This is a genomic window from Thermococcus sp. (assembly GCF_026988555.1).
GTDB lineage: Archaea > Methanobacteriota_B > Thermococci > Thermococcales > Thermococcaceae > Thermococcus.
The window spans coordinates 1-53841 of the sequence record NZ_JALSLB010000035.1 but is presented as its reverse complement, the minus strand read 5'-3'; the positions used below and the strand labels follow the sequence as shown (position 1 = coordinate 53841).

The following is a 53841-nucleotide window of genomic DNA, read 5'->3' as shown; positions in this document are numbered from 1 at the left end:
ATGTACCCCTGGAGGAGTCCCTCGGTAGGGTTCTGGCTGGAAATGTGCTCTCCCCAGTGGACGTCCCGCCCTTTGATCGGGCCACCGTTGATGGGTACGCCCTTCGAGCGGAGGACACCTTCATGGCGAGCGAGAGCGAACCTGTTAAGTTGAAGGTCATCGACGAGGTAAACGCTGGAGATACCCCCGACTTCGAGTTGAACCCCGGTGAAAGCGTTTACATCTCAACAGGAGCCCCCCTCCCAAAGGGCGCCGATGCAGTGATACAGTTCGAGGACGTGGAGAGGGAGGGGAATGAGGTGATACTTTCCAAGCCTGCCTATCCGGGCCTCGGCGTCATGAAGGCCGGGACGGACATCCCGAAGGGAGAACTCCTCCTCAGGGGGGGCACGAGGCTTGGATTCAAGGAGACTGCCCTCCTCTCCGCCGTTGGTTTCTCTGAGGTGCCTGTCTTCAGAAAGCCGCGGGTCGCGGTAATAAGCACAGGAAGCGAGCTGGTTCTCCCGGGTGAGGAGCTCAAGCCTGGCAGGATTTACGACATCAACGGAAGGGCTATAACAGATGCAATTCGGGAGATTGGCGGCGAAGCACTCTTCCTCGGCATAGCGAGGGACGACCGTGAGAGCCTGAAGGCCCTAATCGAGAGGGGAGTTGAGTGCTGTGACATCGTGGTCCTCAGCGGTGGCGCGAGCGGTGGGATAAGGGATCTGACCAGCTCGATAATCAAGGAACTAGGTGAGGTCAAGGTGCATGGCATAGCGATTCAGCCGGGAAAGCCGACGATAATAGGCCTGATAAACGGAAAACCTGTCTTCGGCCTGCCCGGCTATCCAACGAGCTGTTTGACGAACTTTACCCTCCTCGTGGCACCGCTCCTCAGGAGGCTACTTGGAAGGGAGAGTGAGACGAGAAATGTAAGGAAAAAGCTCACTCATAAGGTCTTCTCCGTTAAGGGCAGGAGGCAGTTCCTCCCGGTGCGGATTGAGGGGGCGAAGGCAGTTCCAATCCTCAAGGGGAGCGGGGCAGTGACGAGCTTCATAGATGCGGATGGCTTCATAGAGATTCCGGAGAACGTGGAGATCCTTGAGGCCGGGGAAGAGGTTGAGGTGACGTTCTTCGGCTGAACTCATTATCCCTTTTCCTTCCCTGCCGAGATCGGACAACAACTTATTATCCTGGAGGTTGAAGTGTTTATGGTGATCGCTATGAGGGTCCTACTGAAACCGCTCTTTGATGCGGAGCTTCCCTCGGGCTTTGAAGACATCCTAAAGGCCAAACTCTCTGGCAGAGAAGTTAGAACGGGGGTTGAAGTAGAAGTTGAACTTCTTGGGAAACCCCTCAAGTTCAGGGTTCTCCTAGCCGAACCCTCCCCGCTGAGAATCGGGAGTGGGGTGAATTTGGAGATAGTGGGTGGAGCCCTTGAGGTTTTAGATATGGAGTTCGATGACCCCGTTGAGGGAGTACTGCCCTTTGGAAAGGGTTTCGTCGTGATGTTCCCCCGGCGGGTTCTGATATTGAACCAAAATGGGCAAAAGATTTATAGTGATGAGTTCGGTGAACTTAACAGTGTTAACGTATCCGAAGACGTGGTGGTGGTAGTTCATGACCGGAGTAAAATCCGAATCGTTAAGCCTTGAGGGATTCACCTTCGAAGAGAGCTGGCAGGAGAAGAAAAAGCGAGCCGAGCGAATAGTGGAGGTTCTGATGAAAACGCACCCCCGGGAGAAGCTTCTCATAGGGGATCCCTACAGAACGCTCGTCCACTGCATAATCTCTCAGCGCATGAGGGACGAGGTAACCTACAAAGTGTGGAGGGAGCTTTTCAGGAGATATGGGGGTATTAAGAGGATAGCTAACACGCCGGTTGAGGAAATGCGCGAGTTCCTGAGGGGAAGGGGCGTCGGCCTCTGGAAGACGAAGGGGGAGTGGATTGTGAAGGCATCGGGGATAATCCTCAATAAGTACGGTGGGAAGGTTCCCGATGACATCAAAGAGCTCATGAAGTTGCCCGGCATAGGGCGGAAGTGTGCTAACATCGTTCTGGCCTATGGTTTTGGGAGGCAGGCAATTCCCGTTGATACTCATGTGAATAGGATAAGCAAGCGTCTCGGCCTTGCTCCTCCAAGGATTCAACCTGAGAAGGTCGAGGAATACCTGATGGAGCTTATCCCAAGGGACAAGTGGATCTACGTGAACCACGCGATGGTGGACCACGGGAAGAGCATATGCAGACCTGTGGGACCGAGGTGCGGGGAATGCCCGTTGAAGGAGCTGTGTCCGTACGCCGGGGGACTTGTAAATGATGCGGATCTAAAGGGAAATCGGAGAGGGTAATCAGTCTTCCTCCACCTCTTCGCCGGCAAGTCCCCTCAGCCTGTCTAGGTCGGAACCAACCGCTATCAGGACGTCGCCTTCCTCCACAGTGTCATCCTTGCCAGGGTTGTAGATGTAACGGGTTCCACGCTTTATGGCGAGTATCCTCGTGCCTATCTTGCTCGGGAGCTTGAGCTGCTTAAGGGTCTTTCCCGCGAGGACCGATCCCCGCCTCACGGTTACCCTTCCGAGCTCCTCGTCGGTGTCCTCCATTATGCTCAGGATGATGGGATGGGGTTCTATATCGCGGAGGATTATATCGGCCACACCGTAGGCAGCGTCGCTAATGCGCTCGTTTATGTCGGCGAGATCCATTATGCTGAGCATGCTTTCTGGGTCCTCCTCCTTCTTGGCCGCCCGAAGTGCGAGCCTCTTAACTTTAAGCGTTAAATCATCCATCCGCTCCTCCAGGAGGTAGACCTCCTCAGCTATGTCCATGCTGTTGTACATCACAGATGAGAAGGCCAGGTCTATCATAAGGGCTGAGAGGTCCTTCATCTCAATTAGGCAGTTTCTGATGTCGTCGAACTCATCCATTGGGCATCACCTTTATGATACCCCTCGCTATCTCCTTGAGGTAATCCAGTGCCGTTCTTGTACCCCTGCCGATGATTATATCGCCGGGCATAATTTTCGTATCCTCGTCTGGGTCGAAAATCCAGCGCTTTCCGCGCCTTATGGCCACCACCCATACCCCTGTGTTGGTTGGGATATCAAGTTCTTCCAGGCTTTTCCCGACCAAGTAAGAATCCGGGGAGACCATCACCCTTCCTATGGTTTCCTCACTCTCCATTATGACTTCCGTTATGAGCCTGTGCAGCTTCTCCTCGATGACCATCTTGGCAAGATCGGCGGCCGCGTTAGATATGTCGTCTATTGATCTGGCCATCTGGAGAATGGAGGTTATTTGTTCCGCTTCCTTGATGTTTCTGGCCGCCAGAACGGCCCTAACCATGAGATTGTAGTTGAGTATGTCGAGGTATTCCTCCAGCTCAAGAACCTCTTCGGCTATTTCCTTTTCCCTGAACAGGGCGGCGGAGTACGCGAGATCAACCATGAGTTCCGCCGTGTTCTTCATCTCGACAAAGATGTCCTTGACGTTGTTTGGAACCTCAACCTCGTCCCACTCCTCCACTAACGTTCCCCCCTCGCCCTCCTACTCGAGGCCACCCCTTATTTACTTTTCTCTTTTCGAGCCGTCTATCGGCATAAGCGAGCGGTCGATGTGGATACTTTTATGAATAAAGATACCCAAAGATGAAGGGGATGCGATGGTGTCGAAGATGACGGCCGCGTTTCACCCGGGAAGGGTAATGGAGGTTCTCGTGGCCTACATAGCGTACCGCTTCTCCGTTGACCCTGATAACGTTGCAATATCCACGTCACGACGATGTCCGATGTTACGGTACGCTATTCGTCGTCCTGCTCGCAGAGATGATGGTCGGTGGTTGAATGTTAGGTTTGTCCACGACGGCACTGGGGGACGAACCCCTTGAAAGGTGGTTAGAGGAGGTTAGCTCCGCAGGATTCAAATTCGTTGAGTGGATAAATGAGTGGCCCCGCTACATGGATGCGGGGAGTGCCAGGGCTCTGGCCGAGGAGATCCGATCCTTTGGACTGGACCTGAGCATCCATGCCCCCTTCAGCGATCTGAACGTAGGTTCCTTTAACGAACGCATAAGGAGGGCGTCTATGGGTTTGCTCAGGGAGACGCTGGAACTCGCTGTAGATATCGACGCCATAGCGGTAACCGTTCACCCCGGCCACTGTTCACCACTGAGCAGGAGGTACAGGGAGGAGTACATGGAGATTCATCGCTCGTCACTCCGCACCCTGGACGAATGGCGTGAGGAGTTGGGAGTTAAGTTGGGCGTCGAGAACATGCCTTATTTCCCCATCCTGGACGCCCAGACCCCGGAACGGCTGAGTGAGCTCCTTGAAGGCACGGGGCTTGGGGTCACCTTTGACGTTGGCCATCTGAACACGAGCACGGGGGAGTTTAAGCGCTTTTTGGAGCTTCTGGGGAACAGAGTGGTTCATCTGCACCTTCATGACAATCATGGAATAACTGATGAACACTTGGCCCTGGGGGAAGGTACCGTTCCGTGGGATGAGGTCCTTCCACGGCTCCCTAATGTCCCGGCAACCCTTGAGGTGAGGGGAATCAAGGAAGGTAAAGAAAGCCTTTATTTTCTGAAAAAGGTGCATAAATGGACTTTTTAATTCATCGGAGGCCTTTTTTGGGTGACATAAGGCTTTTATACATCGAACTCGAAGGAAAAATGGCACATATTTTTTGTTTGGAGGGATGGACATGGAGAAGATAGTCAAAGAACTGAGACCGTTTTTCGAGCCGAATGCTGTGGCTATCATCGGCGCCACTGACAAAAAGGGTAAAGTTGGAAACGTCATTTTTGAGAACTTCAAGATGAACAAAGAGCGCGGGGTTTTTAAGGGCAGTATATACCCCGTTAATCCAAAACTCGATGAGATAGGGGGTTATAAGGTCTACAAGAGTGTTACAGAACTCCCAGAGAACACTGATCTGGCCGTTATCTCGATACCTGCCAAGTTCGTGCCCTCAACTATGAGGGACATCGCGAAAAAGGGCATAAAAAGCGTCATCATCATCACAGGTGGTTTCGGTGAACTCGGGGAAGAGGGTAAGAGGATGGAGAGGGAAATACTGGAAATCGCTCGGGACAACGGTATAAGGGTAATCGGACCGAACTGTGTTGGTATTTATGTACCAGATACCGGTGTTGATACCGTCTTTTTGCCCGAGAACAAGATGGACAGGCCGGAGAGCGGGCCGATAGCGTTCGTTACTCAGAGCGGCGCGTTCGCGGCGGCAATGCTTGACTGGGCTGCAGGCGCAGGTATTGGCATTGGAAAGATGGTGAGCTATGGCAACAAGCTCGACGTCGACGATGCCGACCTCATGGACTACTTCATCCACGATGATGAGATAAACGTCGTCACCTTCTACATCGAGGGAGTGAAGGATGGCAGGAAGTTTATTGAGGCCGCTAGGAGGATAACCCAGGTCAAGCCGGTTATCGCCTTGAAGAGCGGAAGGACCGAGTACGGTGCCAAGGCGGCCTCAAGCCACACCGGTTCACTCGCCGGTGCCGACACTATTTACGATGCCGTCTTCAAGCAGACCGGAATAATCCGCGCCGAGGACTTCGAGCACATGTTCGACCTCGCAAAGGCCTTTGCCGCACTCAAGGACAAGCTCCCGAAGGGCGAGGGGATAGGCATCATCACCGACGGCGGTGGAGCGGGCGTCATGGCCAGCGACGCCGTTGCCAAGTTCGGCCTCAAGATGGCCGAGCTGAGCGAGGAGACCCTCAAGTACCTGAAGGAGAACTTCCCACCGCACGCCGTAGCTGGCAACCCGACCGACGTCGTCGGCGACACCGACGCCCGGAGATACAAATACGCCATAGAGGCCTTCGTGAGGGACCCCAACGTCGACGCGATAGTCGTCATCGTCCTCTTCCAGGTCCCTCTCCTCGATGAGATGGAGGTAATAGACATACTCGCCGAATACGCAGAGAAGAGTGAGAAACCGATCGTGGCGGTGGCCATGGGCGGTAAAAAGACGGAGTACTACGCCAAGATACTTGAGGATAAGGGGGTACCCGTTTATCCAACCCCTGAACGGGGTGTTAGGGCCCTGGCGGGCCTTGTTCAGTACTCCAAATATCTTGAAAGGATTAAGGGCTGATACCGTGGGGTGTGAAAGATGAAGGAGGAAGCCTTGAAAGTTATTGAAGCCGTTAAGGCATCCGGTAGGAATTCCCTCGTGGAATACGAGGCTAAGCAGGTATTGAAGGCCTATGGCCTTCCGGTCCCCAATGAAAAGCTTGCGAAGACCCTCGACGAGGCATTGAAGTACGCCGAGGAGATCGGCTATCCCGTCGCCATGAAACTGATGTCGCCGCAGATCCTCCACAAGAGCGACGCCAAGGTCGTTCTTCTCAACATAAAGACCCCCGAGGAGCTGAAGGAGAAGTGGGAGCTCATCCACGAGAACGCGCGCAAATACCGCCCGGACGCTGAAATCCTGGGCGTTCTCATAGCTCCGATGCTCAGGGTCGGCAGGGAGATCATCATAGGCGTCACCGAAGACCCCCAGTTTGGACACGCACTCATGTTCGGTCTCGGAGGAATCTTCGTCGAGGTTCTCAAGGACGTCACCTTCCGCATAATCCCGATAACTGAGCGCGATGCGAGAAAGATGATCCAGGAGATAAAGAGCTACCCGATTCTGGCCGGAGCGCGCGGTGAGGAGCCTGCGGACATAGACGCCATAGTCAACCTCCTCCTCAAGGTCAGCGAGCTCGTGGACGACCTCGATGACTACATCAAGGAGATGGACCTCAACCCGGTCTTCGTCTACAACGAGGGTGAAGGAGCGGTCGTCGTTGACGCCAGGATCATCCTGAAGTGACTCTCTTATTTTATGCCTTTACCTGTTTTCATCTATTTTTACTTATCTGCGGTCCCCTTAATCCAAACCTAACCACGAAAACCAGAAGCGCCACGATCCCGAAGAGCCCGATAAATGTAAATCCCCGGCTGAACCCAAGAATTCCAATTATCACCGGCCCCAGTGCCTGTCCGATGTCTTTTATGCTCTCAAGGAACCCCAGGGCCGCCCCGTGGAGCTTTGAGACCTCTGTGGCAAGGGGCTTTGTCGAGGCTTCGCTTAGGGAGGCCCCTACCGAGAACGACAGTGCACCCACGATGACGAGCGGCAGGGACGAAGCGAGCGAGAACGTCAGCATGGCCGCCCCGACCAGTACCATCCCCCCGATTATAGGCCTCGTCCTGCCCACTCTGTCGCTGAGATATCCAGCGTAGGGCTTCACAATGGCCATGACACCCACTTCGAGGCTCAGTATCAATCCGGAGAGCCAGGCTTTCCCTTGGAGATAGTAGAGGAGGGGCAAAAACGTCTCTATCCCCTGGTACGCCATGTAAACCGCCGCGTCCAAAAGGCCTATCAGCAGCAGGTTATCGTTGAACGTAAACTCGAAGCGTTCCGGCTTTCCATCGGGGACAGGAAGTCTGAAGGTTAGAGCAAAAACGATCAAACCCGCCACCGAGCAGAGGACGAATACCACGGAGAACCCCAGAAAGTATATGATGCTCCCGGCAATGAGGGGAGCCAGGGCACGACCAGCGAGCGTCGCGGAGCTTAGGAACCCCATGAACGTGCCCTTCTTCTCGGGGTACGTATCGCTTATCAGTGCGAATGAAACCGGAACGAACACGGCGGTTGCTATGCCGTAGTAAACCCTGACAAAGGCCAGCGTGAGGGCGTTCCCTGCCAGGAAATAGAGGGGGGGTGCGGTGAGAAAGACGAAGCCGCTCATCTTGAGCAGTTTTCTTCTCCCGTACACATCGCTTAGGACTCCCGAAGCGAAGTTGACGATTATCCCGGTAACCGTCGAGGCCGCGGCAACCAGCCCGATCTCCTCCCTTCCCAATCCCAGATCCCGGGCGTAGAGGGGGAGGGTGGGGGACTTGCTCATCGTTGAGCCGAGGATCGCGAAAAAACCGGAAATGAGGAGGATATAGAGGACCTTAGATCTCGTCCGCACGGGTTGCATCTCCGAAAAGAGGTGTAATCCTCTCTTTAAATAGTTTCGTATTGTGATATGGCGGTGAGTATGGTTTGATATCTGTTATTAAGCTCCATTGGAGGCCTCGATTTCCAATTCTCCGTTTTCCTCTTCGGTGCCTCCGTTTTCCTCCTCCTGATAAACTGCCTGTATGTAGCCCAAGATGTCGTGGATTACAAAGAAGCTTATAGTGGCGTCCACCGCTGAAAAGAGGTTTCCCGCAATGAGAAAGAGCAGGGCCAGAAAGAAGTTTATTCCCACATAGATGAGCGCCACCTTGATGGCGGTGCGGTTCTCCCTCCTTACTCCGTAGGCCAGGATAAGGCTCAAAAACGCGAAGAGGAGATAGATGATGGAATTCCATGCATACGCGTAGTAGAGGAGCATGACACCGTTGATAAAAAGGAGGAGGGTCGCAAGGCTTAGGCGCTTCATGTCGTCCACAGATAATCCTCAAAGACCTCCACGTATTTAAACCCATCGTCTGGGAAGATGAGGACGTAGGTCTTCTCTCCGAGCTCCCCGGCAACTTTCTCATAGGCCCTCACAACTGCCCCGGAGCTCAGGCCTATGAGAAGACCGTCGCTTCTGGCAACGCGGATTGCTCCTTCGATGGCTTCCCCCCGTGTTATCTCCAAGACCCTGTCCACCTCGACCTGGAAGTACCACTTGGGCTTCGTCTCAAGCCTCTTGATGCCGGGTATCTTCTCACCCTTCGCAGGGACGACGCCGATAACCTGCGTATCGTAGCGCTCCTTGAAGTAGCTCGCTATGCCTGCTATGTGTCCCGAAGTTCCAATGCTGGCTATGATGACATCGGCCATTTTTCCTATGCTCCTCAGCTGTTCCTCAATCTCCCTGGCGGTGAAGCGGTAGTGGGCATCGAAGTTGTCGTCGTTCTCAAACTGGTTCAGGTTCACTGCTCCTGCCTTTCTGGCCTCCTCCTGCACAAAGCGCACCATCACTGGGTCTATCGTCTCGAAGTCCGTCATGACGACTTCGGCACCGAGAACCCTCAGGAGAACCTGCGTCGCCCGGGGCGTTGGCTTCGGCAGATATGCCCTGAACTCGATGCCAAAAATGTTGCTCAAAGCCGCCATAGAAATTCCAACGTTGCCGGAGGTTGCCTCAAAAAGCCTTTTCGTGCCGTTGATGTCCCCGCGCTCCAGGGCCTTCATAAGCATGTTAAAAACGGCCCTGTCCTTTATGCTCCTGCTGAAGGGGTTAAAGAACTCCAGTTTGGCAAAATACATCCCCCCTTTCCGCTGAAAGCCTTACGAGGGGGGTGGGCTTGTACCTTTCAAAAAGCTCAAGTGTGCCCTTAAACACGTTCATTTGCCATCACCGGAAAAGGCTTGGAGGAAGTCTTTAAAAGCTTTCCGTAAACGTTCAGTTATACACAAAACTGGGTAATTAAAGGACTCCCCAGTTCATAAGCTGCCGCTTAATCTTCCTGAACTCTCCGGGCGAGCCCCTCACCACAGGATGCCTCGGCACAAAGGGGCACTGTTCTTCGGGTTCGATGCTTATCCCGAACGTCCTTATATTCTTGGCAATTCCCACTATCTCCTCCTTGTCCAGGCCTATGAGGGGCCTCAAAATGGGCAAATCGCTCGCAGTGCTTATTATGAGCAGGTTGTCGAGGGTTTGAGAAGCGACCTGGCCGAGGCTGTCTCCCGTGATTATCGCCTTTGCCCCAATCCCATGCCCTATTCTGCAGGCCTTCCTCACCATCGTCCACTTGCAGAAGAGGCACGTCCACTTGGCCTTTCCAATCCCTGCCAGCTTCGAAAAAACCGGCGCCCCCTCCTCATATGCGTTAAAGATTACCGGCTCGTTCAGCCTTCCGTACCTTCCAAGAACCTCGCAGAGCTCAAGAACCTTGGACTCCTTCTTAGAACTCTGCCTGAAGTGGACTGGCGTTACCTCCATCCCTTTCCTGAGCATGAGGTAGATTGCCACCGGCGAGTCGATGCCAGAGCTTAAGAGAGCCACTGCCTTCATGATTGAAGAAAAAGGGAAGGGATATATGAAGCTTTCCTCAACTCAGAGTTTAAAACCCCTGAGCTGGAGCAGGGCGATGTAGAGGAACCACGCCAGTATTGTGGTGGCCCCTACAAGCTCCGGAATGGCCAGGCCCTTGAAAACTCTCGCCTTCACGAGATAGAGCATCAGGGCAAATGTGAGCACCGCCAGAACGCTCCAGGCATAGCCGGCAGATGTCCCAGAACGGCCGAGTTTTATTCCGACGATGGCTATGTCCGTCAGCGCGAGGACGTAGAAAAAGACAGCCGCCGGGGCGTGGGGTGCGTACTCCTCCGGAAAGACCCCCACGAGGAACAGGAGAACCATCGCAAGGGGCATCAAGTAGGACAGGCCGTTTCTCAGGGCGCCGATGGCGGCTATGAGACCGAGAACCGCGAAGACCATCAGAAAGCCGTTGAAGTAGTAGTTCACCGGGTTCCTTATTGAACCCATGTCGCTCAGGGCGTTTCCCGTGAAGGAGAACCAAGGGTTGGCATGGATAACCAGGGCCAGGCCGAGGATAAAGATTACCGGAAGGGAAAGGCTGATGTACGCGGAAAGCTTAGCAAAATCCATTTTATCACCTCAACATTCCTTTCGCTTTGGTTCCTCCCCAAAAACCGCTCTGTAAATCTTCCGGAACTCCTCCCAGGAGCCCCTTATTACCGGATGCTTTGGAATGAATGGTATCTCGTCTTCAGGCAGGGTTGAGAGCTCAAACGTGCCTATCTCCTTCGCTATCCCAACTATCTCCTCCTTGTCGAGCCCAACGAGCGGGCGGTATATCGGCAGGTCCGTTGCCTGACTGACGATGTACATGTTCTCAAGGGTCTGGCTTGCCACCTGTCCGAGGGAATCGCCCATGACGATGCCCTTCGCCCCGAACTCCCTTGCTATTCTATCGGCGTTCCTCACCATCATGTACTTGCAGAAGACGCAGGTGTATTTGTCTTTCTTCAGCTCCTTGAGCTTTTGAATAATCCTCTCGCGCTCCTTGGGCTTGACCACTATCAGCTCGCCCTTTCCACCGTAGCCGTACTTCTTCAGCTGACCCCATATCCTCCTGACCTTTTCGAGGGTCTTCTCACCCATGTAGATGTGGACTGGGATGACCTCAACGCCGCGCTTCATCATGAGGAAAGCGGCAACCGGCGAATCTATGCCGCCGCTGAGGAGCGCCACCACCTTTCCCTGAGTGCCGATAGGAAGGCCTCCCCAGGCGCGGATTTTGTCAACGAAGAGGTATGCTTTGCCATCCATCAGTTCGATGCCGACCTCTATTCGTGGGTTGTGGAGGTCAACATCCGCATCCTCATTCTCGTATATATACTCACCAACCTTGGCCCCTATCTCCGGGCTCTTCAGGGGGAATTCCTTGGTTATACGTCTGGCCGTCACCCGGAAGGTTGGCCTCTCAAGGCCTAGCTCTTTTCTCTTTCTCCTGAAGAGCTTCAGCGCAGTTCTGTTAATTTTATCCAGCTCAGCATCAACCTCCATCGCCTGGGAGAGCGACACTATGCCAAAGACCCTTTCGAGAACACCAACCGCCTCGTCTGCTCCGTTTGTTTTTACGAGGATTCTGCCGTGCTTTGCCCTTATCCTCTTGAATTCAATCCCCTCGCTCACCAGGGCCTCGCGGATGTTGTTCATGAGTATGCTCTCAAACCATCTCCTCGTCTGCCTGGATTTCGTTCCTATCTCCCCGTAGCGTACTATCACGACGTTGAACATTGAATCACCTCGATACCGGTATCTTAACCACTATCTCCACGTACTTCTGCACGGTTTCGTAGAGAACCAGTGAGACAACGTAGGACGACAGCAGCATGAGTTCGTTCATCTCGAATATGTGGGCCGCTATCTCCTTTGCCCTCGGCGTTGCGTTGACTATAGTCTCCATGTACCGCTCCTGAAGCCTGTGGTTTATCTCTATCGCAAGAACCAGTAGGAGGACGGCGGCTAGCCCCCACATCTTCCCCATGGCCAGCATCAGGAACAGCGTTGAGGCCACTACGATCCACCCACCGATTACCCCGAGGAGAATAACGAACTCTATCATCTTCCCACCGTATCCTCAGTTAGGAATGGGGCATAAAAACGTTGCTCAAAGGAACTCCGTTACATCCTCCGCGGATCTCCTGCGCTTTCTCGGTGTTGGGTCCGCCCTTGGGTATCCTACTGGGATGACCCCAGCCAGGTAGTAACTCTCCTTTAGCCCCGCGAGCTTTCTGACCTCTTCGTCTATTCCCCTGAAGTTTGTTACCCCTATGTAAACAGTTCCAAGGCCAAGCTCCACCGCCTTCAACATGAGATTTTGAATCGCCATCGCCGCACTCTCGATGCTCCACAGAAGCTCCAGCTCATCGTACTCCCTCCCCTTCAGGAAGCGGACGTTCCGGTCGATGAAGACCGCAACGTAAGCCGGCGCCCGGTACATTCCCTCTTCGTACATCCTTGTCTTCAACTTTTCCATCTTGTCCGCCGGCAGGTTCACGGCCCGGTAGTACTCCATCATGCCCTCCGCTATGAGTTCGTACAGCTTCCCCACAGGCTCCGGGCTTTCAAACACTATGAACCTCCAGTTTTCAAGGCCACTCGCGGTGGGGGCCCATATGGCGGCCTTTATGAGCTCCAGCAGAGTATCCCTCGGGATTGATTCATCCTTGAAATACCTCACGGAAGTTCTCCCGTTGATAGCTTCGTCCAGCTCCATGCTCTCACCGTTGCCTTTTCATCGGGGTTCCTTAAGAGCCTTCCTCCAACCAAAGGTTTAATAAAATCCTCCGCCGATTCCACTTGAGGTGAGGGGATGTACGGATGGAGGGAGAGGATCGGACTCATCATCCCGTCGTCAAACACCACCATAGAGATGGAGCTTCACGCGTTTCTCCCGGAGGGTGTTTCGCTTCACACAACGAGGATACCATTGAAGTCCATTACGGAGGAAGAGCTCCTAAAGATGAGTTCGCTTGCCGTGGACGGTGCGAGACTTCTTAAGGACGCCGACGTTGACGTGATCCTCTACGGCTGTACGAGCGGCTCCTTCATCGGGGGCAGAGACTTTGAGAAGGAGCTTGAGGCGAGGATAGAGGACGAGGTTCATGTCCCCGTGGTGAGCACGAGCACCGCCGTTGTCGAGGCCCTGAGGGTTCTGGACGCCCAGCGGGTTCTGGTGGTGACCCCCTACACGGAGGATATAAACGAGCGTGAGAGGGAGTTTCTTGAGGCGAACGAGTTTGAGGTGCTTGATATACGGGGACTGGGCATAGAGGAGAACACTGACATAGGAAAGGTGGAGCCTTATGGGGCTTATCGCCTAGCCAAGGCGGCTTTCATGGAGGAGGCCGACGCGGTGTTCATAAGCTGCACCAACCTGCGGACGTTTGAGATAATCGCTCCCCTAGAGGAAGACCTCGGTGTCCCGGTTGTCACGAGCAATCAGGCCTCCCTCTGGCTTGCCCTTAGGGAGATGGATGTCATGGAGAAGATCCCTGAACTTGGGATGCTTTTCACGGAGTTCTGACTGCCAATTCCATCCCTCCGAAACTCTTTTAAAATGGAGCACCTTCTCTACAGTGTTAGTCACTGAGGGTGATACATATGGATGCCGGGCTTCTCAACGGGGCAAGAAACCTCTCGATTTACACCGCCTACAACACCAACGTCGATGCCATAGTTTACCTGAACGGAGACATCGTTCAGAGGCTTATAAACGAGTTTGGGGCGGAGGAGGTGAAAAGAAGGATCGACGGGTACCCCAGGGAGATAGATGAACCCCTGGATTTTGTTGCCAGACTAGTGCACGCCCTTAAGACCGGGAAGCCCATGGCGGTGCCCCTTGTAAACGAGGAACTCCACAGGTGGTTCGATGACCACTTTGACTATGACGTTGAGAGGATGGGGGGTCAGGCGGGGATCATAGCGAACCTTCTGGCCAGTCTAGACTTCAGAAGAGTCGTCGTCTACACGCCGCATCTTGCCAAGAGGCAGGCTGAACTCTTCGTCAGCAGGCCGAACCTTCTCTATCCGGTCGTCGAGGACGGGAAGCTAGCCTTTAAGCATCCCCGCGAGGCTTACCGCGAGAACGATCCCATAAAAGTAAACAGGATATTCGAGTTTCGTGCTGGCATGAAGTTTAAACTTGGAAACGAGACGGTAACCGTTCCATTCTCAGGTAGATTCATCGTTTCGGCGCGTTTTGAGAGTATACGAGTATACACAGAGGAGGCGTTGAAGCCGTTTCTCCCAGGGATTGGGGAAGGGGTCGACGGTGCAATCCTCTCCGGTTACCAGGGTATAAAACTGCGCTACTCCGATGGCAAAGACGCCAACCACTACCTGAGGAAAGCCAAGGAGGATGTGATGCTCCTGAAGCGGAGAAAGGACGTTAAGGTTCATCTCGAATTCGCGTCCATTCAGAACCGGGATCTGAGAAAAAAGGTTATATACAATCTCTTCCCCCTGGTTGACAGCGTTGGCATGGATGAATCCGAGATAGCCTACGTCCTGAACGCCCTTGGGTATCCGAGGCTTTCGGAGAGGATATTCACCTACAACCGCATCGAGGACTCGGTTCTTGGGGGGAAGATAATCTTGGACGAGATGAACCTTGAGATTCTGCAGATCCATACGATCTACTACCTCATGTACATCACGTCTAAGGATAATCCACTTAGTGAGGAGGAGCTCAGAAGAAGTCTGGAAGTTGGAACAACGCTGGCCGCTGCCCGGGCGTCCCTTGGGGAGATACGGTCTCCTGAGGACTATCGGGTTGGTTTAAACGTTCCGTTCAACGAGCGCGGGGAGTACGTTAAACTCCGCTTTGAAGAAGCTAAGAGGAGGACGCGGGAGTACAAGGTTGTTATAATTCCAACCCGCCTTGTTAAAAAGCCCGTCTCCACCGTGGGGCTGGGAGACACTATCTCAGCCGGAGCATTTACGAGCTATCTATCCCTACTGCGGGAGAAAATGGCCTTCTAACCCATTCCTCACGATCAACGGTTTTTAAAATGGATCCTTGCACGGTGTTTCGGGTTTGACAGAATCTGGCTATCCAGTCAGTCCCTCTATCAGCCTCGCCTTCTCCTGTGCCTTTCTCAGATGCTCAACCGTGACCTTCGTGTATATCTGCGTTGTGGAGAGGTTCGAATGGCCCAGCAGTTCCTGAATGGCCCTTATATCAACCCCATTCTCAAGCATGTGAGTCGCGAAGCTGTGTCGGAGCATATGGGGAGTCACCTTCAGTCCCACCTTTGTCCCGTACCTCCTAAGAAGATACCAGACCGTTTTGGTGGAGATGCGGTCCTTGTTGTTCCTTCTCTCCTCCACCAGAAGGTACTCGCTCGCATCGTTCCGTGATTCCAGGTAGGAGCGGATTTCTTCAAGAAGGGCCCTGGATATTGGAACAACCCTGTCCTTGGCCCCTTTTCCTCCCCGCACGAGAAGGACGGAACGGTCAAAGTCGATGTTGCTCCTCTTCAGGTTGCAGAGCTCGCTCACCCTGAGCCCGGCCCCGTAGAGCAGAAGAACTATGAGCCTGTCACGTTTTCGGGTCGGGGGGATGACCGAAATGAGCCGTCTGACCTCCTCCTTGGTTAGGCTCTTTGGAAGACTCTTTGGAACCTTAGGTGGCTTCAGTTTCTCCGCCTCGTCATCGTAACCCTCGAACCTGAAATATGCCCGTAGCGCTTGGACCACTAGGTTGAGGCTCTTGTTTGAGTAACCATCTTTCCTAAGCCGGGCAAGGAACCGAAGGGCGGAGCGGGCGTTTAGGTCTCCGCCCGTCTCCAGGTAGCGCCTTACATAATAAGAGTACATTCTGACGGTGTTGGGGCTCTTTCCCTCCAAGTCGAGGTACGTTTCGAACTCCTCAACGACCCCCATTTCACAGCCCCTTCAGGAGGCTTTCCAGTTCGTCTGGCTTTACCTCGGCATCCTCAACCACGTTGGGTTTGGTGGCTTCATCTGTTCCCCCTTCATGCTTTTCGGGCGGTGTTGGGGGTTTCGGTGGCTCTGACTTTTGGTCATCCTTTATCGTCAGACTCAGATAAACGGTCCTCAGGAGCTCATCCACGAGGGTTCTGTCTTCAGCGAAAATGTACCCCTGGCCGACTATCACCCGACCACCAAGGCCGAGCTTTTCTGCGGCCTTCCCTATGTAAGCCCCATCAGGAACGGGCTCCGCTGGAAACAGGGATTTCCAGGCCTCTTCAATGCTGAAAACGTTCTTAGCATTCTCTATTAAGGCCTTCAGGCCTTCATTCTCTTCTTTTAGCCTCTCATTTTCCTTCCTGGCCTCCTCGCATGCGTGCAGGGTCTTCTCGTACTCTCCCTTCAGATTCTGGTACTCCGCTAAGAGGTTGTCGTAACGTCCTTTTATATCCAGCAACTGGTTTCTGAGTGCCATATACTCCGGCAGAAGTTGCAGGCTCTTCAGTCCTGCCCTTACTAGGGTGTTCTTGAGCTCCTTCCTGACAAGCTCCACGTCTATGTGCTCCAGGTCGTGTCCCAGCGGAATCTTCATCCTCTCGACGTGGCCGACCATCTCGCCTAGCTCCGTGAAAAGTCTATCCGCAAGGTCCCTTCCAACACGGTCGGCGTCCGTGGCTATTATCAGCAGGTCCGCACCGGCGGTCGCGCTCTTCGCTATTTCAACGTTGGTCGTTGGGATTATCGCGGATATCGTGATGTTGTACTCGCTTCCCAGGGCCAGCCCCTGAAGGGCTTTGCTTACAACCTCAACGTCGCTTGCGCCTTCGACAAGAATTCTAACGTCCACTATAGTCATTCCCATCACCTCACGGGGTCTTACCCCGAATGGGAATACGGCGGGGTCTTTAAAAGTTCTCCCCCAGCTCGATTTGGAGGCACGGATTCTCGATTACCACTTTTCCACTGGGCAGGAGGGAGATGCTCATGGCGTGAATTCCAACGCCGGCTTTTTTTGCCTCGTTCAGGAGCCGCCCTATCTCCCGGTCTCCTTCCCTGTACGGCTTGAACTTAGTGACCCCCGGAAGGGCGCCGATGAAGAATATCATGGCCCTTTCCCCGGCTTTTGAAAGCTCTATGAGTTCCTCCACGTGTTTCCGCCCCCTGACGGTTGGGCAGTCTGGGTACATAGCGTACTCGCCGTTCTCCCCACCGCGCAGGACGGCGCTCTTCATCTCGGCGTAGACCTCGCCTTGTGGGCATTTGAAGAGGTAATCGAGGCGGGATCTCCCAACGGTTACCTCCTTCCGCTTTATCCTGCAACCTCTAAGCCAGGGGACCAGGCCGAGTTCTACCGCCCGCTCAAAGGCCCTCGCCTGGGTTCTTGTGTCTATTATGGCACCCTTTCCGTGAATGTCTTCAAAGGCCACCAGAACGAAGTCCGTCTTTCCGCCGGTTCTGGGTGTGCAGAAGGCCTTCCGACCTGGAACCATGAACTCCTCCAAGCGACCGGTGTTGGTCACCAGGGCTTTTCTAGTCTCCCCATTGACGGTTACAATGGCGACAAAGCGGTTGAGTCTCTCGACGAGGGTGCATGGAACGAGGCTGAGCTCCAGCAGCACTGGCCTCCTCATGATCAATGTTAAACCGAAAGGTGTTTTTAAGTTTAGGGTCCACTTTAAATGGTGATTCGATGATACCGGAAGAGTTCATTCGCTACGCTTTCAGGGAGAGGGTGGATGGAATAAGAAAGCTCGCCGAGGGGAACTTCGGTCCGGGGGCCCTGATAGGATTTACAAGGCACAACGCGACTATAATAACCTGTGGTCCTGCTGGGGTGAACGGCTCGGTGAAGGGTGTCGGGTTCGTATCTAGGGACGAGTTTCTGCCGGAGCTCATCAAAAAACTTAGGACAGAGCTTTCGAGACCCTACGATTCAAAGAGGGCCATTCAATTTCTGCTGAACGAGGTGTACATCGAGGAGAGGATAGATTTCACGAAGTTCGTTTCTCTCGAGCTCGCTAAGAAGCATACATGGAAAAATCTCACGGAAGGTAAGAAGGAGGCAACGATACTCTTCTTCACACCGCCGAGCACGTCCTATGAGGTCAGATGCGACGTGGAGATACACGGGGACGGTCCGATGTGGGAGTACGCAAACGCGATTCACGACGTCTTTCATCGGCCCGAGAAGCCGAGGGACTGGAGAAAAACACCCGCTTATCTTTTTAAGATCCGAGAAATCTATGACAACGGGGAGACTGCTATGGGAATCAGAATCTATCCCAGGCCGACCTAAAACCTTAAATATCTTTCATCCCACATTCAGATGGAAATCTAAACGGAAGGTGATGGAAATGGTTGACTTCGAGCTGCTGAAGAGAATTATAGAGGCACCGGGTGTTTCCGGCTACGAATTCCTCGGCGTCAGGGACGTTATAATCGAGGCTTTCAAGCCCCACGTTGATGAGGTTAAAGTTGACAGGCTCGGCAACGTTATCGCCCACAGGAAGGGCAAGGGTCCAACGGTCATGTTTGCGGGCCACATGGATCAGATAGGCCTCATGGTAACCCACATCGAGAAGAACGGGTTCCTCCGCGTCGCCCCCGTGGGAGGCGTTGACCCGAGGACGCTTATAGCCCAGAGGTTTAAAGTCTGGGTCGGCCCGAACGAGTACATCTACGGTGTCGGTGGAAGTGTTCCGCCGCACATCCAGAAGCCGGAGCAGAGGAACAAGGCCCCGACCTGGGAGCAGGTGTTCATCGACATAGGCGCCGAGAGCAGGGAAGAGGCCGAGGAGATGGGGGTTAAGATAGGCACCGTCATCACCTGGGACGGCAGGCTTGAGCGCCTCGGCAAGCACCGCCTCGTCAGCATCGCCCACGACGACAGGATAGCGGTCTACATTCTCGTCGAGGCCGCGAGGCAGCTGGCCAAGACCGATGCAGATGTCTACTTCGTCGCCACCGTCCAGGAGGAGGTCGGGCTCCGCGGTGCGAAGGTCTCGTCCTTCAGCATAGACCCGGACTACGGCTTCGCCCTCGATGTCACCATAGCCGCAGACGTCCCGGGAACGCCGGAACACAAGCAGATAAGCCAGCTAGGAAAGGGAACCGCGATTAAGATAATGGACCGCTCCGTCATCTGCCACCCGACAATCGTCCGCTGGATGGAAGAACTGGCTAAAAAGCACGGGATACCCTACCAGTGGGACATCCTCACAGGTGGAGGAACCGACGCGGGAGCGATACACCTCAACAAGGCGGGCGTCCCGAGCGGTGGAATAAGCATCCCAGCGCGCTACATCCACTCCAACACTGAAGTTGTAGACGAGCGCGACGTCGATGCGAGCGTTGAGCTCGTCGTTAAGGTTCTGGAGCACATAGACGAGCTTGAGGTCTGATCTTTTTTGTATTTTATGCTCCACTTTACTCTGGTTATTCCCTTGCGGCTGGTCAGTTTTTTTCCTGCTCCTTAACGGGTGTTTCCCGGACATCTCCGGTTTCCTCTGGAGGAATAATGTTCTCCGCCTTTCTAACGACCAGCTCCCCCTCCATCTTCCTGTATTCATACCAGAAGAAGATCGCCCCGGACAGCACCCCAAGCAGGAGGAAGGGAAGCTTGCTGGGCAGAGGAAGCCCCCTATGCCATGTGTGGAGGATGTAGTTCTGGTAGAAGAACATGTACGCAAACCACGCGATCAGCAGGGCCTCGGCACTGTATTCTATCGTCTTTATTGTCCTCTCATCCATGATCCCACCTGGGGAAAGGTTAAAAGTGAGCCGTTAAAACTCTTTCCCATGAGCGAGTACTTCCCGTACGAGAAGCTTCGTCCGAATCAGAAGGAGTTCATTGAAATCGTCTCCCGGGTCGTTAAGAACGGAGAGAACGCTATAATCGAAGCCCCCACCGGTTTTGGAAAGACTATAAGTGTTCTGGCCGGAATTCTACCTCATGCGGTCAGTTTTGGTTACAAGGTGCTGTACCTCGCGAGAACGCACCGGCAGATGGACCGGGTCATAGAGGAGCTCAAGCGCATAAACGGGAAAAGTCCCGTTAGTGGGGTTGAGATGAGGAGCAGAAAGGAACTGTGCCTTCACACCTACCTCAAGGAGTTCACCACCGACGCCTACACCGCCATGGTGGTATGCAAAAACCTGCGGAAGATGGGTAAGTGCCCATTCTACGAGAACGAGAAGAAGAAAAAGACTGAGTTTGAGGAGGTTACCAAGTTTTTCCTGCGTGAGCCCAGTCACCCCACCGAGATACTGGACTACGCTGAGACGCTGGAGCTGTGTCCCTACGACCTAACCCGACAGGTCGCGTACAACTCCAACGTGATAGTGGCCAGCTACCTCTACATGCTCAACCCATCCATACGGGATAACTTCATGACCTACTTGGACCTGGATTACTCCGACCTCATAGTGGTATTCGATGAGGCCCACAACCTCCCTGATCAGGCCATATCCGCTCTGAGCGATAGGATAAGTATTCACACAGTGAACAGGGCCATCAAGGAGGGGGACGAGTACAACGAGCACGAGATATCCAACTTCCTGGGCATATTCGGCAGGGGTCTTGAGTTGCTGTACGACGAGAAGCTGAGGGACAGGGAGGTTCATGAGATCCCCATCCTGCCGGAGGCCGTTTTTGCACACGTTGTTCAGGTGCTCGGTGTTGATGGTCGCCATCTGATCCGCTTCCTGAACGAGATGGTGGAAGTCGGCGATTCCATTAGGGAGGACCGTATAGAGAAAGGGAAGCCCCCTCGGAGCTATTTAGGACGCGTTGGGGAATTCCTGCTGAACTGGCTGGCCCTGGCGGGCCGGGAAGACTACCTGTTCTTGATGAGCCGGGATAAGGGGCTGAGCCTTGAGCTGGTGGCCCTTGACCCATCCAAGGCACTTGAGTTCATCCGTGACGTCCAGGCAGCCATCTTCACCTCCGGAACGCTTACCCCTCTTGAGGCCTTCCGCGACGTTATGGGCATCGAGAACGCCCGGCTCAAGAAGTTTCCGCGCATAGTGAGGAGGGAAAACGTTCAGGTGCTCGTTGCCAAGGACGTTTCCAGCAGGGGGGAGGAGCGCTCCCTTGAGGCCTACAGACGGATGGTTGACTACATCGTGGAGGCGGTGAGGCTCATACCGAAGAACGTGGGGGTTTTCACAGCCTCATACGAGGTTATGCAGGGGCTCCTCTCGGCCAACCTAGACGTCAAAATCGAAGGGACTGGAAAGCCTCTACTCGTGGAGAAGCAGGGAGCATCGTCGAGGGAAAACGACGTTCTGGTCGCGAAGTTCAAGGCGTACTCGCGGAGGAACGGAGCGGTTCTCCTCGGTGTCATGGGCGGAAGGAACAGCGAGGGGCAGGACTACTCAGGTGATGAGATGAACGGGGTGGTGCTGGTTGGGATACCCTACGCTCGCCCAACTCCGAGGGTGCAGGCCCAGATACGGTATTTTGAAAGAAAGTTCCCTGGAAATGGGCGTTATTACGGCTATTTCCTGCCCGCCCACAGGAAGCTGGTCCAGACCGCAGGTAGGGTTCACCGCTCATCCGAGGAGAGGGGATCCATAATTGTCCTCGACAGGCGCCTTCTGTGGAGTTCCATAAAAAAAGATCTTCCCAACTGGCTGGCTGAGAGTGTGAGACCCGTTGACCTTGCTAGGATGCGCCTGTACCTGCGGAGGTTCTGGAGTTAGAGGGTACCATTTTTAAACATTCTTCTCCCCCATAGTTACCAGCAAAATGGAACTTCTTGGTGGGATACACAGCGCATCATCTCATCTAAAACTGTTGGAAACTTCCATTGAACATTTCTCCAGAAAAGTTTGCTGAATGGTGCGGGGGCGGGGATTTGAACCCCGGAACCCCTGCGGGACAGGACCCTCAATCCTGCGCCTTTGACCAGGCTCGGCAACCCCCGCGTTGCCAAGATATAAGGGTTGAGGAGCCTTTATAAATTTTTCCCCTTTTTCTCCCCGCCCCTTCAGTGTACAGGGGGATACACTGAACCGAAAAACTTATAAAGTGCTCTCGTCTCTATCCCTACTGGTTAAGGGCCGGTAGCTCAGCATGGTTAGAGCGCGGGACTCTTAATCCCGTGGTCGGGGGTTCGAATCCCCCTCGGCCCGCCATTTAAGTTCGCGGTTCTTCTCGACGCGTTCGAGGTCTTGAAGGAGCGCGTTGTAGTATCTGATTACCAAAAGAGGAGTTAAAGAAAATGAGTTTTGAAAACTTGGGTTTATCTGAGGCCACTCTACTGGCCGTTAGACGTAAAGGTTTCTCAAGGCCTACCGACATCCAGAGGGAGGTCATACCACGTCTTCTTGAAGGGGACAAAGACATAATCGGCCAGTCCCAGACAGGAACCGGCAAGACCGCAGCTTTTGCACTCCCGATCCTGGAGGCCATAGACGAGGAGGAAAAGAGTGTGCAGGCCATAATACTCACTCCAACGAGGGAACTCGCCCTGCAGGTCGCCGACGAGACGAAGAGCCTCAGGGGAAAGAGGCGCGTTTACATCTATGCGGTTTACGGAGGTCAGCCGATAGGGCCGCAGATCAGAGCCCTCAACAGGGGAGTCCATGTGGTCGTAGGTACCCCCGGCAGGGTCCTGGATCATGTCAGGCGCGGCACCATCAATCTCAGACGCGTGAAGTTCTTCATCTTGGACGAGGCCGACAGAATGCTGGACATGGGTTTCGTGGACGATATAGAGGCAATATTTAGGGAGACACCGAGGGAGAAGCGTGTTCTCATGTTTTCCGCGACTATGCCGAGGGAGATACTGAGGCTTGCGGGAAGGTACATGCGGAACTACGAGCTTATAAAGGTCAGCGAGGACGAGCTCGTTCCGGGAGAGGTCGAACAGGAGTACGTGGAGGTTGTTCCGGCCAGGAAACTCTCCGTTCTTAAAAAGCTGCTAGCGGACGATTTCCACGGGATAGTCTTCTGCCAGACGAAGCGGGAAACCCGGGAACTGAGTGAAAAGCTCAGGAGGGCCGGCTACAACGCGGAAGCCCTAAACGGAGATATGACCCAGCGTGCCAGGGAATCAGCCCTTCTGCGCTTTAGAAACGGACGAACCAATGTTCTCGTAGCCACCGACGTCGCCGCTAGGGGGCTCGACATCCGGGACGTCACCCACGTTGTTAACTACTCCCTTCCCATGAATGCCGAAGACTACGTTCACAGGATTGGTAGAACCGGAAGAATGGGCAAAAAGGGACGGGCCGTTACTTTCATAATGCCTGGGGAGTTTAGACGGCTCCGCTACATAGCTCAGGTGGCGGGGGTTGAGATTGAAAAATCCGAGCTTAGTGAGGATATACCGAGGGAGTACCGCGATGATTACATAGGGGGCAGGGAAAGCCATTCCTACGGAAGACAGAGAAGCTACGGTAGGGGCAGAAGGAGAGGGCGCTACTGACCCTCCCCCACGTATATAATCACCTTAAGGTTCCCACCCTCATTTTTTACATCAATCCAGATGGCCTTGGCGCGGCGAATGCCCTCCGCAATTCCCTGGTGGGCGAGTACCCTTCTGAGCAGCCAGTTAACGTATTCACTGTAGAAAGCAGGATTGTAGAGGGCGGCGATCTCCTCGAACGTTATGCTCCAGGCACTGAGCGAGTTGTATCCCTGAGGGATCACTCCGTTTTGACCCGTAGAAAGTCGCCGGTCTACAGTGATGTTGAACTCCTTTGAGAGTACCTCCTCCATCCCGGTTGCGAGCCCCAGTGCATCGTGTTCATCCATGACGTACGCCTGCTTGAGAAAGTCCGTGTCGTTCAGGAAACCGATACGTTTAACCGATGCCCGATTCTCACCGGTACTTATCTCGTAAAGCGTCGCGTTGACTATGCGGTCACCTATCTTCCTCCAGTGGCCGTAGTAAGCATCTAGGTCCATGGGTGGAAGGTGCTGGTCAAGCACGAAGTACCATCCTTCAACCCTGATCACCGCCGTGGAGTGGGCGCTCTTACTCAGGTTGGGCTCCATCATGTACACAGGGGAATACCCCATGCTCAGTAAGAGGGCGTCCGTGAGAAGTGTGTAATCTGTGCAGATGCCCGCTCCTCTCTTTATGGTCTCGTATGGGGTTTGAAGTTCGCTCCCGCCACCTGAGACGACTTCATTCCTTCCATTTGAACGAACTTCGATATAGGATGGCGTTTCATTTGCCTTCGTCCAGTTGTAGTGCAAATTCTTTCCCTCCCATTCGAGGACGTTCCACACACTCTCCTCGATGTTGCGCCCTTTGAGTGCCGTTCCCAGGGGTTTAATGACGTTGAGCTCCCGTTCTGAGAGCATGCAGGAGGCAGCGTCTTTTAGAATGTACCTCCAGAGGGGGGTCGTGCAGTTGAGGCGGGCGTCCTCCGATGGCAGGCGAACCGTCAGGTTGTCGACGTGAACGAATGGATTCATCCAGGTCGCTGGCGTCGAAGTTTCGGACGTAGGGGATGACTGGAGGCCGCCCGTGCCCGTGTTTGGAACCCCGACTAGACAGCCCGCCGCCAGAACCATTAACGCAATCACAAGCGCGAATCCTTCCCTTCTCATAATCTCCAATTGGTTCTCCTTGGATATAAACCTGTCTCGCAGGAAAGACCCATTCAAAATCGTGACTTCAACAAGCCAACACCTCCGTAGGCACTTGTTTTAGTCAGAAAAGGCTGTAATGGTGCCGGGGCGGGGCTTTGAACCCCGGACCTCTCGGTTTCCCAGGCTCTCCCGAGGGAGAGCAGCCCTATGAGCCGAGCGCTCTGACCAGGCTGAGCTACCCCGGCATCCTCAAAGCGCCCGCTTATACCTCCAGGGGCCCATTTTTAAATCTTTCGCTACCATGCCCCGATGTACGGGTCCAGGTAAAGCCTCCTCTTGAGCTCGGTTCCCTTCCAGTAACCTATGGCTATACCGGCCAACAGTCCCCCGAGGTGGGCGTAGACGTTGACCCCGGGCAGAATGCTGTTTATCAGGAAGAGAAAGAAAGCGTTTATTAGTGCGGCCTGCATGTTGCCCCCTATTATGCCCGATGCTATTATAACTGCTCCGGCGATTCCGAATATGGCACCGCTTGCCCCTGCGCTCAGACTGTTCGGAGGGAATATGAGGAGCGTCAGCAGGTTTCCTACCAGGCCCGATACCAGGTAGGTGCCAACGAGCCATTTACCTCCGAAGAGCCGTTCGAACTGGGACCCTATGATGAGCAGGAAGTACATGTTGAAGGCGATGTGAAGTATTCCAACGTGAACGAACATCGCCGTGAGGAGCTGCCACCACCTACCGAGGTACAGAACGGCGTAGTTCCACTGACCCAGAAGGCTCAGGACGTTGAGATTTATACTGATGAAGCTTCGGCTTAGAATGACCTCGATGAGGTAAACGGCCACGTTAATTGCCACGAGCACCTCGGTTATCTCGCCGTACCTTCTACCATTCAACTCACTCACCCCGTCCGATCTCCAGCAGTATCAGGTCCAGCAGACGGCCGTCGTTGACCGCTACTATGTTGGTCTGATCCGTTGCGTTGAGGCTCAGCCTTAGCTCCTCTCCCTTTTCGTCCGTGATTATGGCACCGGCTTCCTTTGCTATCACTACCCCCGCCGCTATGTCCGTGGTTCTCACATAGTTCCTTATGTCAAGCACACCGTCGAGGGCACCCTTCGCCAGGTAGGTAAGCTCGACGGCTATTGCTCCGAGAACACGGACCCTTTTGACCTTCTTTATTAGTTCGGTGCACCTTCCGCGCGTGTAGAAGCTGATGGCCTCTTTTCCACGCTCCGCTTTTTTAACGTGGATGGGTCTCCCGTTCATGAAGGCCCCCTTCCCGAGGATGCCCTCGTAGAAGTTCCCTGTGACGAACTCGTATATCGCCCCGTAAACTGGCACCGTTCTCTTAAATACCGCAAGGCTGAAGGCGAAGATGGGTATCCCCGCGGCGAAGTTGTACGAACCATCTATTGGGTCGATTACTGCGGTGTAATCACTTCCCACATCGATATTCCCTATTTCCTCACTGACGATGTTGATGCCCAGCGGTTTGAGCCTCTCTATAACGAGGTTCTCGGCCACCTTATCGACGTACTTTGTGACGTCACCGCTCACGTTCTTTCCTATGTTCTCCCCCGCCTTAGGTGTTCCGAATATTGGCATTACCACCTTTTCAACGTCTTTGGCCACATCAAACGCTATCTCGTTCCATTCAAACTCTCCATTCATGTTCCCACCCCCATGAGCATTATGAGGAGATTTCTCGTCCCTGGGCCGAAGCCGAGGATGAATATGGCAAGTTTGATGAAGTTAATCAGCTCCTCATCCTCCTCCTCGGAGTATTTTTCCAGGAGCCAGACTATTGGGAGCAGTATCATAAGCTTTTCAACGTACATGGCGGCCGGTGTGCCTAGGAGGCCTATCATTCTCCTGGCCAGGACGTGCTGCTCCCAGTATCCGAAGAACTGGAGTCCAACAAAGGTCGTCGTAGCGTCGTAAAAGTGAGTGTAGAACAGTAACCTGTTGTTCCGTATCAGTCCGGACTTTTTTGTTAGGAGCCAGATGAAGGCCTCCGCAGCGAGCAGTATCGGAATGAAGTACCCCAGAACCATCCAGTGAAAGTCTATTTTATCTATGTTTATCAGTAGCACGAAAAGGTTGCCCCCGACCAGTATCCAACCAAAATCGTGGTATATGGAGTAAAACTTTTCCCTGGGTCCCACGTGTCTCCAGACGACGTAGAGGGAGGCTATAGCAAAGGCCGCAATAACAAAGTAACCGCCGGGGCTCACCGTCAGGTACGTCCTCGGATAGATACCTCTGTCCGTCATGGACCGCATCAGGGGGCCCAAAAAGATGTAGGGGATCAGGGCTTTGAAAAACCTATCGTCGACACGTATTCCGAGCCTCTTCAGAAATTTGTACAGCAGAATAACCGCGATTCCAAGTATCACTGCGTATACTGTTGTGTTGACCACGTTATAGCCCTCGTTCATCTTTATCGGCTCGACGAAGTAGTGATAAAAAAACTCCGAGAGACTCATTTGACCACCATAGACCGTTGTTCCGATAGTCTTAAAGCTTTTCCTGATAACACCTATTGGACGGTGATGTTGATGCACTTAATGCAGCTCCCAAGGGAGGTACTGCTCGGTGAGAACCTCAAAGGTGAGGTTCCTAGTGTTGCCAGGAGACTGAACCTAGGGAGGGAGGTACTGGTTATATACGGCCCCAAAACCAAGAAAATAGCCGGAAACGATGTTGAGGATCATCTGGGGGAGTCCTTTGAGGTTGCATCCCTGGTGGTCAGCGGTGCTACGATGAAGGAGGTTGAGATGACGATTGAGGTCGCGGGGGAGATTGGAGCGGAATGGCTTGTTGCTGTGGGAGGGGGTAGCATAATAGACGTCGCCAAGCTCGCCTCGTACCGCCTTGGAGTGCCCTTCATCAGCTTTCCAACGACGGCCTCCCACGACGGCATAGCGAGCGCCAACGCATCCATACGAGATATGGGGGCAAAAACCTCCATTAAGGCCCTTCCCCCGATAGCTGTCATTGCGGATGTTAACGTCATTAAAACGGCCCCCTACCGCTACCTAGCCGCTGGTGTTGGCGACATGATAAGCAACCTGACGGCGGTGAAGGACTGGCAGCTTGCCCACCGCATTAAGGGCGAGTACTACAGCGAGTACGCGGCCTCGCTGAGTCTGATGAGCGCCAAGATGGTCATGAAGAACGCTGATATAATCAGACTCGGCAACGAGGAGAGCGTGAGGAAGGTTGTTAAGGGGCTCATCTCCAGCGGCGTTGCCATGAGCATAGCTGGCTCATCGAGACCTGCAAGCGGCGCGGAGCACCTCTTCAGCCACGCGCTCGATGCCATAGTCCCGAAGCCGGCCCTTCACGGGGAACAGTGTGGGGTCGGGACCATCATCATGGCTTATCTCCACGGTCTGAAATGGGAGCGTATTAGGGAAACCTTAAAGAAGGTGGGGGCACCTACTAATGCATACGAGCTTGGGATCGAGCCGGAGTATATAATCGAGGCTCTCACGCTTGCCCACAGGATACGACCCGAGAGGTACACCATACTTGGGAAGGAGGGCATAACACGTGAAGCTGCTGAGAAAGCGGTCCGCATCACAGGTGTGATCTAGACCGGTACTTATCATCGCTCATGGAGGTGTTGAAATGGCGATAATTACATTAGTTGGGGAAAAACTGGCAAGACCCGGAGTCGAGTTCATATATTATGGCCCTGCAGAACCTTGCAAGACGTGCAAGCTCGCAGGAGTCTGCGTCGGGAACCTCGAACCCGGCAGGAGGTACAAAATCCTCCGCGTGAGGAGTATGCCCTCGCATTCCTGCCCGCTTCACGAGGGCAAGGTTCGTGTCGTCGAGGTCGTCGAGCCCAGCATCGAAGTAGCGATAGAGCCCAGGCTGGCGATAGCAGGCTCTGTGATACAGCTCAAGTTCGAGGAGTGCAGCGACCCGGAGAAGGCGGAGCTCTTCAGCCCCGAAGGCCTCTTTGACGGCGACCATGTAAAGATAATAGAGGTACTCGGCGACGTGGAGTGCAACGGCAAGACATACAAAGTCGTCAAGGTCATGCGCAAGAAGGATTGACCTCATTCTTTTTCCACTTTTGTGAAGACAATTGTCTCTTCTTTCCCCGTTCTTATCCTGTAAGCATGCATCTTCCCGTCGAGGAAGTCCTTGATTGCAACCAGGGTCTTCTCGCGCCTGATCAGAAGCTCCCGGGCTTCGTCAACGCTCACCGCCTCAAACCTAAGCCTCTCCCCCGGCCGGCTCTGTGCAACGATGGGGAGGTCAACCCTTGAAACGACGGCTATCTTCGCGTAGCCACCCGTCGTCTGGGCGTCGCGGAGCATCACTATTGGCTTTCCGCTGGCTGAAACCTGAACTGAACCGGGGACGAGGGGGCCGGTTATGATTCCAGCTCCCTTTTTGGAGTGCTCTATCTTCTTTCCATCGAGCCGGTAACCCATCCTGTCGGACTCGGGAGTTACGGTATAGAACTCGCTCAGGAAGGTCTCTACACCCTCCCCGGTGAAGTGGTCAAGGTCCGGGCCGAGGACGACGCGGACTGTCTTTTCCTTGGTGGAATAATCCGGCCTCAGCTCAGGAGGGAGGTACCTCCCATCCTTCCCCGTTAGTACCGCGTATCCGATGTTCAGTACATCCCCGGCCTTCAGCGGCCTTCCAAGGCCAGCCTTGGGGTAGGTCGAACAGCTCCCGAGGAGCGGTTTGCACTTTATCCCGCCGGCGAAGGCGATGTATCCGTAGAGCCCGCCCCTCAGCGTCCCCACTTCAAGTATATCCCCCCTCTTCGCCCAGTGGCTCGTCCACGGCTCAACAGGCACGCCGTTTAGCTTCACCTCAACGTCGCCGGCAACCGCAAAGACGGCGGAGGCATTGAACCTGAGCGTTGGGCCTGCGAGGAGGAACTCAAGGAGCGGAGCATCGCCGGGGTTTCCGACGAGGTAGTTCGCTATCCTCGCAGAGTAATCGTCCATGAAGCCGGAAACCGGAACGCCGAGCTTTCGGTAGCTCATCCTGCCGGAGTCCTGAACCGTCAGCAAAGAGGGAACACTGAGGAGCTCAATCATTCCTTTCACCCCATTCACGCTCGTAGAGCTCCCTGAATTCATCTTCGTCTACTGGGACGAACCTCACTCTGTCCCCCGGCCGGAGAAGGGTTGGCGGCTCTTTCGATGGATCGAAGAGTCTGAGCGGAGTTCTCCCAATGAGCCTCCAACCACCGGGGCTTTCGAGGGGGTAGATGCCAGTCTGTTTCCCAGCTATCCCCACCGAGCCGGCAGGAACCTTTAGCCTGGGCCTCCCAAGACGTGGCGTCGCTATGCGCTCGTCCATACCGCCGAGGTAGGCGAAGCCGGGAAGGAAGCCGAGGAAGTGGACACGGTAGGTCGGCTTGGAATGTATCTCAATGACCTTATCAACGCTCAGGCCGTTGTGCTGTGCCACGAACTCCAAATCGGGACCGTATTCACCGCCGTAGAGAACAGGAATCTTAACAAGTTTCCCCTCGAACTTCTCGCTCGAGAACTCAAGCCCTTCAATTGTCCGCTTGACGCGTTCGAAGTCTATCAACACAGGGTCATAGATTACCGCGAGGGAAGAGTATGCTGGAACAACCTCAACGAGCCACTCAAAGTTAGCCCGCTCTATCGCCCTCGCGAGGGAGTGTATTTTCTCGTTTATCTCCTCGCCTATAACCTCGCCGAAGGAAATCAGCAGGGCGGAATCGCCGAGGGGTTTGAACTTCATGCTCTCACCGGACAACATCTCTCATAGGGACAATTTTCACTCCTTCCTCTTCAAGGACTTTTCTTATGTGGGCCGCAATCTCGACCGCTTTAGGATTGTCGCCGTGAACGCAGATGGTATCAGCTTTCAGCTCAATCCACTCGCCGTTTATCGCTTTCACTCCCCCGTCCTTGACCATTGAGATGACCCTTTCCACTATCTCCTCTTTGTCGTGGATTACCGCTCCCGGCTTCGAGCGGGAAACCAAAGTGCCATCAGGGTTGTAGGCCCTGTCGGCGAAGACCTCGTGGGCTACCTTAACCCCCATCTCTTCCGCTATCTCAGCCGGCCTTGAGCCGGAGAGAGTAACGAAGATAAGCCCTTTATCGAAGTCAGCTATACCCTCGATGACGGCCCTCGCGAGTTCCTCCTCCTTGACGAGAGCGTTGTACAAAGCGCCGTGTGGCTTGACGTGCTGGAGCTCGATTCCTTCCGCCCTTGTAAACGCGTAGAGCGCACCTATCTGGTAGAGGATGTAATTGCGAGCCTCCTCCGGAGTGAGCTTCATATACCTCCTGCCAAAGCCGAGAAGGTCTGGATAGCCAGGGTGGGCACCAACCGCGACGCCCTTCTCCTTCGCGAGCCTCACGGTTTTTCTCATGACTATCGGGTCGCCGGCGTGCCAGCCGGTAGCTACGTTCGCGCTCGTGATGTGGTTCATGACCTCCTCATCCAGGCCGAGCTTGTAACGGCCGAAGCTTTCCCCAAGGTCGGAGTTCAGGTCCACCTTCATCCGCACCACCGGCTTCATTTCGACGGAAATCTAAAAAAGGGTTTCTCCGAGTTTAGGCCATGAAGGTTCAGGTCATCGATGCGGCAGTGTTTATTCAGGGGTTCGATGTGGAGGGCGTTACGACGCCGAAGGTCGTCGATGAAGTGAAAGACCCGGAGTCGAGGCTTTTCTTGGAGGGACTGATAAGCGCGGGAAAGGTTAGGGTTCTACAGCCGTCAAGGGAGAGCATTGAAGCCGTGATGGAAGCGGCGAGAAAGACGGGCGAGTTAAACGAACTCAGCGGGGCAGACCTTGAGGTTCTTGCCCTGGCGTACGAGCTTAAGGGGCTTCTCTTCACCGACGACTACAACCTGCAGAACATAGCAAAGACCTTAGGAATAGAGTTCAGAACCCTCAAGAGGGGAATTAAGCGGGTAATCCACTGGAACTACGTCTGCATCGGCTGTGGAAAGAAGTTTTCCGAGATGCCGCAGGAGGGAATCTGCCCGGACTGCGGAAGCCCGGTGAGGTTGTTCCCCAAGAAGCGCCGGAGAAAACGCCCCGGACGGGCTCGGCGCTCATAGGGTACGTCACAACCGCAAAGCGGTTCAGCCCGTCTTGGAATCGTCACGGCCCGCCCGGGACGGCGTCAGATAGCGTTACTCTTCACCGATCCGTGCAATTCGCCCTCATCATCCGCGGTTCAACCTTGGAGGTAGTAGGATATAAGCTTTCTCAGCTCGACGTTGCGCTCGGGTTTCATTCTCAAAAACCTCTTAAGCCCGCTGTTCTCGGCAAGTAGGCCGGAAAGCTCGATGGCGAGTATCTTGTTGTCCTCGCTAAGGCCATAAGTCTTGAATCGGAGCGGGGCATACTCCTTCTCAAGCTCCCACGTCCTTTCCTCAAGCTCCTTCACCTTCTCCCCAAGCTTCTCAAGGTTTCCCATCGGCTCGCGGAACTCGCCGGTCAGGGCTATCTCAATGACTCGCTCAGCAGGGACTCCATACTTCTCGCTGAGGTGCTCTATCTCCCTCCACAGCTCTTCGTTTATCTCGGCCTCGATTTTCCCGAAGCCCTTGTTCGGCTTGATTATGAGCCTCATCTCGTTCACGCTCCATGAACTTTCTCAAGCTCTCTCTTCTTCTCCTCAACCCTCTTTCTGAGCTCATCGTTTTCCCGTCTCAGCCTCTCACGCTCGGCTACCATGAGCTCTTTATCCCGCAGAGCCCTCTCGTAGAACTCCCTGAGCTCCTCTATCTCTCCTTCCATCTTCTGGAGTCTTTCTTCGAGTTTTGCGATCCTCTTAAGAAGAATCCCCTCGCGCTCGGCCTTTAGAGTATCCTCCACCCGAGGCAGGTTTTCGCGGAGGATTGAGCTAGCATCATGCCTCTTTAATGATTTGAATTTTTCCTTCTCCAGGATAATCCTAACCTCTCTCATTTTCTCTTCCTCCCTATCTCGGTCTTTCTGTCGTAGCAGGTGATGTAAAACGCCAGAACTCCCTTCCACTTCCCGTAGGGTTCTATTACCTCCCTCACGTCCCTTTCCCTGACGTCTTTAACCCGCTTTCCAAAAATCTTTGCTATCCCGCGTCTCAGTCCGAGGTCTCCGGCCGGATAGACGTTCTTTCTGAGGCCGTATGCCAGGAAGAGCTCGGCGCTCCACTTTCCTATGCCCCGGAACTTTGTGAGGTACTTGATGGCCTCCTCAACGTCCCAGTCCCAGAGTTCGAGGTCGAGCTTTTTGGCCAAATAAAGCTCCGTCAGAGACTTTATGTAGCCCGCCCTATAGCCGAGCCTGGCCCTTTTCAGCTCCTCCTCGCTCAGGGACGCTATCTTCTCCGAAGAAGGGAACGTGTGTAAATCTCCCGCCTGCCTGCCCGCGAGCCTCACGAGGTTCGCTATGGTTCTCTGGGCGAACTCAAAGCTCACCTGCTGCTGGGCTATTGTCTCGATTAAAGCTTGATATGGACTAGGTGCGGCAGGGACGGTTAGGCCGTAGAACTCGTCTATGAGGAAGGCAAAGGGCGAATCGCTTATCTCGGCGTAGAAGGAATCCAAGTCCGTATCGAAGCCGAGGATGAAGGACAACTTTTCCTTCGCGGATTTTCGTTCCCTTCTGCTCCACGAGTCGAGAAAAATGAAGTTCTCCCCATCGTAGCCGGCGATACCTCTCTCAAAAGCCTGGTAGAAAACACCATCTTCGAACTTCCAGGTGCCGTTGCGTATCATCTCGTGTGTCGTCTTTTTTAGGTCAATCCCAGCCATCGGTCGAGCTTAACGGGGTTCTTCCTTATATCCTTTAGGGTCGAGACGTAGAGTCTCCTACCGTCAACGGAGCGTTTGATTTGAATCTCTCCCTTTTCTTCAAGGAAGCGGAGGGCGTCTTTAACATCCTCGGCACGGACCTCGAAGTTCTGCTTGAGGAATTCCCAGTACGGCTCGCGGTTGGAATATCTGGCCACCTTCCTCACGAGCTCCCAAGCTCGTTCAACTTTCTCATCGCCCAGGACAACACGGTAGAGCTTGGTGAGGGTCTTCAAATTCATGTTAAGGGATCGACACCCAATATATAAATCACTTTCGGGGGAAGCGAAAGATTTAAACCTTGAAGTGGTATTATATACGGGCGGGAAAATGAGGAAGGGTGCGGTACTCTCAACGGTTTTTCTTTTGATGTTATTCATTCCACTCGCGAACGCTGGGGAGAACCATGCCGTCTACGTGGCCAAGATAGATGGTATGATAACGGGCTACACGGTGGACCAGTTTTCACGCTATATATCCGCGGCGGAGAACGCCCACGCTGAGGCTCTCATAATTGAGCTCAACACCCCCGGCGGACTGGGAGATGCTATGATGAAGATCGTTTCAGAGATCCAGAACTCAACCGTTCCGGTCATCATCTACGTGGCACCAAGGGGGGCGATAGCGGCTTCCGCCGGAACGTACATTGCAATGGGGTCCCACATTATCGCCATGGCCCCCGGAACCAGCATAGGTGCCTGTGAACCTATAATGGGCTACGCGGCTAATGGGAGCATAATTAAAGCTCCGGCGAAGATACGCAACTTCTACACCGCCTACATGAGATCACTTGCCCAGGAAAGCGGTAGAAATGAAACCGCCGCCGTGGAGTTCATAACGAGAGACCTGAGCCTTACACCGGATGAGGCACTCAGGGCTCACGTTGTGGAGGCTGTGGCCGGTGACGTCCCCGATCTTCTGCTGAAGGTAAACGGTATGAGGACGAGGATCCCAGTTGCGGGGCGTGGAAACGTGACCCTCAACCTGGAGGGCGTCAAGGTCGTGTACTTGGGGCAGTCTTTTAAGGATACTTTGATAAACTACATAACGGACCCAACGGTGGCGTACCTTCTCCTCAATCTGGGGATTCTGGGCCTCGTTCTCGGTTTTCTAACCCCTGGATGGCACGTTCCTGAGACCGTTGGTGCAATACTGCTGGTCCTCGGCCTGATAGGTCTGGGATACTTCGGTTACAGCAGTTCGGGACTTCTGCTGATAGTACTCGCGATGGTGTTTTTCATTGCCGAGGCACTTACTCCAACATTTGGACTCTTCACGGTTGCAGGGGTGGTTACGTTCATCATGGGCGGCATCCTACTCTTTGGCGGAGGAGGTGAGTACCTCGTGAGTGGCAACGTTTACGAGAACCTGAGGATAGTCATCGTGGCACTGGCACTTTTGATCGGGCTGTTTTTTGCCTTTGGCATGGCCGCGGTCGTCAGGGCACATCGGAAAAAACCGGAGGCTGGAAGGGAGGAGCTTATCGGTAAGAGGGGGAGGGTCATTCAGGACGTAGCCCCTGAGGGTATGATAAAGGTTCACGGGGAACTATGGAGGGCAGTCAGCAAAGACGGGAATCCGATAAAGGTCGGAGAAGACGTTGTCGTGGTTGGAATAAGGGGGCTGACTCTTATAGTTTCGAAGGAGGGAAAGGAGAATGGCCGCACTTAGCACGGTAGTGATTGGTATAGTGTTGTTTTTTGTTTTGATTGTTTTGGCAAGTGCCATAAAGATAGTGAAAGAGTACCAGAGGGCAGTTATCTTCAGACTAGGTAGAGTCGTCGGAGCAAGGGGACCAGGGATATTTTTCATCATCCCGATATTTGAAAAGGCAGTTGTCATAGACCTCAGGACGCGCGTCCTCGATGTTCCGGTACAGGAGACCATCACAAAGGACAACGTGCCCGTAAGGGTTAACGCCGTTGTGTACTTCCGCGTGATTGACCCGGTGAAAGCCGTCACGCAGGTAGCTAATTACATAATGGCCACCAGTCAGATAGCCCAGACAACGCTCAGAAGCGTTATAGGGCAGGCTCACCTCGATGAGCTCCTCAGTGAGAGGGAAAAGCTCAACATGGAGTTGCAGAAGATTATCGACGAGGCGACGGATCCGTGGGGTATAAAGGTCAGCACCGTTGAGATAAAGGATGTCGAGTTGCCGAGTGGAATGCAGAAAGCCATGGCACGGCAGGCTGAGGCGGAGAGAGAAAGAAGGGCCAGGATTACCCTTGCCGAGGCAGAGAGGCAGGCTGCCGAGAAGCTCAGGGATGCCGCCGAGATAGTCTCCCAGCACCCGATGGCCCTTCAGCTGAGGACCCTTCAGACCATAAGCGACGTGGCCGGTGATAAGAGCAACGTTATAGTGCTGACCCTACCGATGGAGATGCTCAAGCTCTTTAGGAGCCTTGCGGATACCGCGGACGTTGCCCGGAAGAAACTGGAGAAAGAGGCAGAAACGGAGTAATGTACTTTCCTGTACCCCCTTTACATTTTTTGGTGAACGGACCGCAAAAGATAAAAGCCTACCCTCCTTATCCATCACATACAAAACCGGTGATTACTCCATGAACGTCTGATTTAAGGAACCGCTAGAAGGCGGTGTACCCATCGCGGTGGAGGTGTTGACTTTGGAGGGTCGTTCAATTGTTTTTGCTTCAGGAAAAGGTGGAACTGGTAAAACAACGACCGTTGCAAATCTCGGTGTTGCGCTGGCTCAATTTGGCAAAGAGGTCATACTGATAGACGCGGATATAACCATGGCAAACTTGAGCCTCGTCCTCGGCATGGAGGACATACCCATAACGCTTCATGATGTCCTCGCAAGGGAGGCGGACCTGAAGGACGCCGTTTATGAGGGTCCCGCGGGGGTTAAGGTCATACCTGGTGGCCTGAGCCTTGAGAAGATCAAAAAAGCAAAGCCGGAGCGTCTCAGGGAGGTCATAAGAGAGATAAGCCAGATGGCGGATTTCATTCTGATTGATGCTCCCGCTGGCCTTGAGATGACATCTGTGACAGCTCTGTTGATCGGTAAAGAGCTTATAATCGTCACGAACCCAGAAATCTCGGCCATAACAGACTCCCTCAAGACCAAGCTCATAGCCGAAAAGCTTGGAACCCTACCCCTGGGTGCGATACTGAACAGGGTCACCAACGAGAAGACGGAACTCACCCAGGAGGAGATCGAGGCGATACTGGAGGTTCCGGTTTTGGGAGTGGTACCCGAGGATCCGGAGGTTAAGAGGGCAAGTGCGTACGGTGTTCCGCTGGTCATCAAGAACCCCACCAGCCCCGCGGCGATATCCATCAAACAGCTGGCCGCGAAGCTGGCCGGCATCAAGTGGCAGCCACCGGCACCGGAGAGCCCGATAAAGAGGGTCTTCAAAGCTATCTTCGGGGGGAAGAAATGATGGCAGGGGGCTTAGTAATAGGGATCGTTATAATCCTTGTGGTGCTCAACATCCTGCTCCTGCTACTGTACCTTTCGGCTAAGAGCAATCCGTACTACGTTGTTTACGACGAGGAAACCAAGAGTGCACTCAAAAGGCGCGTGACAAACCTCAAGGAAGACCTTGAGAGCGAACTGGTAGACTTTGACGTGGAGGAGTGGGAGAAGACCCTTGAAGAATCAATAGACGAGGAAGTTAAGAACCTCTGATTCCCTTTTTGTTTACCCTCTCTTGAAATCGCTAAATTTTTAAGACCATTTTTAAATCTTCTCCGGGGGTGGTCCCATGAGGGTCAGACTCGGCTATCCCGATCGGATAGTCGAGGTGGCCGATGGACGGGTCTACCTCTTCAACGGGAGACTTCTGAGTGCCCCCATTGAGGAGGTCCTTAACCAGTACACAAAGGGGGAGGGGCTTCTGCATCCAGAGCTCAGGGATGTTGTACCGGACGTTGTGCGTCTGCTGCTTAGAGGAGGGGATCTTGGGAGTATTGCCCCATTCCCTGCATCAAACGTGCAAACTGCCAGCGGGTGATTTTGTTTTTACATCCCCCCGTTATTCAGGTCAGATCTCTGTTCGATTTTTGTGGCGTACACCTCAAAAACCTTTAAGTACCCTTTCTCCAAAAATAAGGAACTCGTGAGTACGTTGGAGGGATTGAGATGAAGGCCAAGGTTAAGCTGTTGGACCTACACAGCGGTAGGTATTCCGTGTTCATAAACGAAGAGGAAGCCAAGAAAGCGGGGCTTCACCCGGATGATTTGGTAAAGCTTGAAGCCGGGAAGAAGAGCGTGTACGGAAGCGTCGTTCTGAGCAGCCTGATAAACGTTGGTGAGATGGGGGTCAGCAGGGATATCCTTAAACTGCACAACTTCTCGGAGGGAGAGGTCGTATCGGTAATCCCAACCGGTACCCCGGAGAGTGTTCGATACATAAAGAAGAAGATGCACGGGGAGAAACTCCGGAAGGTCGAGATAGAGGCGATAATCAAGGACATCGTGGACAGGAAGCTCCGTGACATTGAGATAAGCTCATTTGTGACGTCCCTTGAGATAAACGGCCTGGACATGGACGAGATCGCCGCGCTGACGATAGCGATGGCTGAAACGGGTGACATGCTCGACATAGACAGGAAGCCGATAATGGACGTCCACAGCATCGGAGGCGTCCCCGGAAACAAGACAAACATCCTCGTCGTGCCGATAGTGGCGGCCTCTGGCCTCACAATACCCAAGACCAGCTCAAGGGCAATAACCAGCGCCGCAGGAACCGCGGACGTCGTTGAGGTGTTTGCAGATGTAAGTTTCTCCCTCGATGAGATAAAGCGCATCGTTGAGAAGATTGGGGCGTGCCTAGTGTGGGGTGGTGCGCTCAACCTTGCACCCGCGGATGATATAACGATCAAATCGGAGAGGGCGCTCAGTATAGACCCGACGGGGCTCATGCTAGCCAGCATAATGTCCAAGAAGTACGCAATGGGAAGTCAGTACGTTCTCATCGACATCCCTGCGGGCAGGGGGGTTAAGGTCGAGAGCCTTGAAGAGGCCCGCTCTTTGTCAAGGGACTTCATAGAACTCGGAAAGAGGCTGGGTCAGTACGTTGAGGTCGCGGTTACGTACGGCGGCCAGCCCATCGGCCACACAGTGGGACCTGCACTTGAGGCCAGGGAAGCGTTGAAGGCTCTCATGACCGGTCAGGGGCCTGGAAGTCTGATAGAGAAGGCAACCGGGCTCGCAGGTATTCTTCTTGAGATGGGTGGTGTTGCCCCACAGGGCATGGGCAAAAAGATGGCCAAGGAGATACTTGAGAGCGGCAAGGCCTACGAGAAGATGCGCGAGATCATCGAGGAACAGGGAGGCGATCCAAATATCAAACCGGAGGACATACAGGTCGGTGACAAGACCTACACATTTGCGGCCCCCACCAGCGGCTACGTTACCGGGATAGATAACAGAGCCATAACCGGAATAGCTAGAGCTGCTGGTGCTCCAGAGGACAAGGGTGCGGGTCTGGAACTCTACGTTAAGGTCGGTGAGAAGATCAAGGAAGGTGAACCCCTCTTCACGGTACACGCCGAAACCGAGGCGAAGCTTGATCAGGCTATAGTCTTCGCAAGGAGGGCTGAACCGATTCGGATTGAGGGAATGGTCCTTCAGCGAATCGGTAATATCTGAACCTTTATCTTTTTCAACTTTCATTCCCGTCTGTGTTTCTCGTACCAGCCCCACTCCTTTTTGGGACCGAACGCCCTGACACCTTTTCTTACGAGGGTTATACGGAGTTCTTTGGCGATGTCGTGGGTTATCTCCCCGTGATCTTCCATCCAGTTGATTATCTCAAGGGCCTCCTCGTCGGTCTCACAGCGCCGAAGGAAGTCCACCACGGTTGGGCTGTAGCCGGAGAAATCGCAGGTCTCGTCGAGCTCCTTCTCGGCCTTCTCCCCGCTGGCTCTGTACCCGCTCACGGGGACGCCTTCTCCTTCAAGCTCCCTGTGCAGGTGGGGGAACGTTTCCTTGAACTCGTCTCTGCTGTACTCCTGCCAAGCGAAGTCATCGACGGGCGGTTTTTTCTTCTTTTTCTCCATACCAACACCTATCCAACTTGTCCAAAGGTATTTATAAACCTGGGGGAGATTTTCACACATGAGGGGATCGTACTTTCTGGTGATCCAACTGGACGCCGATGGTGAAATCAGAACAAAAGGTAAGGTTTTCCAACTCCGTGAAGGCCACTACGTCTACGTGGGCTCCGCCATGAACTCGTTGGAGAAGCGCGTGGGGAGGCATTTCAAGCGGGACAAAAAGCTTCACTGGCACATAGACTACCTTCTCAGGAAGGCCAGACTTCTGAGGGCATACCTCATTCCAAGCGAGGAGAGGCTTGAGGAAAGGCTTTCACTGGAGGTCTCGAAGTACGGGGAGCCGGTTAAGGACTTTGGAGCGGGCGATGTGAGGGTCAATACGAACCTGTACCTCTTTGAGGGTGAGCCGGACGACGCACTCACCGAAATACTGAAGCGCTTGGGCCTTCGTTGGATAAAGGTTAAAAGCTTGGATGAAATTATTGGGTCCGGTGAGAAAAATGAGGTTAGAGCTCGGAAAGGTTGAAACCCACATTCACGAGAAGCTTAAGAACAGTCCCCTTCACTTCGTTCTTCTGGATCCGGATGATGTGAGTCCTGGGATTGCTGGAAAGATTGCAGCGGTTAGCGAGGAGGTCGGTGTTGATGCCGTGATGGTTGGTGGTTCCACTGGTGCCGAGGGTGAGGTTCTGGACGCCGTTGTCCGTTCAATAAAGGAGAGTTCAGACCTTCCTGTCATCCTGTTTCCCGGCTCTCACGGTGGAATAAGTGGGTACGCCGATGCCATCTTCTTTATGAGTCTTTTGAACTCTAGAAATCCCTTCTTCATAACGGGTGCCCAGGCTCTTGGTGCCATCCAGGTAAAGCGCTACGGCATTGAGCCCATTCCGATGGCCTACCTTATAATCGAACCCGGTGAGACTGTCGGGTGGGTGGGGGACGCCAGGGCAATCCCTCGTCACAAACCTAAAATAGCGGCCGCCTACGCCCTTGCCGGTCAGTATCTGGGCATGCGCTTGGTTTACCTTGAGGCTGGGAGCGGGGCGCCGGAACCTGTTCCACCTCATATGATAGCAGCCGTCAAGAGTGTCATTGACGTACCCCTCATCGTAGGCGGTGGCATAAGAACCGCGGGTGCTGCGGAAGCAGCAGTGAGGGCAGGTGCTGATATAGTGGTCACCGGAACTGCTATTGAGAAGGCCCGATCCCCCGAAGAGGCAAAAAAGAAACTCGAGGAGCTAAACTCAGCGATAAAATCATGAGTTCCTGGCGTGGTGGTTGAGCCACAACTTTTTTATAGTCTTTCTTCCACCCTGAATCGCCAGTGTTCCAAAAAGTCTGGGAGGTGCCGGAGATGAAAGTCATTAGGGGTGAGGAGGATGACCGTAGTCAAAGCGGCAATAGGCACTTCAAAGACCTTCAGGGGCAAGCTCAGGGACGCGTTTCTCCTGTCGCTTCCGGCGCTGTTTCTGTGCCTGATATTTGACTTTGTCGGTGGTGCGGTTCTCGGTAAGAATTGGAACACCATAATGTCCTATTTCCCGATTCTGGTTTTCATCATGCCCGGTTTGATGGATCTCAGGGGCAACATATTCTCCGCGTTGGCATCGCGCTTCACAACGAAGCTTCACTTGGGCCTCATCGACAGCGTTCGCGACCCCGAGGTGACGACCCAGATAGTAATGGCAATCCTGAGTAGCAAGATTCCCCTTATAGTCCTCTGGATCGTTGGTCTGCTCATGATCCACAACTTCGTACAGAACGTTATAGTCCTGCTCATGGTTGTGGCCTCAGCCATATTCATCGGCGTCATCCTCGGCTACGGTACTGCGTTGATAACGGTACTGCCGTTTAAGAGGGGCTACGACCCGGATCTAATAGCCGCGCCCCTGATAAGCTCTCTGGCCGACCTGATAACGATGCCAACGATGGTTTACTTCGCTCTCCTCTACCTTCACCACCCCGGCCCGTTTTATGTCCTGGCGTTTACAATGCTGGGGATCTTGATATGGTTGACGTTTCGGGCGAAGTTCAAGCATGAGCACAGGAGGGCATTTGGTGAGCTCGCGGCCGTGATAGGTGCGATGGCCCTCATCGAGACCGTAACCGGTGGTCTGCTTGTCACCTACGAGAAGATAATCAACGCAGTGATAATCGTCAGCGTTATGTGGCCCAGCGTGAACGACAGCATGGGGAACTTTGGCTCGATAATCGCGGCAAAGGTTTCAACGAAGATTCATCTTGAGGGTGTTGAGGCTGTCAAGAGTAGAGAAACGCTCTACGACGTTCTCTCGCTGTTCATCCTCGCTCCGATAATAGGTTACCTTACAAACTTAATCTCCATGTGGGTGGTTGTTCACTACATCCACCGGCCCGCGAGGATCCTCTGGAGCTTTGTCCTTGGATTTCCAGTGGTCATACTGACGGCAATGCTGATAGGCCTCGTCGTCGCGATTCTAGCCGAAAAGTACAGCTGGGATCCAGACAACGTTGCAATACCCGTCGTCACAACCCTCAGCGACGTCATAGGGACGATGTTCTTGGTCTGGGTTGCGCTGAGCTCGTTGTAAAAAAGATCAGATCTCGCTAAGAACCCTGAAGTTTATCTTTCCGTTTTTTATGGCCTTTTTGAGCTCGGATAGAAGGCCTGCGGGGTTATCCTCCACGATCTCGACCCTTACCTCACTAATTCCCTCGGCGTTGGGTGGAAGGAAGTGGATGTCCCGTATCCTACCCTGTATTCTATCATACAGACGAGATAACACGGTCCCTCTACCTTTATAGGGAAGTTTTATGTCCAGTTCAACTATTTTCATGCTTCTCACCATTCTATTCTTTCAAAGAAGGTCTATATAACCTTTTTCATGAGCAGGGATTATCGGTCCCCCATCTGAATATTCCCTGTGGTTATTAAAATTCCGAGAGATTTATATCTAATCGCTTCCATCCTTTTCTGGTGATATTATGAAGGTGTTTATATCCCTTGCTCTGGAGGGTCTTCCTACGTGGTTAGCAGGGAACATCTTTTCGTGGGAGGTTCCCTTTACTCCGAAGCTCGGAGAATAGCAACGAAGGTTGTGAGGGTCGTTGTGGAGACCCTTCATGAGAACGGTGTTGATGAAGTTGTGGTGGCTGATAGTCACGGTCCGATGGTCAACATCTTGGTTGACGAGATGCTTTCATACCTCAAGCTCGTGAGAGGCTTCCCGCGCCCGCTGAGCATGTTGCGGGAGCTAAGGGGACCGATTTGGCGATTTTTCTGGAGTACCATGCCAAGGCCGGAACCGGTCGTGCAATCTTTGACCACACATACAGTAGCGCTACCGTCGACCGCCTTGAAATCAGCGGAGTGGAGGTCAGTGAGGCCCTCCTAAATGCATACCTTCTTGGGGAGTGAGGGGTTCCAGTTTCCATGGTTGCTGGTGGTAGTGTCCCCCTTGAGACCGATGTTGAGGAACGCCTGCCATGGGCGGCGGGCGTAGTTTTGAAGGAGAGTTTTGGCAGATACTCTGCGATTAGTCCTGGGATGGGTGATATCAGAGAAATTCTCCGTGAAGGGACCCTTAAAGCAGTTAAACGCCTTGAAGAAGGGAGTCTGGAGCTTTTAAGGATAGGACCACCTGCTGAGGTTAAAATTCGCTTCCGTAACAGTGCTTTCGCTGAAACGGCTGAGCTTTTACCACAGGTTGGGAGGGTCGATGGAAAGACAGTGGTTTTTGAGGCCAGAAACGTCGAGGAAGCTTATTGGCTCGTTGAACTCCTAGTCTTTGCATCGGCAGGCGTGAGTTCGGTGGTCAATCGCTAATGGGTTAAAGGGGGAGAACACAGCGAACTCATCGGTGTTGGGTAGACATCTACTGGTGCCCTTTGTGAGGGTTCGCCACCGTCCTCCCCACACTGCCCCCCGTTAGCGCTCGAAGGGTGTGGGTGTGCCTTAGTGCTTCAATGGGGGCTCCTCAACGTGAGGAAAAGGGTTTGATATACTCGTCAACATGCCGACACGTTTTTCATCCTTCCTCAACGTAGGGGGCGGTGAGGATTTTCCTTATCTCCCTAGCCTTCTTTGGTCCTATCCCCTCGACCTCCTGAAGCTCCTCCTCTGTCGCAGTGAAAACCCTCTCAACGTTTCCGAAGTGCCTCAAGAGCCTCTTGGCGAGGGTTGCTGAGACGTTGGGTAGGCCCTCCACTATAAGTCTCTGCCTCTCGGCAGGGGTAAGGGCCTTCTTCTCACTCCTCAGTCTCACTTCCTTCTTTCGTTCCTCCTGTTCGCGCTTTGCTATCAGGTAAATGAAGCCCGCGGTTTCCTCTGGGCCGCTTGAGAACAGAATTGGCAGGCCCCAATCAAGGGTAACGGCGGCTATTGCCCCGCGTATTGCGTTGGGGTGAATGTTTCGTATTCCGTAGGGACTTCCCTCCATTATGATGAGGGGTTTCTCATAGGCTTCTTTCAGTCTCCCAGCCTGTTCAAAGAGCCGACCGTCTATTATCGACTGGATGAAGTCGTTAGCGCTCTTCCTTTCTATCCCGATGTCCTCGCTCACAACATAATCCGCAATGTCAAGCGTTCTTACCTCAACTTCGGCCCCCAGCTCCCTGAGGTACTTTGGAACGCCGCTCCTCAGCTCGCGTGAGTCCACGTAGACAACGATTCCCTTCTGTTTCCTCACGAAAACCGGCTTTACTGGAGGCTCCTGGGCGGTGCGTTTGGATGGACCTTTGCGGGCCCCCAACTCCCTCGTGGATCGACCTTTAACGAAGGCCTCAAGGGAGGCCTGCTTCTCCTTCTTAACCATCTCCCCCACCCTCTTTAGGACGTCGAACATAATCTTTTCTTTTCTTCTGGCGCTCCAGTAGTAGGCCTCGTCCCTCGTCCCCCGGGCCATCAGCACAACGACCCTTCCGGGCCTGTGCCTTCCGGTTCTTCCACGCCGCTGGATGCTTCTTATAGCGGAGGGAACGGGTTCGTAGAACACGACGAGGTCAACCTCGGGTACGTCGAGGCCCTCCTCCCCCACGCTCGTTGCCACCAGGACGTTGAACCCACCCCGGGAGAAGCGTTCTAAGGTTTCTCTCTGCTGTTTTTGACTCATGCCCCTGTCGTTCGATTTGCTGGCCTGCCCTATGAAGCGCTCCGCACTGATCCCCATCTCTCTGAGCTCCTCGACTATCTTCCTCCCGGTGTCACGGTAGTTGGTGAACACTATGATCTTGGAGGAGGGTTTCTCTTTTAATTGCTCCTTCAACAATTCTTTGAGCTTTTCCATCTTTGGATGGTCCACACCACTCTCCTTGGCCTGAACCAGCAGGTACGTCACCTTCCGCATACGGGAATCTCCCATGAGCTCCCGGCTTGATTTAGTTCTCCTGTCCTCCCTGAGCTTTTTCAGGTACGACCTCAGTGCGGTGAGCCCCTGCGTCTCAAGCAGTTCGATTGCGTGCTGGAGTTTTATCGCCTTTGTCTGATGGAGCATCAGATGTCCTGTAGCGTAGTTGCCTTTTGCAACCTCCGCGTTGATTCTCCTTCCAGCCTCCAGTATCTCCCTTTTAGATATGTCCGGTGAGTACGTGCTCACGAACTTGAACTGCGCGAGCGGTTTGAGACTTTCTTTCAGCATATCACGGAGAAGTGAGCGGACCTCCTTGTATATCGGGGGCAGGTCGACTTTAAGCCACTCAAACTCGACCTTCTGAACGTAAGGTTTTACATCGGGCGAACTCTCGCTTCTAAACTCGACGTGTTCTATACTGAGGTTCTTCACAACTTCCATTATCCTCTCCTCATTGCTTCCGGGAGAGGCAGTTAGGGCCAGTATACGGGGATGCTTTGCGCTCTTGCGGTACTCCCCGGCAATGAATACGTAGGAATAGCTTCCAACCGCGCGATGGGCCTCGTCTATCACCAGAAGAACGACGTCCTCGAGCGATATCCTACCGGTTATGATATCGTTCTCGATCGTTTGAGGTGTTGCGGTTATTATGGTGCTCTCCTCCCAGACCTTCTGCCGCCCTTTGGGTGGAAGCTCCCCTGTAAGGACGTTTATCCTTTCGGTTGGGATGTTGAAGAGTTTTCTGAAGTTCTTCTCGTGCTGAATGGCTAAGGGCTTTGTGGGGGCGAGCACGAGGACTTTACCCCCGTACTTTTCAAGCCGGTAGTCCGCTATGAGCATGGCCACTAAGGTCTTCCCGAGCCCCGTGGGGAGGACAACCAGACAGTTTCTCTCCTTGCACCGTGCATAGATTACCTCTTGGTAAACCCTGGGCTGAACGAGGTCTCTGCGCAGATACATATGACCATTTTTGATAAGGAAGTTTATAAATTCGCCGCTGAACCGGCGGGTGGGATTGATCCGGAGGCACCGCTGTCCCCTGCATCAGGAACTCGCTTTGAGGTCCCGCTCCAGTGGGACTATGTAGATGTCTCCAAAGGGTTCCTCTTGAATGAGCTTCACCCTGCCCATGTTGGACAGGAACAGCAGATAGAGGAAAGTCCTTGCAACGATCTTGGGGGTCGGGTCGAAGACCAGCTCCCAGAATTCTATCTTTTCCCCCTTCTCCCTGTAAACGTTCCTGACTACCTCGTACAGTCTGTTAACGTGTTTCTCGATGTCGACCCTGAAATCGTCGACTACGAAGATCTTCTCTTCTATGTTCTCCCGCTTCCTCGCCCGCGGTTTTTTACGTTCCGCTTCCTCCAGTGCATCCATAAGGGCCTCAAGAAGGTCATCAAACGTGTAGTAGCGTTCAACACGGCGCAGGGGAGGGGTTAGGGGTTCAACGTCCACGTGAATCCTCTCAGATTCGGTCTCCTCTTCCTCACGCTCGTCCTCGTACAGGAGGGCCTCACTCTTCATCCTTACTAGAACGGAAGCGGCTAAAATGGCCCTGGCCGAGACTCTGAGGTCGAGCTCCTTCATCTCCCTTAGCCGCTGTATGTACTTCTCCGTCAGGTCAACTATGTCTATGTTCCACGGGTCGATCTTTCCCAGGGTCACCAGCTGAAGGAGAATATCGATGGGGGTTACCTCCCCCTCAACGCGTGCCTCCACCTTCACCACCTCATCCGGCCAGGTGACCAAACATCTCCTCGTGTTCGGCCTCGCTCTTTGCCCTGGCCTTCTCCAGGTACTTCATAGCCTTTTCGAGGCTCAGCGATACCACCCTTGAAACCCCGTTTTGCATCGAGACCCCTATTATCCTCTCGGCGTTGGCCATCATGACGTCCCTGAGGGTCATGACTATGAACTGGCTGGACTTCGCCGACTCCTTGATGAGGTCGGCAACGCGTTTAACGTTGGCATCGTCAAGGTGCGCGTCTATCTCGTCGAACAGGTAGAACGGTGCGGGCCTGTAATGCTGGATTGCGAACACAAAGGCCAGTGCAGTCAGGGCTTTCTCTCCACCGCTCATCGCCTCTATCCTTTTGACATCCTTCCCTGCGGGTCTCGCTTCAACTTCAAGGCCGCCCGCGAAAGGATCGTCAGGGTTCTCCAGGACGAGCCTTGCGCTTCCTCCAGGTGATAGCTTTGCAAAAAGCTCTGAGAAGTTCTTTGCTATCTCGTTCAGCGTCTGCATGAAAACGTGCCGCTTCTGGCCCTCAATCTCCCCTATAAACTCTTCTATGCTTTCTTTCTCGGCCTCAACCTGCTCACGTTTGCTCTTGAGCTCCATATACCTGCGCTCCACGACTTCAAAGTCCTCAATGGCTTTCATGTTCACGGGTTCGAGGGCCTTTATCTCCTCCTCCATGTGTTCTATCTCATCTTTGAGGCCTTCAAGCTCAAACGGTACCTCTTTGATGGACCGTACCAGGGACGTTTCGAAGTGTTTAAGCTCTCCTCTCCTCTCCTCCAGAGCTGCATTGTACTGGGCAAGGCGTATCTTAAGGGTGTTGGCCTCTATCCTGAGGTTCTGGAGTTTGCTGGAGACATTCTCCTTTTCGGCGCGGAGCTCGGTCACCTCGTTCTTCAGCCTCTCCCGCCGTTCCCTTAACTCTTTGAGTTCGTCTTTGACGTTTTCTTCCGCCCTCTTAAGGTCCTCAAGCTCTTTCTCGTACCCAGCAATGGCGTTCTCGCTCTCCTTGATGTTCGCGTTGAGCGCATTTATCCTGTTTACTAGTCCCTCGATTTCCTCCTCGAGGTCGGCCTTTCTCGGAAGGAGCTCCTCGTTTATTCTCGCATCTAGACTCTCGAGTTTGCTCTCTACTTTGCCCAGCTCTTCCTTCAGTTTGCTTATTTCTGCTTCTACCTCGCGTATTTTAGCGTTCAGCTCCCTGGCCTCGGGGTTTTCAAGGGCTTTCTTAAGTTTGGTCTTCTTCCTCTCAAGCCGCTCTATCCTTCCTCTGAGCTTGGCGATCTCACCCTTAATTTCATGGATTTTCTCCTCGTAGGACTTGATAAGCGCTTCACTCTCTTCCGTATCCTCTTGAGTGGCCCCATCTTCGGCGAGGACCCTCTCTAATTCGCCCTGCAGGATCTGGAGGTCCTTTGTCAGATTGCTTTTTCTCATCCTCATCTCAAAGAGGTCATTCTGAAGTCCCTTTATCTCGACCGAGAGGGCATTCACCGAGGATTCCAGCGCCTCCCTCTCCCTCTCCACCGACTCCACTTTTTTCCTCAGTTCAGAAGTGTCCACTCCCATCCTGCCCTTCCGCCGGTAGTGGCCTCCGGTTATTGCACCGCTTTTTTCGAGGAGTTCGCCGCCGAGCGTGACCATCCTAACCTTCCCTATCCCCACGGTTCTTGCCTCGTCCATGTCCGAGACTATGAGCGTGTCCCCCAGGGCGTACGCAACGGCGTTCTTGAATCCGGGGTCGTACTGGATAACGTCCATAGCTGGAACACCGAGCTGGGGTCTCTCTCTAAGGGAGCGTGGTTTTATCTTATTAAGTGGAAGGAATGTGAGTCTTCCGAGTTTCTTTTCCTTCAGGAGTTTGATGGCCTTCTCGGCCACCCGGTCGTCCTCAACGACGATATTATCGTAGTGTCCACCGAGGGCAATTTCAACCGCCAGGGTGTAGCTTTCGTCGCCGACCTTTATGAGCTCTCCGAGGGGGCCGTACACTCCGGGAAGCTTCTGGTTCCTCAGGAACTCGATGGCCCTGTTGCCCCTCACTTCCCTCTGGGCCTCCGCTTTTATCAGTTCCTCCCGGGCTTTGGAAAGCTCTCCCGTTACCCTGTTCAACCTTCTCCTCTTCTCTTCCAGTTCTTTTTCCGCTTTCCGCAGTCTTGTCTCCGCCCCATCCATCCTGCTTTCCAGCTCACCAAGCTGGGAGCGCTTTTCATCCAGGGACTTTTTCAGTTCCTCGATCTTTGATTTTAGGGCAACCCTTTTCGCTTTGTTCTGGGCTATCCTGGTTTTCAGCCGTTCTATCTCGTCCTCGAACTTTTTGACATCCCCTTCCTTCATGTACATGGATTTCTTGGCTTCCTCAAGTTCATCGACCACCTTGTCGAATTCCTCCTTAGCCACGGCGAAGCTCTTGTCTATTTCCCCCAGTTTAATGACGAGCTCGTTTTTGACTACTTCTTTCTCCTTTATCTCGGCTTTGAGCTTCTCACGCCTCTTTGCCCATCGCTGAATCGCACTCTTGCTTTTCTCTATCTCGGAGGAGACCCGTTTGAGTTCCTCCTTAGCCTTTGCCAGCCGGATTTGACTGTCTTCAATCTCCCTCTCCGCATTTTCAATGTTCTTCTTGGCGAGTTCTATCTTTGATTGAACCTCGCTGATCTTCCGCGTCACCTCCAGGATGCCGTCCTCGCTCTTCTCTTCCAGCTCCCTTTCAATGGAATTCAGCTCCTTTTCTCTGGAGACTATCTCCTTGGCGACCTCTTTGAGGCGCTCCTCTATAGCATCCATCTCGGCTTTGATACTCGTATCCCTCTCCGTGCTCTCATTTATGAGGCGTTCAAGGGCCTGGATCTCACCCAGCAGCAGTGTTACTCTGGCCTTTTCAAGGCGCTCCTTGAGGTCGAGGTACCTGAGCGCATCGTTGCGCTCTTTCTCCAGTTTATCCAGCTGGCCCTTCACCTCCTTTATTAAGAGGTCAACACGGGCGAGGTTCTCCTCAGCCTGCTTTAGCTCGTTTAGGGCCTTCTCTTTCTTAGCATCGTACTCCGCGATCCCGGAGATCTCGTCTATTATCATCCTCCTCTCCGTGGGGCTCATTTTGATGAACTTGGTGATGTCTCCTTGAAGAACGAGGTTGTATCCCTCGGGGGAGATCATGGCGGCGCTTAGTATATCTAGGATATCGCTCCTGCTGGTCCTCTTTCCGTTCAGCCAGTACGCACTCCTTCCGTCAGGATAGACGCGGCGTTTGATGACGACCTCATCCTCGTCCAGAGGAAAGCCTCTATCGGCGTTGTTGAAATACATCGCAACTTCGGCGTACTTTGCCGCCGGTTCGTTTTTCGTCCCGGCGAAGATTAGATCGCTTATCCTTGTTGCGCGCATCGCCTTGGCCGAAAGGCCCCCAAGGACAAATAGAACCGCATCCCCTATGTTGCTTTTCCCGCTACCGTTGGCCCCAACTATGGCAGTAAAACCCTTAGAAACTGGAACGACAACTTTTCGGTTACCGTAGGATTTGAAACCCTTCATTTCAATCTTTTCAATGTACGGCATGCCCTACACCTAAAATGAGAGATGACGTGGATGGTTATATAAGTTTACCCTCTTGGTCAGTTGCTTCGGTTCGCAACATTGGGTCGTTTATTCAACGAGCCTCCTGAGAAGGGCAAGTGTTCTCTCGTCAATACCACCGCCTACCGTCACGTAGAGGTTTGAGTTCATAACCATTGCCATATCCCGGAGCCTGCTCACAAAACGGAGCGTCTGTTCAACGCCATGCTCCATCATGAGGTACTCGATGGCATCCACGATAACGTCGATCTCGCCGTTCATCTCCATCTGGTCCCACACCATCTGCTCCAGCACATGAAGGCGCGATGGGTCAATGCCTCCAGGGTGCTCTATCTTGGTTATCCATATTGGGTATACGTTCCTCCCGGTGACTTCTGCCGGGGGCCTCCTCGTTATTAGAACCTTCCGTCTCTCCGGCCTTTTGTAGAGCAGGCTGTGCAGATTTCTATAATCTACAACGACGCTGTTTTTATTTGCACTCCTTCTCCGGAGCAACATACACATCACGTAACACTAATTTTCATGGACTTAACATTGAGTTGGACAATAGTGGCTGTGTCCATTCAATTTATAAACTTTACCCCCCAATATTAGAAGGAGCTTGCAAGTGTTCGACGAACCCACTAAAAATTGAAAATCAATATAAAACATAGAGTTTTAAGGGCCCTTTCACTCGGATCCTCTCTCACAGAGTTCGAGCAGAACCCCCGTAACCGCTTTGGGGTGAACGAAGGCTATCCTTGCGCCGCCAGCACCCACGCGCGGTTTCTCGTCAATGAGCCTGTAACCGGACTCCTTGAGTTTGTTGAGGTGCTCCTCAATGTTTCCCACGCCGAGGGCTATGTGGTGGATTCCCTCACCGCGCTTGGCTATGAACCTAGCGATCGGCGAGTCCTCAGCCGTTGGTTCCAAGAGCTCAATCCTGCTCTCGCCAACGTGTATTATCGCGGTCCTGACCTTCTGGTCCGGTACCTCCTCCACCTCATCAACCTTCAATCCGAGGCCTTCCCAGACCTTCATGGCTTCCTCAAGGTTTTTAACGGCAATACCAACGTGGTCAATCTTCTTTATCATACTTTCACCCCCAGGGTTTTCTCAAGTATCATATCCGCGGCAGAGTAGGGATCCATCTCCCGCCCCACTATTTTACCTATCAGCTCCGAGACCTCCTCTTCATCCAACCGCTCGCTGATTATCTGCGCTATCTTTCCAGATATTATGGCCTTGATTTCCTCCGCGGCCCGGAAGGTTCTCTTTCTCTGGATTTCCCCGCTTTTCTCAAGGAACCTTCTGTGCTCGTTGATCACGTTCCAGAGCTCCCGGATTCCCCTCATGGTTGTCGCCACAGACTCCACTATCGGCGGCCTCCAACCGCGCCTCTCCCAGCGCTCTTTCTCAAGGTCCAGCATCATGTTGAGCTCGAAATACGTCGCGTCAGCCCCCTCCTTGTCGGCTTTGTTGATAACGAAGATGTCCGCTATCTCCATGAGTCCGGCTTTTATGGCCTGTATATCGTCCCCCAGCCCAGGGACTGTCACAAGAACCACGGTATCGGCGGTCTTTATAACGTCCACCTCTATCTGGCCGACCCCCACGGTCTCAACGAAGATGAGATCGCAACCGTACGCGTCCAGAACCTTTATCGCATCGCTGGTAGCCTTGGCAAGGCCACCGAGAGAACCACGCGTTGCCATGCTCCTTATGAACACACCGGGGTCTGTGGAGTGTCTCTGCATCCTTATTCGGTCCCCGAGGAGGGCCCCACCGGTGAAGGGTGATGTCGGGTCGATTGCTATAACGCCGACGATTTTGCCTTCCTCCCTTGCAACGTGGATGAGCTTGTCTAGAAGGGTGGATTTCCCTGCACCTGGAGGCCCCGTGATGCCGATTATGTACGCTTTTCCGGTGTGGGGGTAGATCTTCTTGACGATTTCTCTGGCCTTCTCCTCATCGTTCTCGACGAGGGTTATCAACCTGGCGGTGGCGCGCCTATCGCCCCTCAGCATACGTTCGATCAGGTCTTCTATCATTCCCACCACTTGGACAACCTATCCAAATAAGGATTATAAAGGTTGGCTCAGTCCGAGAACTTCTTAAGTCTCCTCACGTTTTCGTCTATGAACTCGACGATCTCGCTTATCGGGCTACCCGGTCCAAAGACCCGTCCAACGCCTAGTTCCTCAAGTTTCTTTGCATCGTCAGGAGGGATTATCCCCCCAGCGGTAATGAGTACGTCCTCGTTCGGTTTTAGATCCCTCTCCTCAAGGAGCCGGAGTATCTTCGGGATGAGGACCATGTGGGCACCCGACAGAATGCTTATGCCTAGGACGTCAACGTCCTCCTGGATGACGCTCTCTACTATCTGCTCCGGTGTCTGCCTTATCCCCGTGTATATGACCTCGAAGCCCGCATCACGAAGGGCCCTTGCTATGACCTTGGCCCCCCTATCGTGACCGTCGAGTCCCGGTTTAGCGATGAGAACCCTAACCTTTGAGCGTTCGACCATCTTCACCACCGTCCACTCTTAACCTGAGAAGTATTTAAAGGTTTGTCAAACCTCAAGTTTGAGTTTGACGTTGGATATTTTGTCCATTGCTCCGCCTTCAACGGCCTGAAAAGGTTTAAAGCAACGTGCGGCTATCCTGTGAGGATTGAAATGAAGCTTGCGTTTCCACATGACGTGCACACCCACACGACTTACTCCGATGGGAGGGGTTCGATGTGGGAAAACCTTGAGAACGCGGTTGCCGCTGGCCTTGAGGTACTTGGAATAAGCGACCACATCCACTACCTACCGCCGCGGGCCTTCAACACCTACGTGCGCGAGATAAAGATGGCCTTCAATGATGTCCCCCTCGTACTTCTCGTTGGGGTAGAGACCAACATAGTAGAAAACGGCCCGGATATCGCCGACTGGCAGGCGGAAAAACTGGATTACGTTATAGCCAGCGTCCACACATGGGTGAAGACCCCCGAGGAATACCTGGAACTGGTGAAGCTGGCACTGCTCGATGAGAACGTTGATGTAATCGGCCATTTTGGGGCGAGTTTCCCGTACGTTGGGTTTCCCCATCAGGCGTGCATAGATGAAGTTTTAAACATAGCGGAGGCAAATGGAAAGGCCTTTGAGATAAGCTCCCGCTATAAGGTTCCTGACCCCGGCTTCGTGAGGGAGTGCATCCGGCGCGGGATAAAGCTAACCTTCGCAAGTGATGCCCACTCACCGGGAGAAGTTGGCAGGATAGGATGGGCCGAGAGGGTCTTTCAAAAGGCCGGCGGAAGAAAGGAAGATCTGCTCTTCGGGGAGCTCTTGTAATCGGACATGAGTTGCGTTTCAATTCTCCTAGAGTCTTATTGCAACCTTTTTGCCCATACCTTTAGCTTGTATAGCTCGTAATAGTTTCAATTCTCCTAGAGTCTTATTGCAACCCCTAATCTTCTACCCTCCACTCATAAAACTCGAAGACGTTTCAATTCTCCTAGAGTCTTATTGCAACCGCCACCTTGGTTCATAGCAGAATTATCAGTGTTGAGGTTTCAATTCTCCTAGAGTCTTATTGCAACTGTCAATACTCAACCCCCCCTTAAACATATAGTAGTTGTTTCAATTCTCCTAGAGTCTTATTGCAACCATCGTCCGCTGAGACAGCCTTCATCATTTTTCCTACTTGTTTCAATTCTCCTAGAGTCTTATTGCAACGCTCCGACCTACTGATTTATTTACCTGCCTTATTTAGGTTTCAATTCTCCTAGAGTCTTATTGCAACAGCAAGATGGCAAGTTATACACTAAGAGATGTACTATGTTTCAATTCTCCTAGAGTCTTATTGCAACCTATATCTAACG

The 53841-nt window shown here is 53.4% G+C and carries 59 protein-coding genes, 3 tRNA genes, 1 pseudogene and 1 CRISPR repeat array (1 of these 64 only partly in view); of the genes and pseudogenes, 27 read left to right on the top strand and 36 right to left on the bottom strand.

The annotated features are described in order from the left end of the window. The 3 genes from glp to nth all read left to right on the top strand — a co-directional run. Positions 1 to 1124, top strand: partial view of a gephyrin-like molybdotransferase Glp gene (glp, locus tag MVK60_RS05110; protein WP_297437108.1) — the 3' portion only. The gene continues 79 nt to the left of window position 1, outside the view; only the last 1124 of its 1203 coding nucleotides appear in the window; its start codon lies beyond the left edge, outside the window; its stop codon occupies positions 1122 to 1124. 81 nt (positions 1125 to 1205) lie between these two features. Continuing rightward, positions 1206 to 1637, top strand: a complete 432-nt coding sequence (locus MVK60_RS05105) for an ATPase (protein WP_297437136.1) — start codon at positions 1206 to 1208, stop codon at positions 1635 to 1637. Continuing rightward, positions 1603 to 2334 carry an endonuclease III gene (gene nth, locus MVK60_RS05100; protein ID WP_297437106.1) on the top strand — a complete coding sequence of 244 codons (732 nt, stop codon included), beginning with the start codon at positions 1603 to 1605 and terminating at the stop codon, positions 2332 to 2334. The genes MVK60_RS05105 and nth overlap by 35 nt, the downstream gene beginning before the upstream one ends. Here nth and MVK60_RS05095 read toward each other — a convergent pair whose 3' ends face one another. Together MVK60_RS05095 and MVK60_RS05090 are read right to left on the bottom strand one after the other, a co-directional pair. Then, entirely contained in the window at positions 2335 to 2910 is a 576-nt protein-coding gene (locus MVK60_RS05095) for a potassium channel family protein (protein ID WP_297437105.1), read from the bottom strand. Then, positions 2903 to 3508, bottom strand: coding sequence for a potassium channel family protein (locus MVK60_RS05090; protein ID WP_297437103.1), 606 nt, complete (start codon positions 3506 to 3508; stop codon positions 2903 to 2905). Before MVK60_RS05090 ends, MVK60_RS05095 begins: the two co-directional genes overlap by 8 nt. Before the next feature lie 317 nt (positions 3509 to 3825). Between MVK60_RS05090 and MVK60_RS05085 the strand changes: the two genes are divergently transcribed. The 3 genes from MVK60_RS05085 to MVK60_RS05075 all read left to right on the top strand — a co-directional run bounded on the left by MVK60_RS05085 (position 3826) and on the right by MVK60_RS05075 (position 6832). After that, complete coding sequence (locus MVK60_RS05085) at positions 3826 to 4596, top strand: sugar phosphate isomerase/epimerase (RefSeq protein ID WP_297437100.1); 771 nt, start codon at positions 3826 to 3828, stop codon at positions 4594 to 4596. Positions 4597 to 4681: 85 nt separating this feature from the next. After that, entirely contained in the window at positions 4682 to 6106 is a 1425-nt protein-coding gene (locus MVK60_RS05080; RefSeq protein WP_297437098.1) for a CoA-binding protein, read from the top strand. 18 nt (positions 6107 to 6124) lie between these two features. Next, a complete protein-coding gene (locus MVK60_RS05075; RefSeq protein WP_297437096.1) occupies positions 6125 to 6832 on the top strand; it encodes an acetate--CoA ligase family protein in 708 nt (235 codons plus the stop codon). A gap of 28 nt (positions 6833 to 6860) precedes the next feature. On the opposite strand, the gene MVK60_RS05070 is transcribed toward MVK60_RS05075, so the two are convergent. The 8 genes from MVK60_RS05070 to MVK60_RS05035 form a co-directional block, all read right to left on the bottom strand. Beyond that, positions 6861 to 7997 carry an MFS transporter gene (locus tag MVK60_RS05070; RefSeq protein ID WP_297437094.1) on the bottom strand — a complete coding sequence of 379 codons (1137 nt, stop codon included), beginning with the start codon at positions 7995 to 7997 and terminating at the stop codon, positions 6861 to 6863. Between the two features lie 78 nt (positions 7998 to 8075). Beyond that, positions 8076 to 8444: a hypothetical protein gene (locus MVK60_RS05065; RefSeq protein ID WP_297437134.1), complete on the bottom strand. Its 369-nt coding sequence runs from the start codon at positions 8442 to 8444 to the stop codon at positions 8076 to 8078. Next, positions 8441 to 9262, bottom strand: a complete 822-nt coding sequence (locus tag MVK60_RS05060) for a cysteine synthase family protein (RefSeq protein ID WP_297437092.1) — start codon at positions 9260 to 9262, stop codon at positions 8441 to 8443. Before MVK60_RS05060 ends, MVK60_RS05065 begins: the two co-directional genes overlap by 4 nt. A 160-nt stretch (positions 9263 to 9422) precedes the next feature. After that, complete coding sequence (locus tag MVK60_RS05055; protein ID WP_297437090.1) at positions 9423 to 10013, bottom strand: hypothetical protein; 591 nt, start codon at positions 10011 to 10013, stop codon at positions 9423 to 9425. Between the two features lie 42 nt (positions 10014 to 10055). Continuing rightward, positions 10056 to 10610 carry a DUF998 domain-containing protein gene (locus tag MVK60_RS05050; protein ID WP_297437088.1) on the bottom strand — a complete coding sequence of 185 codons (555 nt, stop codon included), beginning with the start codon at positions 10608 to 10610 and terminating at the stop codon, positions 10056 to 10058. A gap of 9 nt (positions 10611 to 10619) precedes the next feature. Then, on the bottom strand, positions 10620 to 11765 hold the full coding sequence (thiI, locus tag MVK60_RS05045) for a tRNA uracil 4-sulfurtransferase ThiI (RefSeq protein ID WP_297437086.1): 1146 nt from the start codon (positions 11763 to 11765) through the stop codon (positions 10620 to 10622). A 4-nt stretch (positions 11766 to 11769) separates the two neighbouring features. Further along, positions 11770 to 12093 carry a hypothetical protein gene (locus MVK60_RS05040; protein ID WP_297437084.1) on the bottom strand — a complete coding sequence of 108 codons (324 nt, stop codon included), beginning with the start codon at positions 12091 to 12093 and terminating at the stop codon, positions 11770 to 11772. 45 nt (positions 12094 to 12138) lie between these two features. Continuing rightward, positions 12139 to 12747, bottom strand: a complete 609-nt coding sequence (locus MVK60_RS05035) for a nitroreductase family protein (RefSeq protein ID WP_297437081.1) — start codon at positions 12745 to 12747, stop codon at positions 12139 to 12141. Between the two features lie 96 nt (positions 12748 to 12843). Here MVK60_RS05035 and MVK60_RS05030 point away from each other — a divergent pair, with 96 nt between their 5' ends. Both MVK60_RS05030 and pfkC read left to right on the top strand, forming a co-directional pair. Then, on the top strand, positions 12844 to 13557 hold the full coding sequence (locus MVK60_RS05030) for an aspartate/glutamate racemase family protein (protein ID WP_297437079.1): 714 nt from the start codon (positions 12844 to 12846) through the stop codon (positions 13555 to 13557). Between the two features lie 77 nt (positions 13558 to 13634). Beyond that, the gene (gene pfkC / locus MVK60_RS05025) at positions 13635 to 15014 is read left to right on the top strand and encodes an ADP-specific phosphofructokinase (RefSeq protein ID WP_297437078.1); all 1380 of its coding nucleotides are present in this window, start codon (positions 13635 to 13637) and stop codon (positions 15012 to 15014) included. 69 nt (positions 15015 to 15083) lie between these two features. Here pfkC and xerA read toward each other — a convergent pair whose 3' ends face one another. The 3 genes from xerA to sfsA are packed head-to-tail and all read right to left on the bottom strand — an operon-like array spanning position 15084 to position 17596. Next, a complete protein-coding gene (gene xerA, locus MVK60_RS05020) occupies positions 15084 to 15917 on the bottom strand; it encodes a site-specific tyrosine recombinase/integron integrase (protein ID WP_297437075.1) in 834 nt (277 codons plus the stop codon). Between the two features lies 1 nt (position 15918). Then, positions 15919 to 16821 carry a toprim domain-containing protein gene (locus MVK60_RS05015; RefSeq protein ID WP_297437132.1) on the bottom strand — a complete coding sequence of 301 codons (903 nt, stop codon included), beginning with the start codon at positions 16819 to 16821 and terminating at the stop codon, positions 15919 to 15921. Positions 16822 to 16870: 49 nt separating this feature from the next. Further along, positions 16871 to 17596 carry a DNA/RNA nuclease SfsA gene (sfsA, locus tag MVK60_RS05010; RefSeq protein ID WP_297437073.1) on the bottom strand — a complete coding sequence of 242 codons (726 nt, stop codon included), beginning with the start codon at positions 17594 to 17596 and terminating at the stop codon, positions 16871 to 16873. Between the two features lie 59 nt (positions 17597 to 17655). Here sfsA and MVK60_RS05005 point away from each other — a divergent pair, with 59 nt between their 5' ends. Together MVK60_RS05005 and MVK60_RS05000 are read left to right on the top strand one after the other, a co-directional pair. Further along, positions 17656 to 18261: a hypothetical protein gene (locus tag MVK60_RS05005; RefSeq protein ID WP_297437071.1), complete on the top strand. Its 606-nt coding sequence runs from the start codon at positions 17656 to 17658 to the stop codon at positions 18259 to 18261. A gap of 58 nt (positions 18262 to 18319) precedes the next feature. Next, complete coding sequence (locus tag MVK60_RS05000) at positions 18320 to 19366, top strand: M42 family metallopeptidase (protein ID WP_297437130.1); 1047 nt, start codon at positions 18320 to 18322, stop codon at positions 19364 to 19366. Between the two features lie 52 nt (positions 19367 to 19418). Here the strand turns inward: MVK60_RS05000 and MVK60_RS04995 are convergent, their stop codons facing one another. Further along, the gene (locus MVK60_RS04995) at positions 19419 to 19715 is read right to left on the bottom strand and encodes a hypothetical protein (protein WP_297437068.1); all 297 of its coding nucleotides are present in this window, start codon (positions 19713 to 19715) and stop codon (positions 19419 to 19421) included. A 48-nt stretch (positions 19716 to 19763) separates the two neighbouring features. On the opposite strand from MVK60_RS04995, the gene MVK60_RS04990 reads away from it, so the two are divergent. Next, entirely contained in the window at positions 19764 to 21668 is a 1905-nt protein-coding gene (locus MVK60_RS04990; RefSeq protein ID WP_297437066.1) for a helicase C-terminal domain-containing protein, read from the top strand. A 137-nt stretch (positions 21669 to 21805) separates the two neighbouring features. Here MVK60_RS04990 and MVK60_RS04985 read toward each other — a convergent pair. Beyond that, positions 21806 to 21893: transfer RNA gene (locus MVK60_RS04985), tRNA-Leu, on the bottom strand. 132 nt (positions 21894 to 22025) lie between these two features. Between MVK60_RS04985 and MVK60_RS04980 the strand changes: the two genes are divergently transcribed. Beyond that, positions 22026 to 22103: transfer RNA gene (locus MVK60_RS04980), tRNA-Lys, on the top strand. Positions 22104 to 22189: 86 nt separating this feature from the next. Then, a complete protein-coding gene (locus MVK60_RS04975; protein ID WP_297437064.1) occupies positions 22190 to 23398 on the top strand; it encodes a DEAD/DEAH box helicase in 1209 nt (402 codons plus the stop codon). On the opposite strand, the gene MVK60_RS04970 is transcribed toward MVK60_RS04975, so the two are convergent. The 5 genes from MVK60_RS04970 to MVK60_RS04950 all read right to left on the bottom strand — a co-directional run bounded on the left by MVK60_RS04970 (position 23392) and on the right by MVK60_RS04950 (position 27005). Further along, the gene (locus MVK60_RS04970; RefSeq protein WP_297437062.1) at positions 23392 to 24531 is read right to left on the bottom strand and encodes a transglutaminase-like domain-containing protein; all 1140 of its coding nucleotides are present in this window, start codon (positions 24529 to 24531) and stop codon (positions 23392 to 23394) included. The two genes, MVK60_RS04975 and MVK60_RS04970, sit on opposite strands and share 7 nt — an antisense overlap. 119 nt (positions 24532 to 24650) lie before the next feature. Beyond that, a tRNA-Met gene (locus tag MVK60_RS04965) sits at positions 24651 to 24758 on the bottom strand. A 51-nt stretch (positions 24759 to 24809) separates the two neighbouring features. Beyond that, positions 24810 to 25412, bottom strand: coding sequence for a rhomboid family intramembrane serine protease (locus tag MVK60_RS04960; RefSeq protein ID WP_297437061.1), 603 nt, complete (start codon positions 25410 to 25412; stop codon positions 24810 to 24812). A gap of 1 nt (position 25413) precedes the next feature. Further along, positions 25414 to 26190 (bottom strand): bifunctional fructose-bisphosphatase/inositol-phosphate phosphatase, encoded by a 777-nt coding sequence (locus MVK60_RS04955; RefSeq protein WP_297437059.1) that lies wholly within the window; start codon positions 26188 to 26190, stop codon positions 25414 to 25416. Next, positions 26187 to 27005, bottom strand: a complete 819-nt coding sequence (locus MVK60_RS04950; RefSeq protein ID WP_297437057.1) for a DUF63 family protein — start codon at positions 27003 to 27005, stop codon at positions 26187 to 26189. The genes MVK60_RS04955 and MVK60_RS04950 overlap by 4 nt, the downstream gene beginning before the upstream one ends. 72 nt (positions 27006 to 27077) lie before the next feature. Between MVK60_RS04950 and MVK60_RS04945 the strand changes: the two genes are divergently transcribed. After that, the gene (locus MVK60_RS04945) at positions 27078 to 28118 is read left to right on the top strand and encodes an NAD(P)-dependent glycerol-1-phosphate dehydrogenase (protein ID WP_297437055.1); all 1041 of its coding nucleotides are present in this window, start codon (positions 27078 to 27080) and stop codon (positions 28116 to 28118) included. Positions 28119 to 28152: 34 nt separating this feature from the next. Beyond that, a complete protein-coding gene (locus MVK60_RS04940; RefSeq protein WP_297437053.1) occupies positions 28153 to 28587 on the top strand; it encodes a UPF0179 family protein in 435 nt (144 codons plus the stop codon). Positions 28588 to 28589: 2 nt separating this feature from the next. Here MVK60_RS04940 and MVK60_RS04935 read toward each other — a convergent pair whose 3' ends face one another. Genes MVK60_RS04935 through MVK60_RS04925 form a run of 3 tightly spaced genes read right to left on the bottom strand, consistent with a single transcriptional unit; the run spans position 28590 to position 31042 of the window. Next, positions 28590 to 29591, bottom strand: a complete 1002-nt coding sequence (locus MVK60_RS04935; protein ID WP_297437051.1) for a biotin-dependent carboxyltransferase family protein — start codon at positions 29589 to 29591, stop codon at positions 28590 to 28592. Further along, entirely contained in the window at positions 29584 to 30270 is a 687-nt protein-coding gene (pxpB, locus tag MVK60_RS04930) for a 5-oxoprolinase subunit PxpB (RefSeq protein ID WP_297437049.1), read from the bottom strand. Before pxpB ends, MVK60_RS04935 begins: the two co-directional genes overlap by 8 nt. A 4-nt stretch (positions 30271 to 30274) precedes the next feature. Next, on the bottom strand, positions 30275 to 31042 hold the full coding sequence (locus MVK60_RS04925) for a LamB/YcsF family protein (protein ID WP_297437127.1): 768 nt from the start codon (positions 31040 to 31042) through the stop codon (positions 30275 to 30277). A 59-nt stretch (positions 31043 to 31101) separates the two neighbouring features. Here MVK60_RS04925 and MVK60_RS04920 point away from each other — a divergent pair, with 59 nt between their 5' ends. Beyond that, the gene (locus MVK60_RS04920; protein ID WP_297437047.1) at positions 31102 to 31605 is read left to right on the top strand and encodes a type II toxin-antitoxin system VapC family toxin; all 504 of its coding nucleotides are present in this window, start codon (positions 31102 to 31104) and stop codon (positions 31603 to 31605) included. Between the two features lie 119 nt (positions 31606 to 31724). Here MVK60_RS04920 and MVK60_RS04915 read toward each other — a convergent pair whose 3' ends face one another. Genes MVK60_RS04915 through MVK60_RS04900 form a run of 4 tightly spaced genes read right to left on the bottom strand, consistent with a single transcriptional unit; the run spans position 31725 to position 33569 of the window. Beyond that, a complete protein-coding gene (locus MVK60_RS04915; protein ID WP_297437045.1) occupies positions 31725 to 32123 on the bottom strand; it encodes a hypothetical protein in 399 nt (132 codons plus the stop codon). Positions 32124 to 32128: 5 nt separating this feature from the next. After that, on the bottom strand, positions 32129 to 32461 hold the full coding sequence (locus MVK60_RS04910; protein WP_297437043.1) for a hypothetical protein: 333 nt from the start codon (positions 32459 to 32461) through the stop codon (positions 32129 to 32131). Further along, on the bottom strand, positions 32458 to 33288 hold the full coding sequence (locus MVK60_RS04905) for a DNA-3-methyladenine glycosylase (protein ID WP_297437041.1): 831 nt from the start codon (positions 33286 to 33288) through the stop codon (positions 32458 to 32460). Before MVK60_RS04905 ends, MVK60_RS04910 begins: the two co-directional genes overlap by 4 nt. Beyond that, positions 33270 to 33569 carry a hypothetical protein gene (locus tag MVK60_RS04900; protein ID WP_297437040.1) on the bottom strand — a complete coding sequence of 100 codons (300 nt, stop codon included), beginning with the start codon at positions 33567 to 33569 and terminating at the stop codon, positions 33270 to 33272. The genes MVK60_RS04905 and MVK60_RS04900 overlap by 19 nt, the downstream gene beginning before the upstream one ends. 88 nt (positions 33570 to 33657) lie before the next feature. Here MVK60_RS04900 and MVK60_RS04895 point away from each other — a divergent pair, with 88 nt between their 5' ends. From MVK60_RS04895 to MVK60_RS04870, 6 genes are all read left to right on the top strand, one after another. Then, the gene (locus tag MVK60_RS04895; protein WP_297437038.1) at positions 33658 to 34998 is read left to right on the top strand and encodes a nodulation protein NfeD; all 1341 of its coding nucleotides are present in this window, start codon (positions 33658 to 33660) and stop codon (positions 34996 to 34998) included. After that, positions 34985 to 35791 (top strand): slipin family protein, encoded by an 807-nt coding sequence (locus MVK60_RS04890; protein ID WP_297437036.1) that lies wholly within the window; start codon positions 34985 to 34987, stop codon positions 35789 to 35791. Before MVK60_RS04895 ends, MVK60_RS04890 begins: the two co-directional genes overlap by 14 nt. A gap of 163 nt (positions 35792 to 35954) precedes the next feature. Further along, the gene (gene minD / locus MVK60_RS04885; RefSeq protein ID WP_297437034.1) at positions 35955 to 36734 is read left to right on the top strand and encodes a cell division ATPase MinD; all 780 of its coding nucleotides are present in this window, start codon (positions 35955 to 35957) and stop codon (positions 36732 to 36734) included. Beyond that, the gene (locus MVK60_RS04880) at positions 36731 to 36982 is read left to right on the top strand and encodes a hypothetical protein (RefSeq protein ID WP_297437032.1); all 252 of its coding nucleotides are present in this window, start codon (positions 36731 to 36733) and stop codon (positions 36980 to 36982) included. The genes minD and MVK60_RS04880 overlap by 4 nt, the downstream gene beginning before the upstream one ends. Before the next feature lie 76 nt (positions 36983 to 37058). Continuing rightward, positions 37059 to 37307 carry a hypothetical protein gene (locus MVK60_RS04875; protein ID WP_297437029.1) on the top strand — a complete coding sequence of 83 codons (249 nt, stop codon included), beginning with the start codon at positions 37059 to 37061 and terminating at the stop codon, positions 37305 to 37307. A 128-nt stretch (positions 37308 to 37435) separates the two neighbouring features. Continuing rightward, positions 37436 to 38947 carry an AMP phosphorylase gene (locus MVK60_RS04870; protein ID WP_297437027.1) on the top strand — a complete coding sequence of 504 codons (1512 nt, stop codon included), beginning with the start codon at positions 37436 to 37438 and terminating at the stop codon, positions 38945 to 38947. A gap of 20 nt (positions 38948 to 38967) precedes the next feature. Here the strand turns inward: MVK60_RS04870 and MVK60_RS04865 are convergent, their stop codons facing one another. Continuing rightward, the gene (locus tag MVK60_RS04865) at positions 38968 to 39357 is read right to left on the bottom strand and encodes a DUF2095 family protein (protein WP_297437025.1); all 390 of its coding nucleotides are present in this window, start codon (positions 39355 to 39357) and stop codon (positions 38968 to 38970) included. A 58-nt stretch (positions 39358 to 39415) separates the two neighbouring features. On the opposite strand from MVK60_RS04865, the gene MVK60_RS04860 reads away from it, so the two are divergent. The 3 genes from MVK60_RS04860 to MVK60_RS04850 all read left to right on the top strand — a co-directional run bounded on the left by MVK60_RS04860 (position 39416) and on the right by MVK60_RS04850 (position 41924). Then, positions 39416 to 39880: a DUF123 domain-containing protein gene (locus tag MVK60_RS04860; protein WP_297437023.1), complete on the top strand. Its 465-nt coding sequence runs from the start codon at positions 39416 to 39418 to the stop codon at positions 39878 to 39880. Then, on the top strand, positions 39855 to 40616 hold the full coding sequence (locus MVK60_RS04855) for a geranylgeranylglyceryl/heptaprenylglyceryl phosphate synthase (RefSeq protein WP_297437125.1): 762 nt from the start codon (positions 39855 to 39857) through the stop codon (positions 40614 to 40616). Before MVK60_RS04860 ends, MVK60_RS04855 begins: the two co-directional genes overlap by 26 nt. A 117-nt stretch (positions 40617 to 40733) precedes the next feature. Continuing rightward, positions 40734 to 41924, top strand: coding sequence for a magnesium transporter (locus tag MVK60_RS04850; protein ID WP_297437021.1), 1191 nt, complete (start codon positions 40734 to 40736; stop codon positions 41922 to 41924). Positions 41925 to 41930: 6 nt separating this feature from the next. Here MVK60_RS04850 and MVK60_RS04845 read toward each other — a convergent pair whose 3' ends face one another. After that, a complete protein-coding gene (locus MVK60_RS04845) occupies positions 41931 to 42170 on the bottom strand; it encodes a hypothetical protein (protein ID WP_297437123.1) in 240 nt (79 codons plus the stop codon). 189 nt (positions 42171 to 42359) lie between these two features. Here MVK60_RS04845 and MVK60_RS04840 point away from each other — a divergent pair. Beyond that, a pseudogene (locus MVK60_RS04840) lies at positions 42360 to 43159 on the top strand (M55 family metallopeptidase). Between the two features lie 202 nt (positions 43160 to 43361). Here the strand turns inward: MVK60_RS04840 and MVK60_RS04835 are convergent. The 7 genes from MVK60_RS04835 to MVK60_RS04805 form a co-directional block, all read right to left on the bottom strand. Beyond that, a complete protein-coding gene (locus MVK60_RS04835; protein ID WP_297437019.1) occupies positions 43362 to 45641 on the bottom strand; it encodes a DEAD/DEAH box helicase in 2280 nt (759 codons plus the stop codon). A gap of 84 nt (positions 45642 to 45725) precedes the next feature. Next, a complete protein-coding gene (locus MVK60_RS04830; RefSeq protein ID WP_297437122.1) occupies positions 45726 to 46400 on the bottom strand; it encodes a ScpA family protein in 675 nt (224 codons plus the stop codon). 10 nt (positions 46401 to 46410) lie between these two features. Then, entirely contained in the window at positions 46411 to 49977 is a 3567-nt protein-coding gene (gene smc, locus MVK60_RS04825; RefSeq protein ID WP_297437017.1) for a chromosome segregation protein SMC, read from the bottom strand. Positions 49978 to 50064: 87 nt separating this feature from the next. Then, positions 50065 to 50499 (bottom strand): DUF835 domain-containing protein, encoded by a 435-nt coding sequence (locus MVK60_RS04820; protein ID WP_297437015.1) that lies wholly within the window; start codon positions 50497 to 50499, stop codon positions 50065 to 50067. Between the two features lie 165 nt (positions 50500 to 50664). After that, positions 50665 to 51069: a methylmalonyl-CoA epimerase gene (gene mce, locus MVK60_RS04815; protein WP_297437013.1), complete on the bottom strand. Its 405-nt coding sequence runs from the start codon at positions 51067 to 51069 to the stop codon at positions 50665 to 50667. After that, on the bottom strand, positions 51066 to 52025 hold the full coding sequence (meaB, locus tag MVK60_RS04810) for a methylmalonyl Co-A mutase-associated GTPase MeaB (protein WP_297437120.1): 960 nt from the start codon (positions 52023 to 52025) through the stop codon (positions 51066 to 51068). Before meaB ends, mce begins: the two co-directional genes overlap by 4 nt. Before the next feature lie 47 nt (positions 52026 to 52072). Continuing rightward, on the bottom strand, positions 52073 to 52501 hold the full coding sequence (locus MVK60_RS04805) for a cobalamin B12-binding domain-containing protein (RefSeq protein ID WP_297437118.1): 429 nt from the start codon (positions 52499 to 52501) through the stop codon (positions 52073 to 52075). A gap of 150 nt (positions 52502 to 52651) precedes the next feature. Here MVK60_RS04805 and MVK60_RS04800 point away from each other — a divergent pair, with 150 nt between their 5' ends. After that, positions 52652 to 53311, top strand: a complete 660-nt coding sequence (locus tag MVK60_RS04800) for a PHP domain-containing protein (RefSeq protein WP_297437116.1) — start codon at positions 52652 to 52654, stop codon at positions 53309 to 53311. A 15-nt stretch (positions 53312 to 53326) separates the two neighbouring features. Next, positions 53327 to 53829: a CRISPR direct-repeat array (repeat unit 30 nt; unit sequence GTTTCAATTCTCCTAGAGTCTTATTGCAAC). Positions 53830 to 53841: the final 12 nt, after the last annotated feature.

What these genes read in the sequence shown, in the direction of transcription:
- MVK60_RS04835 (WP_297437019.1), bottom strand. Translation starts at nt 45,641, where the DNA reads ATGTATCTGCGCAGAGACCTCGTTCAGCCCAGGGTTTACCAAGAGGTA.
- MVK60_RS04865 (WP_297437025.1), bottom strand. Translation starts at nt 39,357, where the DNA reads ATGGAGAAAAAGAAGAAAAAACCGCCCGTCGATGACTTCGCTTGGCAG.
- smc (WP_297437017.1), bottom strand. Translation starts at nt 49,977, where the DNA reads ATGCCGTACATTGAAAAGATTGAAATGAAGGGTTTCAAATCCTACGGT.
- MVK60_RS04905 (WP_297437041.1), bottom strand. Translation starts at nt 33,288, where the DNA reads ATGGCTGGGATTGACCTAAAAAAGACGACACACGAGATGATACGCAAC.
- MVK60_RS04855 (WP_297437125.1), top strand. Translation starts at nt 39,855, where the DNA reads ATGAGGTTAGAGCTCGGAAAGGTTGAAACCCACATTCACGAGAAGCTT.
- MVK60_RS04940 (WP_297437053.1), top strand. Translation starts at nt 28,153, where the DNA reads ATGGCGATAATTACATTAGTTGGGGAAAAACTGGCAAGACCCGGAGTC.
- mce (WP_297437013.1), bottom strand. Translation starts at nt 51,069, where the DNA reads ATGATAAAGAAGATTGACCACGTTGGTATTGCCGTTAAAAACCTTGAG.
- MVK60_RS04850 (WP_297437021.1), top strand. Translation starts at nt 40,734, where the DNA reads ATGACCGTAGTCAAAGCGGCAATAGGCACTTCAAAGACCTTCAGGGGC.
- MVK60_RS04995 (WP_297437068.1), bottom strand. Translation starts at nt 19,715, where the DNA reads ATGGATGAGAGGACAATAAAGACGATAGAATACAGTGCCGAGGCCCTG.
- MVK60_RS05070 (WP_297437094.1), bottom strand. Translation starts at nt 7,997, where the DNA reads ATGCAACCCGTGCGGACGAGATCTAAGGTCCTCTATATCCTCCTCATT.
- MVK60_RS04820 (WP_297437015.1), bottom strand. Translation starts at nt 50,499, where the DNA reads ATGTGTATGTTGCTCCGGAGAAGGAGTGCAAATAAAAACAGCGTCGTT.
- MVK60_RS04875 (WP_297437029.1), top strand. Translation starts at nt 37,059, where the DNA reads ATGAGGGTCAGACTCGGCTATCCCGATCGGATAGTCGAGGTGGCCGAT.
- MVK60_RS04990 (WP_297437066.1), top strand. Translation starts at nt 19,764, where the DNA reads ATGAGCGAGTACTTCCCGTACGAGAAGCTTCGTCCGAATCAGAAGGAG.
- MVK60_RS04860 (WP_297437023.1), top strand. Translation starts at nt 39,416, where the DNA reads ATGAGGGGATCGTACTTTCTGGTGATCCAACTGGACGCCGATGGTGAA.
- MVK60_RS04945 (WP_297437055.1), top strand. Translation starts at nt 27,078, where the DNA reads ATGCACTTAATGCAGCTCCCAAGGGAGGTACTGCTCGGTGAGAACCTC.
- MVK60_RS05035 (WP_297437081.1), bottom strand. Translation starts at nt 12,747, where the DNA reads ATGGAGCTGGACGAAGCTATCAACGGGAGAACTTCCGTGAGGTATTTC.
- MVK60_RS04970 (WP_297437062.1), bottom strand. Translation starts at nt 24,531, where the DNA reads ATGAGAAGGGAAGGATTCGCGCTTGTGATTGCGTTAATGGTTCTGGCG.
- MVK60_RS04975 (WP_297437064.1), top strand. Translation starts at nt 22,190, where the DNA reads ATGAGTTTTGAAAACTTGGGTTTATCTGAGGCCACTCTACTGGCCGTT.
- sfsA (WP_297437073.1), bottom strand. Translation starts at nt 17,596, where the DNA reads ATGAGGAGGCCAGTGCTGCTGGAGCTCAGCCTCGTTCCATGCACCCTC.
- MVK60_RS05080 (WP_297437098.1), top strand. Translation starts at nt 4,682, where the DNA reads ATGGACATGGAGAAGATAGTCAAAGAACTGAGACCGTTTTTCGAGCCG.
- meaB (WP_297437120.1), bottom strand. Translation starts at nt 52,025, where the DNA reads ATGATAGAAGACCTGATCGAACGTATGCTGAGGGGCGATAGGCGCGCC.
- MVK60_RS05075 (WP_297437096.1), top strand. Translation starts at nt 6,125, where the DNA reads ATGAAGGAGGAAGCCTTGAAAGTTATTGAAGCCGTTAAGGCATCCGGT.
- MVK60_RS05085 (WP_297437100.1), top strand. Translation starts at nt 3,826, where the DNA reads ATGTTAGGTTTGTCCACGACGGCACTGGGGGACGAACCCCTTGAAAGG.
- MVK60_RS04805 (WP_297437118.1), bottom strand. Translation starts at nt 52,501, where the DNA reads ATGGTCGAACGCTCAAAGGTTAGGGTTCTCATCGCTAAACCGGGACTC.
- xerA (WP_297437075.1), bottom strand. Translation starts at nt 15,917, where the DNA reads ATGGGGGTCGTTGAGGAGTTCGAAACGTACCTCGACTTGGAGGGAAAG.
- MVK60_RS04955 (WP_297437059.1), bottom strand. Translation starts at nt 26,190, where the DNA reads ATGAATGGAGAGTTTGAATGGAACGAGATAGCGTTTGATGTGGCCAAA.
- MVK60_RS05055 (WP_297437090.1), bottom strand. Translation starts at nt 10,013, where the DNA reads ATGAAGGCAGTGGCTCTCTTAAGCTCTGGCATCGACTCGCCGGTGGCA.
- MVK60_RS05040 (WP_297437084.1), bottom strand. Translation starts at nt 12,093, where the DNA reads ATGATAGAGTTCGTTATTCTCCTCGGGGTAATCGGTGGGTGGATCGTA.
- MVK60_RS04950 (WP_297437057.1), bottom strand. Translation starts at nt 27,005, where the DNA reads ATGAGTCTCTCGGAGTTTTTTTATCACTACTTCGTCGAGCCGATAAAG.
- MVK60_RS04880 (WP_297437032.1), top strand. Translation starts at nt 36,731, where the DNA reads ATGATGGCAGGGGGCTTAGTAATAGGGATCGTTATAATCCTTGTGGTG.
- MVK60_RS04910 (WP_297437043.1), bottom strand. Translation starts at nt 32,461, where the DNA reads ATGAGAGAGGTTAGGATTATCCTGGAGAAGGAAAAATTCAAATCATTA.
- thiI (WP_297437086.1), bottom strand. Translation starts at nt 11,765, where the DNA reads ATGTTCAACGTCGTGATAGTACGCTACGGGGAGATAGGAACGAAATCC.
- MVK60_RS04935 (WP_297437051.1), bottom strand. Translation starts at nt 29,591, where the DNA reads ATGATTGAGCTCCTCAGTGTTCCCTCTTTGCTGACGGTTCAGGACTCC.
- MVK60_RS04870 (WP_297437027.1), top strand. Translation starts at nt 37,436, where the DNA reads ATGAAGGCCAAGGTTAAGCTGTTGGACCTACACAGCGGTAGGTATTCC.
- MVK60_RS05105 (WP_297437136.1), top strand. Translation starts at nt 1,206, where the DNA reads ATGAGGGTCCTACTGAAACCGCTCTTTGATGCGGAGCTTCCCTCGGGC.
- MVK60_RS04845 (WP_297437123.1), bottom strand. Translation starts at nt 42,170, where the DNA reads ATGAAAATAGTTGAACTGGACATAAAACTTCCCTATAAAGGTAGAGGG.
- MVK60_RS05060 (WP_297437092.1), bottom strand. Translation starts at nt 9,262, where the DNA reads ATGTATTTTGCCAAACTGGAGTTCTTTAACCCCTTCAGCAGGAGCATA.
- MVK60_RS05000 (WP_297437130.1), top strand. Translation starts at nt 18,320, where the DNA reads ATGGTTGACTTCGAGCTGCTGAAGAGAATTATAGAGGCACCGGGTGTT.
- pfkC (WP_297437078.1), top strand. Translation starts at nt 13,635, where the DNA reads ATGGATGCCGGGCTTCTCAACGGGGCAAGAAACCTCTCGATTTACACC.
- MVK60_RS04915 (WP_297437045.1), bottom strand. Translation starts at nt 32,123, where the DNA reads ATGAGGCTCATAATCAAGCCGAACAAGGGCTTCGGGAAAATCGAGGCC.
- MVK60_RS04925 (WP_297437127.1), bottom strand. Translation starts at nt 31,042, where the DNA reads ATGAAGGTGGACCTGAACTCCGACCTTGGGGAAAGCTTCGGCCGTTAC.
- MVK60_RS04900 (WP_297437040.1), bottom strand. Translation starts at nt 33,569, where the DNA reads ATGAATTTGAAGACCCTCACCAAGCTCTACCGTGTTGTCCTGGGCGAT.
- MVK60_RS05095 (WP_297437105.1), bottom strand. Translation starts at nt 2,910, where the DNA reads ATGGATGAGTTCGACGACATCAGAAACTGCCTAATTGAGATGAAGGAC.
- pxpB (WP_297437049.1), bottom strand. Translation starts at nt 30,270, where the DNA reads ATGAAGTTCAAACCCCTCGGCGATTCCGCCCTGCTGATTTCCTTCGGC.
- MVK60_RS04890 (WP_297437036.1), top strand. Translation starts at nt 34,985, where the DNA reads ATGGCCGCACTTAGCACGGTAGTGATTGGTATAGTGTTGTTTTTTGTT.
- MVK60_RS05030 (WP_297437079.1), top strand. Translation starts at nt 12,844, where the DNA reads ATGTACGGATGGAGGGAGAGGATCGGACTCATCATCCCGTCGTCAAAC.
- nth (WP_297437106.1), top strand. Translation starts at nt 1,603, where the DNA reads ATGACCGGAGTAAAATCCGAATCGTTAAGCCTTGAGGGATTCACCTTC.
- MVK60_RS04800 (WP_297437116.1), top strand. Translation starts at nt 52,652, where the DNA reads ATGAAGCTTGCGTTTCCACATGACGTGCACACCCACACGACTTACTCC.
- MVK60_RS05005 (WP_297437071.1), top strand. Translation starts at nt 17,656, where the DNA reads ATGATACCGGAAGAGTTCATTCGCTACGCTTTCAGGGAGAGGGTGGAT.
- MVK60_RS05065 (WP_297437134.1), bottom strand. Translation starts at nt 8,444, where the DNA reads ATGAAGCGCCTAAGCCTTGCGACCCTCCTCCTTTTTATCAACGGTGTC.
- MVK60_RS04920 (WP_297437047.1), top strand. Translation starts at nt 31,102, where the DNA reads ATGAAGGTTCAGGTCATCGATGCGGCAGTGTTTATTCAGGGGTTCGAT.
- MVK60_RS05050 (WP_297437088.1), bottom strand. Translation starts at nt 10,610, where the DNA reads ATGGATTTTGCTAAGCTTTCCGCGTACATCAGCCTTTCCCTTCCGGTA.
- MVK60_RS05015 (WP_297437132.1), bottom strand. Translation starts at nt 16,821, where the DNA reads ATGACTATAGTGGACGTTAGAATTCTTGTCGAAGGCGCAAGCGACGTT.
- MVK60_RS04895 (WP_297437038.1), top strand. Translation starts at nt 33,658, where the DNA reads ATGAGGAAGGGTGCGGTACTCTCAACGGTTTTTCTTTTGATGTTATTC.